The sequence below is a fragment of the Streptomyces sp. NPDC002018 genome, assembly GCF_042890865.1.
GTDB lineage: Bacteria > Actinomycetota > Actinomycetes > Streptomycetales > Streptomycetaceae > Streptomyces.
Genome location: NZ_JBIASO010000016.1, coordinates 1 through 57,671 on the forward strand (window position 1 = coordinate 1; position 57,671 = coordinate 57,671).

At 73.6% G+C, this 57,671-nt stretch carries 9 protein-coding genes and 2 pseudogenes (1 of these 11 running past the window's edge); 4 read left to right on the forward strand and 7 right to left on the reverse strand.

The window, feature by feature from the left end; all coding sequences use genetic code 11:
• The 3 genes and pseudogenes from ACFYYH_RS24655 to ACFYYH_RS24665 all read right to left on the reverse strand — a co-directional run.
• Positions 1 to 8,714 (reverse strand): type I polyketide synthase (locus ACFYYH_RS24655; protein WP_388554904.1); only part of this gene is annotated, 8,714 nt, incomplete at its 3' end.
• 52 nt (positions 8,715 to 8,766) lie between these two features.
• Positions 8,767 to 18,594 (reverse strand): annotated as a pseudogene (locus ACFYYH_RS24660) (type I polyketide synthase); the annotation flags it as partial.
• A 66-nt stretch (positions 18,595 to 18,660) separates the two neighbouring features.
• Positions 18,661 to 23,007 (reverse strand): annotated as a pseudogene (locus ACFYYH_RS24665) (type I polyketide synthase); the annotation flags it as partial.
• Positions 23,008 to 23,276: 269 nt separating this feature from the next.
• Between ACFYYH_RS24665 and ACFYYH_RS24670 the strand changes: the two are divergent.
• The 4 genes from ACFYYH_RS24670 (at position 23,277) to ACFYYH_RS24685 (ending at position 27,196) form a co-directional block, all read left to right on the forward strand.
• Positions 23,277 to 24,665: a glycosyltransferase gene (locus ACFYYH_RS24670; protein ID WP_388554907.1), complete on the forward strand. Its 1,389-nt coding sequence runs from the start codon at positions 23,277 to 23,279 to the stop codon at positions 24,663 to 24,665.
• A 12-nt stretch (positions 24,666 to 24,677) separates the two neighbouring features.
• Positions 24,678 to 25,736, forward strand: coding sequence for a DegT/DnrJ/EryC1/StrS family aminotransferase (locus ACFYYH_RS24675; protein ID WP_388554910.1), 1,059 nt, complete (start codon positions 24,678 to 24,680; stop codon positions 25,734 to 25,736).
• A gap of 73 nt (positions 25,737 to 25,809) precedes the next feature.
• Positions 25,810 to 27,000: a cytochrome P450 gene (locus tag ACFYYH_RS24680; protein WP_388554913.1), complete on the forward strand. Its 1,191-nt coding sequence runs from the start codon at positions 25,810 to 25,812 to the stop codon at positions 26,998 to 27,000.
• A gap of 1 nt (position 27,001) precedes the next feature.
• Positions 27,002 to 27,196: a ferredoxin gene (locus ACFYYH_RS24685; RefSeq protein WP_388554916.1), complete on the forward strand. Its 195-nt coding sequence runs from the start codon at positions 27,002 to 27,004 to the stop codon at positions 27,194 to 27,196.
• A gap of 106 nt (positions 27,197 to 27,302) precedes the next feature.
• Here the strand turns inward: ACFYYH_RS24685 and ACFYYH_RS24690 are convergent, their stop codons facing one another.
• The 4 genes from ACFYYH_RS24690 to ACFYYH_RS24705 all read right to left on the reverse strand — a co-directional run.
• Complete coding sequence (locus tag ACFYYH_RS24690; protein WP_388554918.1) at positions 27,303 to 28,487, reverse strand: cytochrome P450; 1,185 nt, start codon at positions 28,485 to 28,487, stop codon at positions 27,303 to 27,305.
• A gap of 171 nt (positions 28,488 to 28,658) precedes the next feature.
• The gene (locus ACFYYH_RS24695; RefSeq protein WP_388554921.1) at positions 28,659 to 35,039 is read right to left on the reverse strand and encodes a type I polyketide synthase; all 6,381 of its coding nucleotides are present in this window, start codon (positions 35,037 to 35,039) and stop codon (positions 28,659 to 28,661) included.
• Between the two features lie 97 nt (positions 35,040 to 35,136).
• Complete coding sequence (locus ACFYYH_RS24700) at positions 35,137 to 52,161, reverse strand: type I polyketide synthase (RefSeq protein WP_388555115.1); 17,025 nt, start codon at positions 52,159 to 52,161, stop codon at positions 35,137 to 35,139.
• 66 nt (positions 52,162 to 52,227) lie between these two features.
• Positions 52,228 to 57,671: the 3' end of a type I polyketide synthase gene (locus ACFYYH_RS24705; protein WP_388554924.1), read on the reverse strand. Its footprint extends 23,827 nt past the window's final position; the window shows 5,444 of its 29,271 coding nt (coding positions 23,828-29,271); its start codon lies off the right edge, out of view; it ends in the stop codon at positions 52,228 to 52,230.

Below are 57,671 nucleotides of genomic sequence, written 5' to 3' on the forward strand. Positions count from 1 at the left end.
CCGAACCCCAGCTCCTCGAACCGCTCGTAACACCCCTCCACCGCCATCGGCTCGGCACCTGCGGGCGGCCATACCGTCGCGTCGAAGTCGGCGGGCGTGACGGAGGACCCGACCGTCAGCACACCTGTCGCGTGCTGCGTCCAGACCGCCCCTTCGCCGTCGCCGTTGCCGTCGCCGTCGGGCCGGGAATGAACAGTGACCGCACGACGACCGGAATCATCAGCGACCCCCACCCGCACCTGCACCCGCACCGCACCCCGCTCCGGCAACACCAACGGAACAGCAAGCGTCAACTCCTCAACACGATCACACCCCACCTCATCACCCGCACGGAACGCCAACTCCAACAACGCCGTCCCCGGCAACACCACCCGACCCCACACCACATGATCAGCCAGCCACCCATGCGACCCCACCGACAACCGACCCGTGAAGACCGCTCCCTCGCCTTCCGCCAGTTCCACCGCCGCACCCAGCAACGGATGCCCCGCGGAGCCCAGACCGGCGGCTCGTACATCACGGGCGCCGGCCGACGACTCCGTGGGCCAGAACCACCGGTGCTGGAAGGCATAGGTCGGCAGATCCACCGGGCGGGCGCCGGTCCCGGTGAAGAACTCCCGCCACTCCACGTGAGCGCCACCCACATGGAGCTGGGCGAGCGCGGTGACGGCCGAGATCTCCTCGGGGCGGTCCTTGCGCAGGACGGGCACGGTCAGGGCACTCTCGGGCACCGACTCCTGGGCCATGGCCGACAGCACACCGTCCGGACCCAGCTCCAGGAACGTACGCACCCCCAGCTCACCCAGCGCCCGCACCCCATCCCCGAACCGCACCGCCTCACGGACATGCCGCACCCAGTACTCCGCCGCACACAACTCCCCCACGGCCGCCAGCCCGCCCGTCACATTCGACACCACCGGCACCGAAGGCTCCGCGAACGACAACCCCTCCACCACCGCACGGAACCCATCCAGCATCGGATCCATCAACGGCGAATGGAACGCGTGCGAAACCCGAAGACGGCTGGTCCTGCGACCCAGCTCCTTGAGCCGCGCCACGGCATCCGCGACCGCCTCCTCGTCACCCGAGATCACCACCGAGGACGGCCCGTTGACCGCCGCGATCGACACCCGGCCGGAGAGATACGGGACGACCTCGTCCTCGGTCGCCTGCACCGCGACCATCGCACCACCGGACGGAAGCGCCTGCATCAACGAAGCACGCGCCGCCACCAGACGGCACGCGTCCTCCAACGAGAACACCCCCGCCACATGAGCGGCGACGATCTCACCGATCGAATGACCCGCCACGAAATCGGGGGTCACCCCCCACGACTCCACCAGCTTAAACAGCGCCACCTCCACCGCGAACAACGCCGGCTGAGCACAACCCGTCCCGTTCAGCAGATCGGCATCCTCACCCCACATCACCTCACGCAACGGACGACCCAACTCACCGTCCAGCACGGCGAGTACGGAATCCAGCGCCTCAGCGAACACCGGGAAACGCCCGTACAACTCACGCCCCATACCCAACCGCTGCGACCCCTGACCCGAGAACAGGAAAGCGCGCTTCCCGGGAACGGGCCGACCAGAGACCGCCCATGGGTCCGGATCCCCGGCCGCCAGCGCACGCAAGGCACGCATCTGGTCCACGGACTCACCCGCCAGCACCACCGCACGGTGAGCGAACGCCGACCGCCCTGTGACCAGCGAGAAGCCGACATCCACCGGACGCAGCTCAGGCCGCGCCTCGACCAGCGACAGCAACCGCGCCGCCTGACCCCGCAACGCCTCCGGCGACTTCCCCGACACCACCCACGGCACCGTCACGCCAGCAGCCAACGCCTCCTGCGAGGAAGTCCCGGCCGATGTCCCGGCCACGGTAGACGGCTGCTCCAGAATGACGTGCGCGTTCGTGCCGCTGATGCCGAACGACGACACGGCCGCACGCCGCGCGCGGCCCGCCTCCGGCCACCCGGTCTCCTCCGTCAGCAGCTCCACGGACCCCGCCGACCAGTCCACATGCGACGACGGCTCGGTCACATGCAGTGTCCGGGGCAGAACCCCGTGCCGCATCGCCATCACCATCTTGATCACACCCGCCACACCGGCAGCCGCCTGCGTATGACCGATGTTCGACTTCACCGACCCGAGAAGCAGGGGACGCTCAGGATCACGGTCACGCCCATACGTCGCGAGCAGCGCCTGCGCCTCGATCGGATCACCCAACGTCGTCCCCGTACCATGCGCCTCCACCACATCCACGTCATCCACCGACAGACCACCGCTCGCCAGCGCCTGACGAATCACCCGCTGCTGCGACGGACCATTCGGCGCCGTCAGACCATTCGACGCACCATCCTGATTCACCGCACTGCCCCGCAGCAGCGCAAGCACCTGATGGCCATGGCGCCGGGCGTCCGACAACCGCTCCAGCACCAGCATCCCCACACCCTCCGACCAGCCGACGCCGTCGGCCGAATCCGAGAAGGCCTTGGAGCGGCCGTCGGGAGCGAGACCCCGTTGCCGTGAGAACTCCACGAAGGTGCTCGGGGTGGACATGACCGTCACGCCGCCGGCCAGTGCCAGCGAGCATTCACCGCCGCGCAGCGCCTGCGCGGCGAGGTGCATCCCCACCAGGGAGGAGGAGCAGGCGGTGTCGACCGTCACCGCCGGGCCTTCGAGGCCCAGGGTGTACGAGACCCGGCCGGAGGCCACGCTCGGAGCGCTTCCGTTGCCGCGGAAGGCCTCGTACTCCTCGCCCGTGAGCATCGGGCCGTAGTCGTTGTACATCACCCCGGCGAACACACCGGTCCTGCTGTCACGCAGCGAGAGCGGGTCGATCCCCGCGCGTTCGATCGCCTCCCACGACGCCTCCAGCAGCAACCGCTGCTGCGAATCCGTCGCCATCGCCTCACGCGGCGACATACCGAAGAAGTCGGGGTCGAACTCGCCCGCCGTGTGCAGGAATCCCCCCTCGCGCACATAGGTCCTGCCGGGGCGGTCGGGGTCCGCGTCGTACAGTCCGTCGAGGTCCCAGCCCCGGTTGACCGGGAAGCCGGAGATCGCGTCCGTGCCGTCCGTGACCAGCCGCCACAGATCCTCCGGCGAGTTCACCCCGCCCGGGTAGCGGCAGGCCATACCGACGATCGCGATGGGGTCGTCGGCCACCGGGGGCAGGGCGCGGACCGGTACCGTCGGCGCCCCGGCCGACGCGTCGGCCGCTTCGCCGAGGAGTTCGTCGCGCAGATGGTCGGCGAGCGCGCTCGGGGTCGGATGGTCGAAGACCATGGTGGCGGGGAGCCGCAGCCCGGTGACGGTGTTGAGGCCGTTGCGCAGCTCGACCGCCGTCAGGGAGTCGAAGCCGAGATCCTGGAACTGGCGGCCTGCCTCGACCTCGGCCGCGTCGGCATGGCCGAGCACCTGGGCGACCTGGCCGCGTACGAGATCGAGCAGGGTCTCACGGCGCGCGGCGGCGTTCAGTCCGGCGAGGCGCTCGGCGAGGCCTCCGGCCGTGCCGGAGCCCCGGGCGGCGGCGCGCCGGGCAGGTGCTCGAATCAGACCGCGCAGCAGCGGCGGGATGTCGCCCTGGGTGCGCAGGACCGGCAGGTCGAGCCGTACGGGCGCCACCGTGGCGAGGTCGGCGGCGAGCGCGGCGCCGAACAGCGCCACCCCCTGCTCGACGGAGAGCGGCGGCATACCGGAGCGCGCGATGCGCTCGACGTCGATATCGGTGAGTGTGCCGGTCATCCCGACGCTCCGGGTCCATGGGCCCCAGGCGAGGGCGAGTCCGGGCAGACCGGCTGCCCGCCGGCGCTCGGCCAGTGCGTCGAGGAAGGCGTTGCCCGCCGCGTAGTTGGCCTGTCCGGGGCTGCCGAGGGTGGCGGCGACGGAGGAGAAGACCACGAAGGCGGCGAGGTCGAGATCCTGTGTCAGCTCATGGAGATGCCAGGCCGCGTCCGCCTTCGGCCGCAGTACGGTGTCCAGCCGCTCGGGGGTGAGGGAACCGATCACTCCGTCGTCGACCACTCCGGCGGTGTGGACGACGGCGGTCAGCGGATGGCCGGCTGGCACCGACGCCAGCAGTGCGGACACGGCGGACCGGTCGGCGAGGTCGCAGGCCGCCACGGTCACCTCGGCGCCGTACGAGGCGAGTTCGGCGGCCAGCGCCTCCGCGCCGGGCGCCTCTGAGCCGCGACGGCTCGCCAGCAGCAGATGCCGTACGCCCCTGTCGGTGACGAGGTGCCGGGCGAGTACGCCGCCGAGACCACCCGTGCCTCCGGTGATCAGCACCGTACCCTCGGCGTCCCACACGACCGGTCCGGCCGGTTCCCGGGGAACGGGAACCCGCGCCAGCCGGGCCGTGAGCAGTTCACCGCCGCGTACCGCGAGATCCGGCTCGTCGGCGGCGAACGCCACGGCGGCCGGCACGGCCTCCGGGGGGAGAGGGGCCGTGCCGGGGTCCAGATCCAGGAGGCCGAAGCGTCCCGGGTTCTCCGTGCGTGCCGTCCGTACGAGGCCGTGCGCGCAGGCGGCGGCGAGGTCGTCGCCGTTCCGCGCGCCGCGGGTCACGAAGACCAGACGGGCGTCGGCGAAGCGGTCCTCGTCCAGCCATCGCTGTACCTGTTCGAGGACCTCGGCGGCGAGGGTGTGCGTCGTTTCCACGACCGCGCCGCCCCGCTGCTCCCGCTGCTGCCGCTGGTCATGCCCTTCCGGCTGTTCCCGCTGCTCGCGCTGTTCCCGCTGCTCCCGCCGTTCCCCCTCGCCGGACACGGCGAGCAGGACCGTCCCGGGCACCGGGCCGTCCGCCGCCGCGAGCGACGCCAGGTCGGGGTGGACCGTGACGGAGGTACCGGCGGCGCGCAGCGCGGCCGTCACACCGAAGGGGTCCGCGCCCACCACGGCCGTCGCGACGGACCCGGGCGAGATCCTGTCCGCGCCCGTGACCTCGGTCCACTCCACGTGGAAGAGGGAGTCCCGGTGCACGGTCGCGGTGTCGTCCGGCCGTTCGGCGGGCAGCGGGCGCGAGACCAGGGAGTCCACGGTGAGGACCGGGTCACCCGCCGTGTCGTACACGGCGATGGAGACGGTGTCCTCGCCCGCCGGGGCGATCCGGGCCCGGATCTCCGAGGCGCCGGAGGCGGTCAGCGACACGCCTTCCCAGGCGAAGGGCAGTCCGCCTCGGCTGATGGCGCCGAGGTCGGTGTAGGCCGCCGCGTGCTGGGCGGCGTCGAGCAGGGCCGGGTGCAGGCCGAAGGCGCTCGGGTCGGAGCCGGCGCCGTCGGGCAGGGCGACCTCGGCGTACACCTCGTCGCCGCGCCGCCAGGCGGCCCGCAGGCCCTGGAACACCGGGCCGTAGTCGAAGCCGAGGCCGGCGAGCCGCTCGTAGCAGCCGTCGAGAGCGACGGGTTCCGCACCGGGCGGTGGCCAGACGGTGGCATCGAAGCCGGGGGCGACGGCGACTCCCACTCCGACTCCCCTTCCGGCTCCGGCTCCCAGTCCCGGTCCGGCTCCCGCTCCCGTTCCGGCACCGGTGCTGGTGCCGGTGCCGGGTGCGACAAAGCCGGTGGCATGCCGCGACCAGGGCAGGTCGAATCCGTCCTCGGCGCGGGAGTAGACACCCAGGGGGCGGCGCCCCGCCGTGTCGGCGGCGCCGACGCGGACCTGGAGCTGTACGGCGCCCTGCTCGGGCAGGGCCAGCGGCGCGGCGAGGGTCAGCTCCTCCACGCGGTCGCAGCCGACCTCGTCACCGGCCCGGATCGCCAGCTCGACGAAGGCGGTTCCGGGCAGCAGCGCCCGGCCCCGGACCCCGTGGTCGGCGAGCCAGGGATGGGACCGTACCGACAGCCTGCTGGTGAACAGGGCGCCTTCGCCGTCGGCCAGTTCGACGGCCGCGCCGAGCAGCGGATGGCCGGCCGGACCGAGCCCGGCGGCACGCATGTCGCCGGTCCCGGCGAGGGCGGCCGAGGGCCAGTAGCGCCGGTTCTGGAACGGATAGGTCGGCAGGTCCACGCGCCGGGCGCCGGACCCGTCGTAAAGACCGGCCCACCGTACGGTGGCGCCGCGGACATGCACCTGGGCGAGCGCGGTGACCGCGGCCAGTTCCTCGGGGCGGTCCTTGCGCAGCAGCGGCACGATCGCCGCCGCCCCGTCCGCCAGTGAGTCCTGGGCCATGGCGGAGAGCACTCCGTCGGGTCCCAGTTCCAGCAGGGTGGTGACACCCCGTGCGGTGAGGGTGCGGAGGCCGTCGGCGAACCGTACGGCCTCCGTGACGTGCCGTACCCAGTGGTCGGCGGAGCACAGTTCCGCCACCTCGGCGATCCGGCCGGTGAGATGGGAGACGACCGGGATACGGGGCTCCTGATACGTCAGGCTCTCCGCGACGGCCCGGAAGTCCGCCAGCATCGGCCGCATCAGCGGTGAGTGGAAGGCGTGCGAGACCCGCAGCCGGGTCGTCCTGCGGCCTCGTTCCTTCAGCTCCGCCGCGATCTCCAGTACGGCACTCTCGTCGCCCGCGACCACCACGGACCGCGGGCCGTTGACCGCGGCGACCGACACCCGGTCGGTGAGCAGCGGGGTGATCTCGTCCTCGGTGGCCTCTACGGCGACCATGGCGCCACCGCGTGGCAGGGCCTGCATCAGCGTGGCGCGCGCGGCCACCAGACGGCAGGCGTCCTCCAGGGAGAGGACGTCCGCCACATGGGCCGCGGCGATCTCGCCGATGGAGTGGCCGCCGACGTAGTCGGGGGTGAGGCCGAGCGACGCGACGAGGCGGAACAGCGCCACCTCGACCGCGAAGAGCGCGGGCTGGGTCCACCGGGTCTCGTCGAGTTCCCCGGCGTCGGTGCCCCAGACGATCTCGCGCAGGGAGACGATCTCGCGCAGGGAACGGCCGGGCCCGGCGCCGAGATGGGTGTCGAGTGCGGCGGTGACGGTGTCGAAGGCCTCGGCGAACACGAGGAAGCGGGCGTGGAGTTCACGGCCCATGCCGAGCCGTTGGGAGCCCTGTCCCGAGAACAGGACGGCGAGGAGGCCCTCGTCGGCGAGGCCGCCGGCGGCCTCGGTGAGCTCGACGGCCCCGCCGATCGCGCCGACCTCGTCGGCGGTGCTGTGGGCGAGCAGCACGGCCCGGTGCTCGAACACCGAGCGTCCCGTGGCGAGGGAGTAGCCCACGTCCATGGGCCGTGTCCCGGGGTTGCGCTCGATGAAGGACAACAGCCGTGCGCGCTGGGCCTCCAGGGCCGCGGCGGTGCGGCCCGCGATGGCCCAGGGAATGACGCCCGGTGTCACGGAGTCCTCGGCGGGGGCGCCCGTGGCCTCGTCCTCGGCCGGGGCGGGCGCCTCCTCCAGGATCACATGCGCGTTGGTGCCGCTGACGCCGAAGGAGGAGACGGCGGCCCGCCGGGCCCGGCCCGTCTCCGGCCAGGCGAGAGGCTCACGCAGCAGTTCCACGGAGCCCGCCGTCCAGTCCACGTCGCCGGACGGCTCGGCCGCGTGCAGGCTGCGCGGCATCAGCCCGTGCCGCATCGCCATGATCATCTTGATCACACCGGCGGCGCCCGAGGCCGCCTGGGTGTGCCCGATGTTCGACTTGACCGAGCCGAGCCGCAGCGGGCTTCCGGGGTCGCGGTCCTGGCCGTAGGTGGCCAGCAGCGCCTGTGCCTCGATCGGGTCGCCGAGGGTCGTACCCGTACCGTGCGCCTCGACGATGTCCACGTCGCCGGGTGTCAGCCGGGCGTTCTCCAGGGCGGCCCGGATGACCCGGCGCTGCGAGGGGCCGTGGGGCGCGGACAGCCCGTTGGACGCGCCGTCCTGGTTGACGGCGCTGCCGCGCAGCACCGCCAGGACCGGGTGTCCGGCGCGCCGGGCGTCGGAGAGGCGTTTCAGGACGAGGACGGCGGCGCCCTCGCCCCAGCCGGTGCCGTCGGCGGCGTCGGAGAACGACTTGCAGCGGCCGTCGGCGGCCATGCCGCCCTGGGCGGTGAAGGAGACGAACGGCCCGGGTGTGGCCATCACGGACGCGCCGCCTGCCAGGGCCATGGTGCACTCGCCGTTGCGCAGGGCCTGCGCCGCCCAGTGCAGTGCCACCAGCGAGGAGGAACAGGCCGTGTCGACGGTGACGGCGGGCCCCTCGATGCCCAGCGTGTAGGAGAGCCGGCCCGAGATCACGCTGGCGGCGTGGCCCGTCATCGCGTACAGCTCGGTGTCCTCGTCGGACGCCTTGACGACCGTGCCGTAGTCCTGTCCGGCGGTGCCGACGAACACGCCCGCCCGGCTGCCGCGCAGGGTGGCCGGGTCGATCCCGGCCCGTTCCAGCGCCTCCCAGGCGACCTCCAGCAGCAGCCGCTGCTGGGGATCCATCGCGACGGCCTCACGGGGTGAGATACCGAAGAACCCCGGGTCGAAGTCCGCCATGTCGTAGAGGAACCCGCCCTCCTGGGCGAGGCTGCGGCCGGGTCCTTCGCCGGCGAGGCCCTCCAGGTCCCAGCCCCGGTCGGCGGGGAAGCCCGCCATGACGTCACGGCCCTCGGTGACCAGTTCCCACAGTTCCTCGGGGCTGGTCACCCCGCCGGGGTAGCGGCAGCCGATCCCGACGACGGCGACGGGTTCCTCGGCGGCCGCCACCAGCCGCTGGTTCTGCTCACGGAGCCGTTCGATCTCCTTCAGGGACGACCGCAGCGCCTCGACATACTTGTTGGGGGACGTGCTCATCGTTCTCTCCAGCTCTCTTTCGGTTCGCGTCGCCGGGAGGGCGCGGGGATCCTCAGATCTCGGTGGCGAGCCGCAGCAGGCTCTCAGCGTCCATGTCGTCGAGCGAGTCGTTCCCGTCGGCCGCGGCCGGGGCGGAGTCCTCGGTGCCGTCCGCGGCGGCGAGCCGGAGCACCATGTCCAGCAGCCCCGCCTTGCGGAGCCGGCTGATCGGTACGGAGGCCAGGGCGTCACGGATCCGCGCGTCCGGGTCGTCCGTCCGGTCCTCGCGGTCCGTGCCGTTCGTCCCCGGAGCGGTTCCGAACAGGAGCCGGCCGAGGTGCTGGGCCAGGGCCGCCGGGGTGGGGTGGTCGAAGACCAGGGCGGCGGGCAGGGGCAGACCGAGGGCCGTCCGCAGCCGGTTGCGCAGTTCGACGGCCGTCACGGAGTCGAAGCCGACGTCGCGGAAGGCGCGGGTCGCCGGAATGGCCCCGGCGGTGTCATGGCCGAGCGTCGACGCGGCGTCGGTCCGTACCGCGTCGAGCAGGGCGCGGGCGCGTTCGGCGGCCGGCAGCGCGTCGAGCCGCTGCCGCAGCGGCGGGGCGGCCGGGGCGCCGTCACCGGCGGGTACGCCGCTCTCGGTGGCCAGCGCCCTCGCCGCCTCCGGGATCCCGGTGAGCAGGGGGCTGGGCCGGGTCGCGGTGAAGCTGGGGGTGAACCGCTCCCAGTCCATCCGCGTGACCGTGAGCGCCGTGTCGTCGTCCTCCAGCATCCGTTGGAGCGCGGCGATCGCGAGCGGCGGTTCCATCGGCAGGACGCCCTGGCGCCGCAGCCGCTCGTGGACTTCCTCGACGGTGGCCATGCCGACCTCGGCCCAGGTGCCCCAGGCGACGGACGAGGCGGTGAGGCCCTCGGCCCTGCGGTGTTCGGCGAGGGCGTCGAGGAAGGCGTTGGCCGCCGCGTAGCCGGGCTGGCCGCCGCTGCCCCAGACCGCCGCGCCCGAGGAGAACAGCACGAAGGCGTCGAGCGGGACGTCCCTGGTCAGTTCGTGCAGATGGAGTGCGGCGGTCAGCTTCGAGCGCAGCAGCGCGTCGAGCCGCGCCAGGGTCAGCGACTCCACCGGGTCGTCGCCGTCCGCCACTCCGGCCGCGTGGAACACCGAGGTCAGCGGGGCGTCGGCGGGGACGGCCGCGAGGACGGCCGCGAGCGCGTCACGGTCGGCGGCGTCGCAGGCCGCGATGGTCACCCTGGCTCCCAGGTCCTCCAGTTCGGCGCGGAGGGCGGCCGCGCCGGGCGCGTCCTCGCCGCGACGGCTGGTCAGCACCACATGCCCGGCACCGCGTTCGACCAGCCACCGGGCGATCCGGCCGCCGATACCGCCGGTGCCGCCGGTGACCAGTGCCGTGCCCCGGCCGCGCCAGCGCCGTCCGGGGGTTCCGGCCGTGGGTGCGGCGTGCACCAGACGGCGTCCGAAGACACCGGAGGGGCGGATGGCGATCTGGTCCTCGCCGTCCGGTGGTGCGGCGAGCACGGCCGTCAGCCGGGCTCCGGCGCGTGCGTCGAGTGTCTCGGGGAGGTCGACAAGTCCGCCCCAGCGGTCCGGGTGTTCCAGAGCGACGACGCGGCCGAGGCCCCACAGGGCGCCCTGCACGGGACGGACGAGCCGGTCGTCGCGGCCCACCGAGACCGCGCCCCGGGTGGCGCACCACAGCGGGGCGCGCAGCCCGGCGTCACCGAGCGCCTGGACGAGGGTGAGGGTGAGGGCCAGTCCGCCGGGCAGCGAGGAGAAGCCCGCGTGCCGCTCCTCGACCGGGGCCAGCAGGGACACGACGCCGGTGAACGGCGTGCCCTCGGCCTCGGCGTCGGCGGCGAGTCCGGCGAGCCGCCCGGCCAGGACGGCACGGTCCGCGCCGGCGTCGGCCTCGAAGCGGACGGTGTCGGGGCCCAGCGCCGCGAGGACGGCGGACACCCAGAGGTCGTCGGGCCTGCCCGCGGCGACCACCGCGAGCCGGCGTCCCGCGGGACGGACCGCCGGACCGGGCTCGGTCAGCCGGGCCCAGTCGACGCGGTAGCGCCACGCGTTGACGGTGGAGCGCTCGCGCGCTGTGGCGCGCCACGCGGAGAGGGTGGGGAGGACCGCGCCCAGTGACGACAGTTCGCCGTTGGCGGCCACGCCCAGTTCACCCGCGAGGGACTCCAGGTCCTGGCTCTCGACGAGCTGCCAGAACGCGGCGTCCGACTCGCCCGAGGTGCCGGATCCGGTGCCGGTGTCGCCCGGGGTGCCGCTGCCGCCGGTGGTGCCGACGGGCTTCAGCTCGGGCCAGTACCGTCGCCGCTGGAAGGCGTACGTGGGCAGGTCGACCGGTTCCTGGGTGTCGCCGGTGCCCTCGGGGAACGCCGTGCGCCACTCCACCCGTGCGCCGTGCGTGTGGGCCTCGGCGAGGGAGGTCAGGAAGCGCCGGGGGCCGCCCTCGTCCCTGCGCAGCGATCCGAGCACCACCGCGGACCCCGCGACGGACCCGGCCGCCGGTCCCTGAGCACCCTGGGGCTCTTGGATCTCCTGTGAGTCCTGGGTCTCCGCCGTCTCCCCTGTCTCCCCTGTCTCCCGTGCCTCCCGTGTCCCTTGTGTCTCCTGTGTCTCCTGGATGGGTGCGGCCAGGACGGGGTGCGGGCTGATCTCGATGAAGATCCGGTGTCCGTCGGCCAGCAGCGCCCGGGTGGCCTCCTCCATCCGTACGGTCTGCCGGAGGTTGGTGTACCAGTAGTCGCCGTCGAACACGGCGTCGTCCACCCGGCCTCCGGTCACCGTCGAGTAGAACGGCACCCGTGGTGCCCGCGGCCTGACGGGCGCCAGCACACGGGCCAGTTCGTCCCGTACGGCTTCGACGTGCGCGCCGTGCGAGGCGTAGTCGACCGAGACCCTGCGGGCACGGACCTGCCGCGCCTCGCAGAGGGCGAGGAGTTCGTCGAGCGCCGCCGTGTCGCCCGAGACGATCACCGAGGACGGGCCGTTGACGGCCGCGACGGAGAGCTGGGTGCCCCAGGGTGCCAGCAGGCCGGTCACCCGGTCGACGGGCGCGGCCACCGACATCATGCCGCCGAGACCGGACAGCCGGGGCAGTGCCTGGCTGCGCAGGGCGACCACGGCGGCGGCGTCCTCCAGGGTCAGCGCGCCCGCCACATGGGCGGCGGCGATCTCCCCCTGCGAGTGGCCGACGACCGCCGCGGGCTCGACACCGTACGAGCGCCAGAGCGCGGACAGCGCCACCATCATCGTGAACAGCGCGGGCTGGACCACATCCACCCGTTCGAGCAGCGCGGGATCTCCCTCACCGCTCAGCACCTCGTGCGGCGACCAGTCGATATGGGGGGCGAGCGCGGCGGCGCAGGCGTCCACGCTCTCCCGGAACACCTCGGAGCCGGCGAGCAGTTCACGGCCCATGCCCCACCATTGGGAGCCCTGGCCGGGGAAGACGAACACGGGGCCCGCCGAGCCCTCGCCGACGGTGCCGCGCACCACACCGGGCGCGCTGCCGGCCGTGACGACCGCGTCGAGGGAGCGCAGGAGTTCGTCCCGGGTCGCGCCGAGGACCACCGCGCGGTGGTCGAAGGCGGACCGGGTGGTCGCGAGCGACCAGCCGACACGGGCGGGCGAGAGGGTGGGGTCGGCGTCGACATGGGCGAGCAGGCGCGCCGCCTGCTCGCGCAGCGCCGCCTCGGACTTCGCGGAGATCGGCCAGGGCACCACGGGTCCGGGCCGGGCCGTGGTCTCCTCCGGACGCTCCTCGGCACCGGCACCGGCCTTGGTGTCGGCCTCGGCACCAGCCCCGACCCCGGTCCCGGCCCCGCTCTCGGGCTCGGTCTCGCTCTCGGCCTTGGCCTTGGCCGAAGGAGCCTGTTCCAGGATCAGATGCGCGTTGGTACCGCTGATCCCGAAGGACGACACCCCGGCGCGCCGGGGACGGCCCGCGTCCGGCCACTCGGTCCGCTCGCGCAGCAGCTCCACCGCGCCCGTGGTCCAGTCGACGTGCGACGAGGGAGTCTCCGCGTGGAGCGTCCTGGGGAGGACACCCGCGCGCATGGCCATCACCATCTTGATCACACCCGCCACACCCGCCGCGGCCTGCGTATGACCGATGTTCGACTTCAGCGACCCCAGCCACAGCGGACGCCCCGGATCACGCTCCTGCCCATAGGTCGCCAGCAACGCCTGCGCCTCGATCGGATCACCCAGCCTCGTACCCGTACCGTGCGCCTCCACCGCGTCCACTTCGCGCGCCGACAGACCCGCGTTGGCGAGGGCCTGGCGGATCACCCGCTGCTGGGAGGGGCCGTTGGGCGCGGTGAGCCCGTTGGACGCGCCGTCCTGGTTGACCGCCGAGCCGCGTACGACGGCGAGCACCCGGTGTCCGTTGCGCCGCGCGTCCGAGAGCCGTTCCAGCAGGACGACACCGACGCCCTCGGCCAGGGTCATACCGTCCGCGGACTCGGCGAACGGCTTGCAGCGGCCGTCGAGTGCGAGTGCCCGCTGCCGGCTGAATCCCACGAAGGCGTGCGGCGTGGCCATCACGGCCGCGCCGCCGGCCAGTGCGAGGGAGCTCTCCCCGCTGCGCAGTGACTGGCAGGCGAGGTGCATCGCGACGAGCGAGGAGGAGCACGCGGTGTCGACGGTGACGGCGGGTCCCTCGAAGCCGAAGAGATAGGAGACCCGCCCCGACAGCACACTGGCCGCCGTGCCGGTGACCATATGCACCTCGGACCCCTCGGACCCGTTCTGCACGCTGGTCGCGTAGTCCTGGTAGCTGGCGCCGAAGAAGGTGCCCGCCGTACTGCCCCGCAGCGAGTCCAGTTCGATCCCGGCCCGCTCGAAGGCCTCCCACGAGGTCTCCAGCAGCAGCCGCTGCTGCGGGTCCATGGCGACCGCCTCGCGGGGCGAGATCCCGAAGAAGCCGGGGTCGAACTCCGCGGCCTCGTGCAGGAATCCGCCCTGGAGGGAGTAGGTCCTGCCCTGCCGGTCCGGGTCCGGGTCGTAGAGTCCCGCCGCGTCCCAGCCGCGGTCGGCGGGAAACCCGGAGATCACATCGGCGCCGTCGAGGGCGAGCCGCATCAGCTCCTCGGGTGAGCCCGCGCCGCCGGGATAGCGGCAGCTCATACCGATGATGGCGATCGGGTCGTCGTCGGGGCCGGCACCGGCCGCGGCGGAGGTCCCCGCGGAGCGTACGGACGAGGAACGGCCGGAGGCCGCCGCCGTACCGTCGCCGTCGCCACCCAGCGCCGCCGACTTCAGGAAACCGGCCAGCGCGAGGACATCGGGGTGGTCGAAGACCAGGGTCGACGGCAGCGGCAGACCCGTGGCCGCCACGATACGGTTGCGCAGATCCACGGCGGTGACCGAGTCGAAGCCGATGTCGCGGAAGGCGCGCCGCTCGGGGAACGCCTCGGCCGAGGCGTGGCCGAGGACGGCCGCCGCTTCCGTACGGACCAGGGTCAGCAGCAGACGTTCCTGCTCGGGGGCGCTCAGCCCGCGCAGCCGCGCGGTGAGGTCGCTCGTCCCGGTCCGGGTGCCGGTCCGGGCGGTGTGGCGGGTGAGCCGGCGGGCGACCTCGGGCACCTCGTCGAAGAGATGTGTGGGGCGGCCCGCGGTGAAGACGGGGTGGTATGTGTCCCAGTCGATGTCGGTCAGTCCGATGACGGTCTCGTCGTCCTCCAGGACCGTGCGCAGACCGCTCAGTGCGAGCTTCGGGTCCAGATACCGCAGACCGCTGCGGCGGATGTGGTGCGGATCGGCCCGTTCGCGCTCGATGTCGTCGGGCCACTTGCCCCAGTGCACGGAGGTGGTCCGCAGACCGCGCGCCCGGCGGTTGACGGCGAGGGCGGCGAGATACGCGTTGCCCGCCACATAGGCCGCGTGATGACCGCTGCCCCACATCCCGGCGGTGGACGAGTAGAGGACGAAGTCGTCCAGTTCGTCGTTGTCGAGCAGTTCGTCGAGATGGCGGGCCCCGGCGACCTTGGCGTGCACGACGTCGGAGAAGGACTCCATCGTGGTCTCGGCGAGGGTGTACAGCTCGATGACGGCCGCGGTGTGGATGACGGTCCGTACGGTACGGCCGTCGGCCTTGAGCCCCGCCAGAAGGGACGCCACCGCGTCCCGGTCCGTCATGTCGCACGCGACCGCGACGGCCTCGGTGCCCGATTCGGCCAGTTCCGCGACGAGTTCGGCCGCGCCCGGCGCGGCCATGCCCCGGCGGCTGGCGAGCACCAGATGCCCGGCGCCCTGGGCGGCCAGCCAGCGCGCGAGACCGGGGGCGAGTGTTCCGGAGCCGCCGGTGATCAGGGTGGTACCGCGCGGGGTCCAGGTACGGGCGGGGCCCTGTCCGCCCGATCCGGCGCGGACGACACGGCGGGTGTACACACCGGAGGCACGGACGGCGAGCTGGTCCTCCTCGCCGGCGGCGCCGGCCAGGAGCGACACGAGACGCCCGGTGGCCCGGCGGTCGAGAGTGGCGGGCAGATCGATCACACCGCCCCAGCGCCCGGGATGCTCCAGGGCGGTCGTCCAGCCCACGCCCGCCACCTGCGCCTGGGCGGGCCGGGTCACCGTCTCGGAGCGCCCGGTGGCGACGGCGCCCCGGGTCAGGAACCACAGCGGCGCGTGCACCCGCGCGTCGCCCAGCGCCTGGACGAGCGAGACCGTCAGCGCCAGACCGAGCGCCAGACCGGGGTGGCGTTCGCCCGGCTCCTCCGCCTCGGCGAGCACCGACACGATGCCGGTGAGCCCGTCGAGACCGGCCAGCCGCCCGGCGAGGATCTCGCGGTCCACGCACGGCTCGTCCAGCACGAGCCGCCGTACGGTGGCGCCCCGGCCGCCGAGGGCGCCGACGATCTCGCTGTCGTCGGTCCCGTCGGCGGAGACCACCAGCCAGTCGCCCGAGAGCAGCCTCTCCGGCACCCCGCCCAGTGGGGACCACGCGACCCGGTAGCGCCAGGAGTCGAGGGTGGAGCGGTCCCGGCGCGACCTGCGCCAGGACGACAGCGCGGGCAGCACCGCCGCCACCGCCTCCTCGTCCGTACCCAGCGCGGAGGTCAGCGCGGACACGTCCGCCTCCTCCACCGCCGCCCAGAACCGCGCGTCGAGCGGATCGGACGCGGCGCTCCCGTCGGGAGCGGCGGGGACGGCGGGGAGATTCCAGAAGCGTTCGTGCTGGAAGGGGTAGGTGGGCAGGTCCACCCGGCGGGCGTCCGTGTCCGCGAACACCCGGGCCCAGTCGACCTCGACACCTCGTACGAAGACCTCGGCGGCGGACAGCAGGAAGCGCGACAGACCGCCCCGGTCTCGCCGCAAGGTGCCGGTGACGACGGCGGGTTCGCCACGCGCCTCGATCATGTCCTGTACGGACATGGCCAGGACGGGATGCGAGCTGACCTCGATGAACGCGCGATGCCCGGTGTCGAGCAGTGCGGTGACGGCGTCGGCGAAGAGCACGCGCTGCCGCAGATTGCGGAACCAGTACCCCGCGTCCATCTCCCCCGTGTCCAGCCACCCACCCGTCATCGTGGAGAAGAACGGCACCCGCGACACACCAGGACGCACCGGCCCCAGCACACCGAGCAGTTCCTCCCGCAGATCCTCCACCTGCACCGAATGCGAGGCATAGTCCACCGCCACACGACGGACCCGGACCCCCTCACCCGTCAACCCCGCGAACAACTCGTCCAGCGCACCCGGCTCACCCGAGACCACCACCGAACGCGGACCGTTCACCGCCGCCACCGAAACCCGGCCGGCCCACGCCCCCAGCCGGCCCTCCACCTCAGCCACCGGCAACGGAACCGACATCATCCCGCCACACCCCGCCAGACGACGACCGATCGCCTGACTCCGCAACGCCACCACCCGCGCACCATCCCCGAGCGACAACGCCCCCGACACCACAGCCGCAGCGATCTCCCCCTGCGAATGACCCACCACCGCATCCGGCTCGACACCATGCGCCCGCCACACCTCCGCGAGCGACACCATCACCGCGAACGAGACGGGCTGCACCACATCCACCCGCTCCAACGACGGAGCACCCTCCACACCCCGCACCACATCCACCAACGACCAGTCCACAAACTCACCCAGAGCAGCCCCGCACTCCGCGAACCGCGCCGCGAACACCGGCGACTCCTCCAGCAGCCGCGCACCCATCCCCACCCACTGCGACCCCTGCCCCGGAAAGACGAACACCGTCTTCCCCTCGACATCGGCCACTCCTTCAACGAGTTCGGCCGAGGACCGGCCGGCGCCCAACGCGCCCGCCGCCGCGAGGAGTTCCTCGTGGTCGGTGCCGACCATGACGGCCCGGTGCTCGAAGAGCGCGCGGGTCGAGACCAGCGAGAGCCCGACATCGGCCGGCCGTGGCACCGGAAGAGCCGTCCCCGCCCGCTCGGCCAGGGCCCTCGCCTGCTCGCGTACCGCCGGTACGCCCCGTCCGGACACCACCCAGGGCACCGCGCCCGGCGCCGCCGTACCCGGCTCGGGCGTCTCCTCCGCGCCTTCCTCGGCCGGGGCCTGTTCCAGCACCGCGTGGGCGTTGGTGCCGCTGATGCCGAACGACGACACCGCGCACCGCCGCGGACGGCCCGTCTCCGGCCACGGCACCGCCTCCGACAACAACCGCACCGCACCCGAGGACCAGTCGACCTGCGACGACGGCACCTCCGCGTGCAACGTACGCGGCAGCACACCATGACGCAGCGCCATCACCATCTTGATCACACCCGCCACACCCGCCGCGGCCTGCGTATGACCGATGTTCGACTTCAGCGACCCCAGCCACAGCGGACGCCCCGGATCACGCTCCTGCCCGTAGGTCGCCAGCAACGCCTGTGCCTCGATCGGATCACCCAGCCTCGTACCCGTACCGTGCGCCTCTACCGCGTCCACCTCGGACGCCGACAGACCGGCCGCCGTGAGGACCTGACGGACCACCCGCTCCTGGGAGGGGCCGTTGGGGGCGGTGAGCCCGTTGGACGCGCCGTCCTGGTTGACCGCGCTGCCGCGCAGCACCGCGAGCACCCGGTGCCCGTTGCGCAGGGCGTCGGAGAGCCGCTCCGCGACGAGTACGCCGACGCCCTCCCCCCAGCCCGTACCGTCCGCGTCGTCGGAGAACGCCTTGCAGCGGCCGTCCGGGGCGAGGCCGCCCTGTTTGCTGAACTCGACGAAGACCGACGGCTCCGTCAGTACGGTGACGCCCCCGACGAGCGCGAGTGAGGACTCTCCGCTGCGCAGCGACTGGGCCGCCACGTGCAGCGCCACCAGTGAGGAGGAACAGGCGGTGTCGACCGTGATGGCCGGGCCTTCGAGACCGAGGGTGTAGGCGAGCCGTCCCGACAGCACACTGGCGGCGGTGCCCGTCAGCGCGTGTCCCTGGAGTTCACCGGCCGCCGCGGCCGAGGGCTGTCCCCAGTGGTAGGCGCCGACGAACACCCCGGCCCGGCTGCCGCGCAGCGCGGTCGGGGCGATCCCGGCCCGCTCCAGGGCCTCCCAGGCCACCTCGAGCAGCAGCCGCTGCTGGGGATCCATCGCGAGCGCCTCGCGCGGGGAGATTCCGAAGAATCCGGCGTCGAATTCCGCCGCCTCGTGGAGAAATCCGCCCTCGTGGGCCGTGCTGCTGCCCTCTCCGTCACCGGTGAGACGCTCCAGATTCCATCCCCGGTCGCCGGGGAATCCGGATATGGCGTCCCCGCCGGATTCGACGAGTTCCCACAGCGCTTCCGGGGAACGGACACCGCCGGGAAGGCGGCAGCCCATTCCCACGAGGGCGATGGGCTCGTTCCGCGTGAGTTCCAGCTCGCCTATGCGTTTGCGCGCGCGGCGGAGATCGGAAGTGACGCGCCTCAAGTAGTCGACGACTTTTTCCTGCTGGTCTTCTGGCACCGGTCCGTCCTCATCATCGGGTCGCGAACGAAAGCAGCGATATCTCTATGTGGTTTCGAACTCCTCGTCGATGAGGTCGAGCAGTCTGTCGACCGACACCGTCTCGATGTCCTCGCCCGACGGACGGGGATCCGAGGGCGTGAAGGGCGTGGAGCGCCGAAGCGTGGAAATGATTTTCTCCAGGCGGTCCGCGATCACCTGGCGTTCGGAACCGTCCGCGGGCACCGACCGGATGACGGACTCGAAGCGGGTGAGTTCGTCGTCCGCCGAACCGGTCGTGGCGGTGGGCGGCGCGGTGAGGAGCGCCGCGAGATGACCGGCGACCAGGACCGGTGTCGGGAAGTTGAAGACGAGCGTGCCGGGGAGGCTCCGGCCGGTGAGCGAGCCCAGCCGGCCGGAGAGTTCGACCCCGGCCAGGGAGTCGAAGCCCATCTCCTTGAAGACCTGGTGGGCGCCGACCGCGTCCGGGCTGCCGTGGCCGAGCACGGCCGCGGCTTCGGTCCGTACGAGGTCGAGCAGATGGCGGGCCCGCTGGGCCTCGGGCATGTCCTCCAGGCGCCTGCCCGGTATGGGTGTCCCCCCGTCGTCGGCCCCCGGCCTGGCGGCGGGCGGCCGTACGGTCCTCGCCGCCGTGGCCGGTGTCCGCGAGCCGTGGCGGGACGCCGGGGCCCCGCCGGCCCCGGGGGGCTCCTGCGGGGCGGGGGCCCTCTCGCCCGGCGAGAGTGGCCGTACGCGCAGCTCCTCGACCGTGAGCACCGGGGCTCCTGAGATGTCGTCGGCCCGCAGCGCCATCGCGCCGTCGTCTCCCGGGGAGAGCCGGATCCGCAGCGCGGTGGCCCCGAAGGCGTGCAGGGAGACCCCTCGCCAGCGGGCGGGCAGACTGCCCCCGCCGTCGGTCATGGCGGCGTGCCGGGCCGCGTCCAGCAGGGCGGGGTGCAGTCCGTACGCCCCCGCGTCGGCCGTCCCCGGGTCGAGGGCGACCTCGGCGTACCGTTCGTCGCCGTGCCGCCACAGGGCGCGCAGCCCCTGGAAGGGCGGGCCGTAGTCGAAGCCCTGGTCGGCGAGGCGCTCGTAGTGGTCGTCGAGGTCCACCGGCTCGGCGCCCTCCGGCGGCCAGCGGTCCGTACCGGCTGCCGGCTCCCGGCCGGTGTCCCCCCAGTCCGGGGTCAGTACCCCGGTGGCGTGTTCGGTCCACGGCGCCTGGACGGCGCGATCGGTGCCCCCGGGCCTGGAGTGGACGGTGACGGTGCGCCAGCCGATCCCGTCGGCCTGGGAGAGGCGTACGAGCAGCCGTACCGGGCCGTGCTCGGGCAGGACGAGCGGTTCGGTGAGGGTCAGTTCCTGGATCCGGCCGCAGCCGGCCTCGTCGCCCGCGCGGATCGCCAGTTCGACGAAGGCCGTTCCCGGCAGGGGGATCCGGCCGGCGATGGCGTGCCGGGCGAGCCAGGGGTGGGTACGGGTGGAGAGCGTACCGGTGAACACGAGCCCTTCGCCGTCGGTGAGTTCGAGTGCGGCGCCCAGCATCGGGTGCCCGGTGGCGCCGGTGCCGGCGGTGTCCGCGGTTCCGGTCGGCGGCGGGGCGGGCCAGTGGCGCTCGTGCTGGAAGGCGTAGGTCGGCAGGTCCACCCGGCGGGCGCCGGTACCGGCGAAGAAGGCGTGCCAGTCGAGCGGCACACCGGCCGTGTACAGCCGGCCCAGCGCGGTGACGAGGGCGGTCTCCTCCGTACGGTCCTTCCTCAGGGCCGGTACGACGGTCAGGTGCCGGGCGGGCCGGCCGGGACCGTCCGGACCGTTTCGGCCCGTACCGTCCTGGGCCGCACTGTCCTGGGCCAGGCTGTCCTGGGCCATCGCGGAGAGCACGCCGCCGGGGCCCAGTTCCAGCAGGACGTCGGTCCTCGCGTCGCGCAGTGCCCGGACGCCGTCGGCGAACCGGACGGTTTCCCGCACATGGCGTACCCAGTACTCGGGTGTGCCGAGCTGCCCGGTGGACAGCTCCCCGGTGAGGTTCGAGAGCACCGGCACGGTGGGCTCGTGGAAGGCCAGCGACGCCACGACGGAACGGAATCCGGGGAGCATCGGGTCCATCAGCGGGGAGTGGAACGCGTGCGAGACCGGGAGCCGCTTGGTCCTGCGCCGCCGGGCCGCGAAGTGTCCCGCGGTCTCCAGGACCGCGCTCTCCTCCCCCGCGATCACGACGGACTCGGGTCCGTTGACGGCGGCGACGGACACCCGGTCCTCCCGCCCTGCGAGCAGCGGCAGGACCTCGTCCTCGGTGGCCTGTACGGCGACCATCGCGCCGCCGGCCGGCAGGGCGTCCATCAGCCTCGCGCGGGCCGCGACCAGCCGGCAGGCGTCGGCCAGCGAGAACACGCCCGCCACATGGGCCGCCGCGATCTCGCCGACCGAGTGGCCGCCCACGGCGGCGGGGTGTACACCCAGCGACTCCATCAGACGGAAGAGCGCCACTTCGACGGCGAAGAGCGCGGGCTGGGTCCAGCGGGTGCGGTTCAGCGGCTCCGGGTCGTCGCCCCACAGGACGGCGCGCAGCGGGCCGTCGAGACGGGGGTCCAGTTCGCGGAACACCTCGTCCAGCGCGGCCGCGAAGACCGGGAACCGCTCGTACAGTCCGCGTCCCATACCGAGCCGTTGGCTGCCCTGGCCCGGGAAGAGCACCGCCGTGGTGCCTTCGCCGGCCGCCCCGCGGGCCGTCGCGGTGACGCCCCGCCCGTCCGCGAGCAGGACCGCGCGATGGCGCAGCGCCGCCCGGCCGGTCGCGAGGGAGTAGCCGATGTCGACGGGGCCGGGCCCGGGGCGGGCGGCCACGAAGTCCGTGAGCCGGGCGAGCTGGTCGTCCAGGGCGGTTTCGGTGGCGGCCGAGACGAGCCAGGGCACCACGGCGGGCGTGGCGGCGCGCGGGTCCTCGTGCAGGCCGTCGTGCGGGCCGTCGTGCGGGTCCTCGTGCAGGCCGTCGCGCGGGTCCTCGTGCAGGCCGTCACGCGGGGCGTCGCCCGGGGCGGTGCGCGCGTCGTCGTGCGGGGTGTCGCCCGGCGCGGTGTACCGGTCTTCTCCGGCGGCGGCCGGGGCCGGTGCGGGGGCCTGCGGGGGCTCCGGGGCCGGGGGCTGCTCGATGATCAGATGGGCGTTGGTGCCGCTGATGCCGAAGGACGAGATCCCCGCGCGCCGGGGACGGCCGTCCTCCGGCCAGGGAGCGGCTCCGGTGAGCAGTTCCACCCCGCCCGACCAGTCCACGTGCGAGGTGCGCCGGCCGGCATGGAGGGTCGGCGGCATCACCCCGTGCCGCAGGGCGAGCACCATCTTGATGACTCCCGCGACCCCGGCCGCCGCCTGGGCGTGGCCGATGTTCGACTTGAGGGAGCCGAGCCGCAGCGGCCGGCGCGGGTCGCGGTCCCGGCCGTAGGTGGCGAGCAGCGCGTGCGCCTCGATGGGGTCGCCCAGTTTCGTACCGGTGCCGTGCGCCTCGACGACATCGACCTCGGCCGGGGTGAGTCCCGCGTCGGCCAGCGCCGCGCGGATCACCCGTTCCTGGGCCGGGCCGCTCGGTGCGGTCAGCCCGTTGGACGCGCCGTCCTGGTTGACGGCGGAGCCGCGCAGCACCGCGTGGATCTCGTGTCCGGCGCGGCGGGCGTCCGAGAGCCGTTCCAGGACGACGATGCCGACGCCCTCGGCCCAGGCAGTGCCGTCCGCGTCGTCGGAGAACGCCTTGCAGCGGCCGTCGGGGGCGAGGCCGCCCTGACGGGAGTAGCCGATGAAGCCGGCCGGGGTCGACATGACGGTCACTCCGCCGGCGAGGGCCATCGAGCACTCCCCCGCGCGCAGTGACCGCGCGGCCCAGTGCAGGGCGACGAGTGAGGAGGAGGACGCGGTGTCGACGGTGACGGCCGGTCCTTCGAGACCGAGGTGGTAGGCGAGCCGTCCCGAGGCGACGCTCGGCGACAGCCCGGTCATGGCGTGGCCCGCGAGATCCTCCGCCGACCGCTGGGTGACGGTGGCGTAGTCCTGGCCGTTGGTGCCGACGAACACACCGGTGCGGCTGCCGCGCAGGGTGTACGGATCGATCCCGGCCCGCTCCACCGCCTCCCAGGACGTTTCGAGCACCTGGCGCTGCTGCGGGTCCGTGGAGACGGCCTCGCGGGGCGACATGCCGAAGAACGCGGCGTCGAAGTCGGCGGCCCCGTGGAGGAATCCGCCCTCGCCGGTCACACTGCCGCCGGGTCCCCCGCCGGCCAGCGCCTCCAGGTCCCAGCCCCGGTCCCCGGGGAAGGCGGAGATCGCGTCGCGGCCCTCCAGGACCAGATCCCACAGTTCCTCCGGGGAACGGACCCCGCCCGGATAACGGCATGCCATCCCGACGACCACTACCGGGTCTTCATCGGCTCCGATCGTCATGACGTTGCACTCCCCTGGGGAAAGTCGGGCCTCGGACATCTCTCCGTGCCGGATCGTACGGTTGGCGGAGCTGTACTTTTCCCTAAGGAATTCGGGGTCCCCGGAAGGAAGACTAGGGATTCTCCGGAGCCTGGTGTGAGACCAAGTAACTGTCCCGCCCGATCGCGTGGCGTGGCCACCCGGCGACCGGCCGGGTGGGTACATGTGGCGCCGAGCCATCGGACCGCCACTTCCGAAGGGTGTTGGTGGTGTCCATGGGCTCGATCCGGCGGCCGATCCTGTTCGTCAGCTATGCCGAAAGCGGTCTTCTCAATCCACTGCTGGTACTGGCGCAGGAATTGTCGCGGCGCGGAGTGGAGGATCTGTGGTTCGCGACCGATGAAAAGGGGCGCGACGATATCGCGGCGGCCAAAGCGGGAACTCCCGTGGAGTTCGCGTCACTCGGCGGGGTCGTCTCCCAGATGTCGGCCGTCACCTGGGACGACAGGACCTATCAGGAGGTGACGCAGCGCTCCCGGTTCAAGGCGCACCGCGCGGTCATCAAGCACTCGTTCGCGCCCGGGTCCCGGGTGGAGAAGTACCGGCGGCTGGAGGCCGTGGTCGACGAGGTCAGGCCGGCCCTGATGGTAATAGAGAGCATGTGCCAGTTCGGCCATGAGCTGGCCATCACCAAGAAGATCCCGTTCGTGCTGGGCGTGCCGTTCGTGCCCAGCAATGTGCTCACCTCGCATGTGCCGTTCGCCAGGTCGTACACCCCGCGCGGCTTCCCGGTGCCGCACTCGGGTCTTCCGCTGGACATGAACCTCACCCAGCGGGTGGCCAACCAGCTCTTCCGGCTCCGGACGCTGGGGATGTTCATGACCTCCTCGATGCGGAAGGTGGTCGCGGAGGACAACCGGATCCGGGAGGAGCTCGGGATCGCGCCCGAGGCGCGCCAGATGATGGCGCGGATCGACCATGCCGAGATGGTGCTGTGCTACTCGGTGCCCGAGCTGGACTATCCGTTCCCCGTGCCGGAGAAGATGCGGCTGGTCGGCGCGATGGTACCGCCGCTGCCGCAGGCACCGGACGACGGCGGTCTCTCCGACTGGCTGTCGGCGCGCGAGTCGGTCGTGTACATGGGGTTCGGTACGATCACCCGGCTGACACGGGAGCAGGTCGGCGCGCTGGTGGAGGTGGCCCGGCGGCTGGCAGGGCGCCACAGCGTCCTGTGGAAACTGCCCCGGGAGCAGCAGGAGTTGCTGCCCCCGCCGGAGACGCTCCCGGACAATCTGCGGATCGAGAACTGGGTTCCCTCGCAGCTCGATGTCCTGGCCCACCCGAGTGTCAAGGTGTTCTTCACCCATGCCGGCGGCAACGGCTACCACGAGGGTCTGTACTTCGGGAAACCGCTGGTGGTGCGGCCCCTGTGGGTGGACTGCGACGACCAGGCCGTCCGGGGCCAGGACTTCGGCGTCAGTCTCACCCTCGACCGTCCGGAGACCGTCGATCCGGACGATGTGTGCGACAAACTCACCCGCGTCCTGGACGAGGACTCGTTCCGCGAGCGCGCGGAGCACTTCGGAGAGCTACTGCGGGCGGCGGGCGGCCGGCAGGCCGCGGCGGATCTGCTGCTCGGCCTGCCGGCACTCGCCACCCACTGATCGGGGTCTTCCATGTCTTTCACCCATCCGGTTTCCCGGCCCTGGCTCGGCGGGCGGGAACTCGACTATGTGACGGAGGCCGTCCGCGACGGCTGGATCTCGTCGCAGGGACCGTATGTGCGCCGGTTCGAGGAGGCGTTCGCCCGGTACAACGGGGTGGCGCACGGCGTCGCCTGTTCCTCGGGGACGACGGCGCTCACCCTGGCGCTGCGCGCGCTCGGGGTCGGCCCCGGCGACGAGGTGATCGTCCCCGAGTTCACGATGATCGCGAGCGCGTGGGCGGTGACCTACACGGGCGCGACGCCCGTCTTCGTGGACTGCGGGGACGATCTCAATATCGATGTCTCGCTGATCGAGGAGCGGATCACCCCCCGGACCAGGGTGATCCTGCCGGTGCACATCTACGGGCGCCGGTGCGACATGGACCGGATCATGAACATCGCCCATGACTACAACCTGCGGGTGGTGGAGGACTCCGCCGAGGCGCACGGGGTGCGCCCGGTCGCGGACATCGCCTGCTTCTCGCTCTTCGCCAACAAGATCATCACGGCCGGCGAGGGCGGTGTCTGTCTGACCGACGACAGCCGGCTCGCCGAACAGATGGCCCATCTGCGCGCGATGGCCTTCACCGAGGACCACAGCTTCCTGCACAAGAAGCTCGCCTACAACTTCCGTATGACCAGCATGCAGGCCGCGGTGGCGCTGGCGCAGACCGAGCGGCTCGACACGATCCTGGAGACCCGCCGGGAGATCGAGCGGCGCTACGACGAGGGTCTGCGGGACATCGACGGGATCACCCCGATGCCGCCGCGCGAGGTGCTGTGGATGTACGACCTGCGCGCCGAACGCCGTGAGGAGCTGCGTGACTTCCTCGCGGCCGAGGGCATCGAGACACGGGTGTTCTTCAAGCCGATGAGCCGGCAGCCCGGCTACTACGACGCCGACTGGCCGGCGCTGAACGCCAGCCGGTTCAGCGAGGACGGCTTCTACCTCCCCACCCACACGGGACTGACCGCGGAGGACCAGGAGTTCATCACCGGCAGGATCCGCAAGTTCTACAGCGCCGCATGAGCCCCGCGCGGAACACCGCGGCGCTCCTCTCCGTACGACACCGGACGTTCCGATCCTCAGGGGAAGCCGAGACATGACAACTACCGACAGGTGCCCGGTCGCCTTTCCGCTGCGGCGGCCCGGCCGGCCCTTCCCACCCCGGGAGTACGCCGACTTCCGGCGGGCGGACGGGCTGGTCCGGTCGACGCTGCCCAGCGGTGTCCCGGTCTGGCTGGTGACCCGGCACGAGGACGTCAGGGCGGTGCTGACCGATCCGAGGATCAGCTCCAACCCCTCGCATCCGGGCTTCCCCCGGGCGGCGAGGACCGGTGGTGTGCCCTCGCAGGACCAGGTGCCCGGCTGGTTCGTGGCGCTGGACCCGCCCGAGCACGGCCGGTTCCGCAAGACGCTGATCCCCGAGTTCACGGTCCGTCAGATCAGGGAGATGCGGCCCGCGATCCAGCGGATCGTGGACGAGCGGATCGACGCGCTGCTCGCCGCGGGCGACACGGCCGACCTGATCGCGGACTTCGCGCTGTCCGTACCGTCCCTGGTCATCTCCGATCTGCTCGGGGTGCCCCACGCGGACCGTGACTTCTTCGAGGCCAAGACCCGGGTGCTGGTCACGCTCACCTCGACGGACGAGCAGCGGGAGTCGGCGACCAAGGCGCTGATGCGCTATCTCGACCGGCTGATCACCATCAAACGGCAACGTCCCGGCGACGATCTGACGAGCCGGCTGCTGGCGGACGGCACCATCTCCCGGCAGGAGCTGACCGGGGTCGCGATGCTGCTGCTGATCGCGGGCCACGAGACGACCGCGAACAACATCGGGCTCGGGGTGGTCACCCTGCTCGCCAATCCGCGGTGGATCGGCGACGAGCGGGCCGTGGAGGAGCTGCTGCGCTACTACTCGGTGGCCGATCTGGTGGCCTTCCGGGTGGCCGTGGAGGATGTGGAGATCGGCGGGCAGCTCATCCGGGCGGGTGAGGGCATCGTGCCGCTGGTCGCGGCGGCCAACCATGACGGGACCGTCTTCGAGCGCCCCGACGAGTTCGACCCCGAGCGGTCCGCGCGCTCGCATGTGGCGTTCGGCTACGGGGTGCACCAGTGCCTCGGCCAGAACCTGGTCCGGGTCGAGATGGACATCGCCTACCGGACCCTGTTCGCGCGGATTCCCACGCTGGAGCTGGCCGTGCCGGTCGAGGAGCTGCCGCTCAAGTACGACGGAGTGCTGTTCGGGCTGCACGAGCTGCCCGTCCGCTGGTCGACGACGGAGGACTGACGTGCGTATCGATGTGGACACCGAACGGTGTGTGGGGGCGGGACAGTGTGTGCTGTCGGCTCCCGAGGTGTTCGACCAGGACGACCACGGCATCGTCATGGTGCTGGAGGATCCGGCGGACGAGCCCGCGCGGGACGCGGTGCGGCAGGCGGGCATGGTCTGTCCGTCCCAGGCGATCACGGTGAAGGAGGGCTGAGCCGCCCCGGCGGCCCGGTCCGTACGGGAACGGCGAACGGGCTCTGCCCCCACCCGGTGGTGGGGGCAGAGCCCGTTCCGTGCCGGGGCGCCCGGCCCCCGGCTCCCTACCAGGTGACCGGCAGCTCGGTGAGGCCGGCGGAGAGCTGCCCGCCCAGCACCTGGAGCTCCTCCACCGGGAGCGCGAGACGCAGTCCGGGCAGACGTGTGAAGAGCAGCGTGTACGCCGTCCTGAGCTGCATCCGGGCCAGCGGGGCCCCGATGCAGTGCCACATCCCGTGACCGAACGTCAGATGCGGATTGGGCGAGCGGGTGATGTCGAACAGCTCCGGCTCGTCGAAGACCTGACGGTCGAAGTTGGACAGGGTGAAGTCGAGCAGCACCAGATCACCGGCGTGTATGGTCACGCCGCCGATCTCGACGTCCTCGCCCGCGTACCGGGGCAGCACCGACCCGCCGGCCTTCGCCGAGCGCAGGATCTCCTCCACCGCGCCCGCCATCAGCCGCGGGTCGCCCAGCGCCGCGTCGCGCTGGCCGGGATGGAGCGTGAACAGGACGACTCCCAGGTCGACATGGCCGGCCACGGCCTCCAGCCCGGCGAACAGGACCCCGGCCGCGACCGGGCCGATGCGCTCGTCGGACACCTCGCTCGCGCAGAGCCGGGAGATCACGTCGTCGCCGGGCTCCGCGCGCTTGCGGCCGGCCAGTTCCACCAGATAGCCGAAGAGGTCCCGCAGTCCGTCCTGGACACCTCCGGGGTCGTCGAGACCGCCCATCCGGGAGAGCAGGGTGACCAGCAGGCCGTGGTCCTCGGGGGGCACCCCGAGGAGTTCGCAGAGCACGGCCAGAGAGAACGGCAGCGAGAAGCCGCCGTGCAGATCGGCGGGCGGCCCCTGTCCGAGAAAGCTCTCCAGCACGCCTTCGGCGATGGCCTCGACCCTCGGCATCAGATCGAGCACGCGCCGGGCGGAGAAGTTGGGGGTGAGCAGCGCGCGGGTCTCGGTGTGCAGCTTCCGCGCCAGCTCGAAGTCGTCCAGCACGAGCATGTCCAGGAACGGGTTCTGCACATAGCGCGGCGCGGTCGCGGGCGTGCGGTGGGCGCGGCCCAGCCGTTCGTCGTGGAGCAGCGCCTTGAGTTCGGCGTGCCGTGTCACCAGCCAGCCCTCGTCACCGGCGGGGGTGCGCACCTTGCGGACGGGGCCACGGGTCTGGAGGTCGCGCAGCAGGGGGCTCAGTCGCAGGACGGCGGGCTGCTCGGCCTGGAGCGAGGGCAGTTCACCGGACGTGGTCATGGGGGGGGTCTCCTCGGGACATGGGTGCTGGTGTGGTCGCCGCGCCGGACCCGTCCGGGCCGGCCCGGCGCCGCACGGACCGGACCGGCTCGGCCGGCCCGGGTCCGGGGTCGGTCCGGGTCCGGGGTCGGACCCGTGCGGCACGGGCCGGCGCGTGCGGGTGCGGGTGGCCTAGACCTTGGTGGCCGCCGGGAGGGTGGAGAGCCACTCCTCGATCGCCCGCGCGGTCAGCGCGGAGTGTTCCTTCGCCAGGGAGAGATGGTTCGCGTCGATGTCGTGGATCTCGTCGGCGGGCACCGACGTGGTGTCGAAGAGGAAGCCGTCGAACGACCGTGTGCACCGGACCAGCAGTGTCGGGGCGCTGGTGGGCACCGTCTCGATGTCGGTCATCGCCATGAACCAGTGGGCCATCGCGGAGAGCCTGGCGCTGTTCAGCGTGACCGACGGCGAGTCGATGTCGGCCAGGTAGTACTGCGTGGTCCTGTCCAGGTCGTTGCCCTCGCCCACGCGGTAGCGGATGCTCGCGGTGTCCAGCAGGACGACGGCCTCGGGCTTGATCCCCCAGGTCTCCTCCAGCACCCCGGCGGCGAGATAGGCGAGGGAGCCGCCCGTCGAGTGCCCGACCAGGACGAAGGGTTCACCGTCACTGGCGTGCAGGGCGCTCTCCGCCACCACGCGTGCCGCCGCCGCACTGGTGGCGGGCAGCGGCTCACCGGGCGCGAACCCCATGAGCGGCAGGGCGGAGACATGGCGCCTGCCGCGGAAGTGGGCCGCGATACGGGCGTACTGGTGGACACCTCCGGTGGCACCCGGCGCGCTGACGAAGACCAGCCGTGGACTGCTCGGGCCCTCGGCCAGGGTGACGGGGAGCGACAGCTCCTCCAGATCGGCGGGGTTCTCGAAGGTCGGCCGGGTCTTGGCCACCGCGACCAGCATCCGCATCGCCTCGACGAGCTTTCCGCCCTGGACGCCCCGGTGGAAGAGCCCCTCCAGCGTCTCCTCGTAGTCGTGGGCCGGCCGGGCGACGGCGGAGGCGCCGCTCGCGGTGGCCGGGCCCGGACCCGGGGCGAGCTGCGCGGCGATCTCGCCGTGCAGCCGGCGGGCGAGTTTGACGGGTGTCTCGTTGTCGAACACCACCGAGGTCGGCAGCCTCAGTCCGAGCACCTCGGCGAGCTGGTTGCGCAGCCCGACGGAGACCAGCGAGTCGAAGCCCAGTTCCAGGAAGCTGCGTTCGGGGTCGACGCCGCTCGCGTCACGGTGGCCGAGCAGTCCGGCGGTGTATCCGGTCACCAGCTCCACGAGCAGGTTCTCCTGCCCGGCCGCGTCGAGCCCGCGCAGCCGCTCCCGCAGGGTGACCGGGGACCGGCCGTCGGCCGCCGCGGCGCGCCGGGTACGGGGGATCAGCTCCCGCCAGAGCGCGGGCAGCGCCTGCTGCGCCTGGAGCCCCGCCACATTGATCCTGGTCGGCACGATCGCGGTCCCGGCACGCGCGACGGCGGCGTCGAAGAGCGCCAGGCCCTGGTCGAGGGCGAGGGGCGGCATGCCGCCGCTGGCCATCCGCGCGAGATCGGCCTCGCTGACATGGCTGGTCATGCCGCTGCCCCGGCCCCAGGGGCCCCACGCGAGGGAGAGCGCGGGCAGTCCCCGGCTCGCGCGGTGGTGGGCGAGGGCCTCCAGATAGACGTTGGCTGCGGCGTAGTTGCCCTGTCCGGGGCTGCCCACCACCCCGGAGACGGACGAGTACAGCACGAACGCGGACAGGTCCAGTTCGCGGGTGGCCTCGTGCAGATACCAGGCGGCGTCGGCCTTGGGCCGCAGGACGCGGTCCAGCAGCTCTGGGGTCAGTGAGCCGGTCAGCGCGTCGTCCAGCACACCGGCGGTATGCACGACCGCGGTCAGCGGATGGCTGTCGGGGACGGCCGCGAGCAGCGCGGAGACCGCGTCCCGGTCGCCCACGTCGCAGGCGACCGCACGGGCCTCGGCGCCCCGTTCCGCCAGGTCGGCCAGCAGTTGTGCCGCGCCGGGCGCCTCGGGGCCGCGCCGGCTGGCCAGCAGGAGATGCCGTACGCCGTGCTCGGCGGCGAGATGGCGCGCGAGCTGTCCGCCGAGACCGCCCGTACCGCCCGTGATCAGTACGGTGCCGTCGGGGTTCCAGGGGCGCGCCGTGCCCTCGGCCGCGGAGGGTGCCTCGTTCTCGGGGGGTGCCTCGTTCTCGGGCAGCCGGGTCAGCCGCCCGACGCGCACGGAGTTGGCGCGTACCACCGTCTGCTGTTCGTCCAGGGCGAGCACTCCGGGCAGCACGCCGGCCGACAGGAAGGCGTCGTCCATGTCGACCAGCAGGAAGCTGCCCGGGTTCTCGGTCTGCGCCGACCGTACGAGGCCCCAGACCGCGGCGGCGGCCAGGTCCTGGACGTCCTCGCCGTCGAGGGCGACGGCGCCGCGCGTGACGAAGACCATCCGCGAGCCCGCGAGCCGGGGCTCGTCCAGCCACTCCTGGAGCAGGCCCAGCACCCAGGAGGTCAGGGCGCGCACCGACTCGGGTCCGCCCAGGGCGGGATCGCCGACCACGGGCACCAGGAAGACATCGGGGGCGACACCGCTGTCGCCGACCGCGCCGGTCAGGGACTCCGCGTAGGCGCTGACGGTCTCGTCGGCGCGGTGCATCGCGTATCCCAGGTCGAGTTCGTCGGCGCCGACGACCGCCCAGCGGGTGCCGGTGACGGGCACCGCGCCGGCGGCGGGCACCCAGTCGAGGGCGTACAGCGCGCCCGGTTCCGTGCCGCTCCCGGCGGGTGCGGGGGCCGGCTGTCCGCCGACCGGGCCGAGCAGCAGCGAGTCCACCGTGAGCACCGGGGCTCCCGCCGCGTCGACGGCGCTCAGCGCCACCGTGTCCTGGCCGGTGGCGGTGATCCGTACGCGCAGGGCGGAGGCCGCCGCCGCGTGCAGGGTGAGTCCGCTCCACGCGAGCGGAACGGGGGCGGGGGGCGTGCCGTCCGCGTCGAGGGCGCCCGCCGCCCGGAGCGCGGCGTCCAGCAGCGCCGGGTGGATCCCGAACGCGGCGGCGTCCTCGGCCCCCGCGGGCAGCGCCACCTCGGCGAACACCTCGCCCGCGCGCCGCCAGAGGCCGGTGAGTCCCTGGAAGACGGGTCCATGGCCGAGTCCCGCGGCGCGGAGCCGCTCGTGGAGTCCGGCGGGCTCGACCGGTTTCGCGTCACGCGGCGGCCACTCGGCGGTGTCGAACCCGGCGCCGTCCTCGCCGGGACCGTCCGCCGGGGAGAGCACACCGCGCGCGTGCGTCGTCCACGCCGCGCCGTCCCGGCCGTCCTGGTCCGCGGGGCGGGAGTGGACCGTCACCGTGCGGTGTCCCGAGCCGTCGGCCGCGCCGACCCGCACCTGGGTGGTGACCGCGCCGTGCTCGGGCAGCACGAGCGGGGCGAGCAGGGTCAGTTCCGCCACCCGGCCGTGCCCCGACTGGTCCCCGGCCCTGATCGCCAGTTCGGCGAAGGCCGTGCCCGGCAGCACGGTCCGGCCCCCGATCCGGTGGTCGCCCAGCCAGGGGTGCGAGCGCACCGACAGACTGCCGGTCAGTACGGTCTCGTCGGACTCCGCGATCGTCACGGCGGCGCCGAGCAGCGGATGCCCGGCGGAGGCCAGTCCCAGGGCCGAGGCGTCCCCGGGCACCGCCCTGACGGTGGGCCAGTACCGCTCGCGCTGGAACGCGTACGTCGGCAGCTCCACCCGCCGCGCGCCCGTGCCGGAGAACAGTTCGGCCCAGTCGACCGGGATCCCCCGTACATACAGACCGGCGAGCGCGGTGAGGGCCGTGGTCTCCTCGGAGCGGTCCCCGCGCAGCACGGGCAGCGCGGTGATGCCGATGCCGGTGGTCCCCGGGCCCGCGATCTCCGTGCCCGTGGTCGCCGGGCCGGTGGTCCCGGGGCCGGTGGTCTCCGGGTCCTGGAGGCAGTCCGGTACGAGGGCGGAGAGCACCCCGTCCGGGCCCAGCTCCAGAAAGGTCCGTACGCCCCGCGCGGCCAGGGTCCGCACCCCGTCGCCGAACCGTACGGTCTCCCGGACATGGCGGACCCAGTAGTCGGGGGAGCCGAGTTCGGCCGCCGAGGCGGGTTCACCGGTCAGATTGGAGACGACCGGTACGGCCGGCTCTCCGAAGGCCAGCCCCGCCACCACGGCGCGGAACTCGTCGAGCATCGGCTCCATCAGCGGGGAGTGGAAGGCGTGGCTCACCGAGAGCCGGGTGGTCCTGCGGCCCTGGGCCGCGAACCGCTCCGCGATGGCGTTCACCGCGTCCTCGGCACCGGAGACGACGACGGCCTCCGGGCCGTTGACCGCCGCGAGGGAGACCCCGTCCGTCAGCAGCGGGGCGACCTCGTCCTCGGTGGCCCGTACCGCCACCATCGCGCCGCCGGCGGGAAGCGCGCGCATCAGCCGGGCCCGCGCGGCCACCAGCCGGCACGCGTCGGCGAGCGGGAACACCCCGGCCACATGGGCGGCCGCGATCTCCCCGACGGAGTGACCGGCCAGGAAGTCCGGCGTGACGCCCCAGGAGCGGGCCAGCCGGTACAGCGCGACCTCGACGGCGAACAGCGCGGGCTGGGTGAAACCGGTGTCGTCCAGGAGGCCCGGGTCGTCGCCCCACATCACCTCGCGCAGCGGACGGTCCAGTTCCCGGTCCAGCTCTGCCAGTACGGAGTCCAGCGCCTCCGCGAAGACGGGGAAGCGCGCGTACAGCTCCCTTCCCATGCCGAGCCGCTGCGATCCCTGGCCGGAGAAGAGCACGGCCAGCGGGCCCTTGGCGGTGACACCCCGGGCCGCCTCGACCGGCGGCTCGCCGTCGGCGCGGGCCAGCAGCACCGCCCGGTGCTCGAAGGCCGAGCGGGTCGTCGCCAGTGAGTACCCGATGTCGAGGGGGCGGGACCGCGCCGGGCAGGAGCCGGATTCCGGAGTTCCGTCGGCGAGGGGCCGGATCCGGTCGAGCTGCGCGTCGAGTGCCGCCGCGCTTCTGGCCGAGACGGGCCACGGCACGGTCCCCGCCACCACGTCCGGTGTCCGTTCCCGGCCGTCCTCCGGCCGGGGGTCCGCCGCCCCCGGGGGCGGCGCCTCCTCGACGATCACATGCGCGTTGGTGCCGCTGATCCCGAACGACGACACACCGGCGCGGCGCACCCGGTCGCCCCCGGGCCACTCGACCGCCTTGGTCAGCAGCCGTACGTCACCGGCCGACCAGTCCACGTGCGAGGAGGGCGCGTCGACATGGAGGGTCCCCGGCAGCACGCCGTTGCGGAGCGCCAGGACCATCTTCATCACGCCCGCGACCCCGGCCGCGGCCTGGGTGTGGCCGATGTTCGACTTGACCGTGCCGAGCCGCAGCGGGTGCCGGGGATCGCGGTCCCTGCCGTAGGCGGCGAGCAGGGCGCCCGCCTCGATCGGATCGCCCAGGGTGGTGCCCGTACCGTGCGCCTCGACCGCGTCCACATCCGCCGGGGAGAGCCCGGCGGAGGCCAGGGCCTGGCGGATGACCCGCTGCTGCGACGGACCGTTGGGCGCGCTCAGACCGTTGGACGCGCCGTCCTGGTTGACGGCGCTGCCGCGCAGCACCGCGAGGACGGGGTGTCCGTTGCGCCGGGCATCGGAGAGGCGCTCGACCATGAGCATGCCGACGCCCTCGGACCAGGCGGTACCGTCGGCCGCGTCGGAGAACGCCTTGCACCGCCCGTCGGCGGCGAGTCCGCCCTGGACGCTGAACCCGGCGAAGCTCGCCGAGGTCGCCATGACCGTGACACCGCCGGCCAGCGCCAGCGCGCACTCGCCGTTCCGTACGGCCTGCGCGGCGAGATGGAGGGTCACCAGCGACGACGAGCACGCCGTGTCGAGTGTGACGGCGGGCCCTTCGAGCCCGAGGACGAAGGACAGCCTGCCCGACAGGACGCTCGCCGCGAGGCCGTTGCTCGCGTAGCCGCCCATGTCGTCCCGCGAGGCGAGGACGAGATGCGCGTAGTCCTGGGCGTTGGTGCCCACGAACACCCCGGTCCTGCTGCCGCGCAGGGTGACCGGGTCGATGCCGGAGCGCTCGATCGCCTCCCAGGAGACCTCCAGGAGCAGCCGCTGCTGCGGGTCCATGGCGAGCGCCTCGCGCGGCGGGATCCCGAAGAAACCGGGGTCGAACTCCGGTGCCTCGTGCAGGAAGCCGCCCTCCTGGGTGGCGCTGCGCCCGGGCCCGTCACCGGCGAGGGTCTCCAGGTCCCAGCCCCGGTCGGTGGGGAAGCCGGAGATCGCGCTGCGGCCCGCGGCGAGCAGCTCCCACAGGTCCTCCGGGGTCCGGACGCCGCCGGGGAACCTGCATCCCATTCCGACGATCGCCACCGGTTCGTGGCGGCCGGATTCGGCTTCCTGGAGCCGTTGGCGGGTCTGGTGCAGATCCGCCGTGACCCACTTCAGGTAATCGACGAGTTTCTTTTCGTCCGGCATGGTCCGTGAACCTTCCTGAGATGTTTCGCGTGCGAAGGGAGTGCGGCCGGGGCGGGGGACCTGCGGCAAAGAAGCGGGGGCGGGTCCGGGGTGGTGACGCGGGGCGGCGCGGTGGGACGGGCGGGGGCCGGACCCCGGGTCGGGGGCCGGAGGGGCGGGCCGGGGGTCAGGACCCCGTCGAACGGCCCAGCTCGTTGTCGATGAAGGCGAACACCTCGTCGGCGCTGGCGGCCTCGATCCGTTCCGTGACGACGAGTCCGCCGTCCGCCTCGCCGGATCCCTCCCACCGCGCGAGCAGATGCCGCAGCCGTCCGGCGACCCCGCTCCTGGTGACCTCGTCGAGCGCGTCCTCGGTGAGCGCCGCCTCCAGCCGGTCGAGCGCGGCCAGCGGCGACGGATCCCCGTCCCGCGCGGTGTCGCCCAGCAGCTCCGACCTCAGATGCCGGGCGACGGCGACCGGGGTCGGATGGTCGAACACGAGGGTGGCGGAGAGCCGTACGCCGGTACGCGCGGTCAGCCGGGTGCGCAGTTCCACCGCCATCAGGGAGTCGAAGCCCAGCCTGCTGAAGTCCCGGTCGGCCGGGATCGCGTCCGGGCTGGTGTGCCCGAGTACGCCGGCGGTCTCGGCCCGTACCAGTTCGAGGAGGTGGAGTTCCCGCTCCTCCTCGCCCGGCCCGGCCGGCCGCTCGGCCGGGCCTGTGGCGCGTCCGCGTGCGGCGGCGGCCGTGCGGCGACGCCCGCGGAGCAGCCCGCGCAGGATCGCCGGGATCTCGGCCGTGCCGCGCGCCGCCCGCTCCCCCGCTTCCCCGTCGACCAGCACCGGGATGAGCAGTGCCTCGTCGCGGGCGGTCGCGGCGTCGAACAGCGCGAGCCCTGTCCCGACGGGCAGCGGCGCCAGGTCCGAGCGGGCCAACCGTCCCCGGTCCGCGTCGCTCAGGGCGCCGGTCATCCCCCCGCCCTCCCGGGCCCACGGCCCCCACGCCAGGGAGACGGCGGGCAGCCCGAGGGCGGCACGGGAGGCGGCCAGCGCGTCCAGGAACGCGTTGGCGGCGGCGTAGTTGCCTTGTCCCGGGCCCCCGGTGATGGCGGCGACCGAGGAGTACAGGACGAACCCGGCCAGCCCGAGATCGCGGGTCGCCTCGTGCAGATGCCACGCCGCGTCCACCTTCGGACGCAGTATCCGGTCCATCAGGGCGGGTGTCAGCGAGCCAATGGTGGCGTCGCCCAGCACCCCGGCGGTGTGCACCACGGCGGTCAAGGGGTGCTCGGCCGGTACGCCCGCCAGCAGCCCGTCCAGCGCCGTGCGGTCGGCGACATCGCAGGCGGCGACGGTCACCTCGGCGCCCAGGGAGGCCAGTTCGGCCCGGAGTTCCCTCGCGCCGGGCGCGTCGGGGCCGCGCCGCCCCACGAGCAGCAGATGTTTGATGCCGTGCCCGGCCACGAGATGGCGTGCCAGCTCGCCGCCGAGGGCGCCCGTACCGCCGGTGACCAGGACCGTACCGTCACGGTTCCAGGAGCGGATCCCGTGCTCGGGCGACGGGGTACGGCCCCGGGGCAGCCGTGTCAGCCGGGCCACCCGCACCGCGTTCCCGCGCACCACCGCCTGGGTCTCCCCGGCGTCCAGCAGGGCGGGCAGGAGCGGCAGGGCGGTACGGAGGGCGGCGCGGAGGGAGTCCGTGGTGCGACCGTCCTCCGTACCGGGGGCATCGTCCAGGTCGAGCAGGAGGAAGCTGCCCGGGTGCTCCGCCTGGGCGGAGCGGACCAGGCCCCACACGGGCGCCGCGGCCAGATCCGGCACGCCGTCCCCGGGACCGGCCGCGACCGCGCCCCGGGTGACGAACACCAGCCGCGATCCGTCGGTCCGCCGGTCGGCCGACCACGCGCGCAGCAGGTCCAGCACGGTGCCCGTGAGCGCGCGGACCCGGGCGGGCAGGGATTCCGGTTCCGCCCGGTCCTGACGGGCCGTCGCCCGGTGGTCCGCCGGATCGCCGGTCACCGGGGCCATCACCGGGACCAGGACGAGATCCGGCACGGGGTCCGCGGCGCCGAGGAGTTCGGCCAGGGATCCGGCGCGTACGGGGAGGGGCCCGTCCCCCGGCGCGAGGGCGCTCTGCGGAGCCGGCGCGCCGGTGCCGAGGAGCGCCCAGCGCGGGCCTTCGGGGGAGGCGGGGGCCGTCGGCGCCGCCGGGGCGGGCACCCAGTCGAGACCGAACAACGGTCCCGGCCGGGCCTCGTCGGCCAGGGCCCCGGCCATCGCCTCGGAGGCCGGGCGCAGGGTCAGCGAACGCACCGAGAGCACCGGGGCGCCCTCCTCGTCGGCCGCCGTCAGCTCCACGGTGTCCCGGCCGGTCGCGGCCAGCCGTACCCGTAGTGCCGTGGCGGCGCCCGCGTGGAGCGTCATGCCCCGCCATACGACCGGGACGGTCCCGGCGAGCGGTCCTGCCGGGCCGGCCGGGGTGCTGTCGGTGCTGCTGGGGTTATCGGTGCTGCTGGGGTTATCGGGGGTGTCCGTACGGTCCGTACGGTCCGTGCCCAGCAGGCCCGCCGCCCGGACGGCGGCCGTCAGCAGGGCCGGGTGCAGCGTGAACGCCCCGTGCTCAGCGGCCTCCTCGGCGAGGGCCACCTCGGCGAAGATCTCGCCGCCGTGGAGCCAGGCCGCCCGGAGGCCGGAGGCACCGGAGGTGCCGCCGGGGTCCAGGCCGTCGGTGTCCGGGCCGTCCGGGTCCGGGCCGTTCATGTCCAAGTCGTCGGTGTCCAGGCCGTCCGGGTCCGGGCCGTTCATGTCCAGGTCCACCGGGACGGCTCCCGCGGGCGGCCAGGGCCCGGCGTCCAACTCCCGTTCCCGCGACCGGTGTCCGGCGGTCAGCACACCGGTCGCGTGCAGGGTCCACGGCAGATCGGTGTCGGCCTCGGCGCGCGTGTGCACGGTCAGCGCGCGGCGGCCCGTCCCGTCGGCGGCGGCCACGCGCGCCTGGATCCGTACGGTGCCCTCCTCGGGCACGAAGAGCCCCGTGGCGACGGTCAGTTCCTCCACCGTGTCGCAGTCCGCCTCGTCCCCGGCCCGTACGGCCAGTTCGGCGAAGGCGGCCGCCGGCAGGGCCGCGCCTCCCCCGGCCGCACGGTCCAGCAGCCAGGAGTGGGACCGCACGGACAGCCGGCCGGTCAGCACCACCTCGCCGGTGCCCGCCACGGTCGTGGCCGTGTCCAGCAGCGGGTGGCCCGCGGCCACCGGTCCGGGACCGGAGGCGTCGCCCGGGGCCGCCGGGAGCGACGGCCAGAACCGCTCGCGCTGGAAGGCGTAGGTCGGCAGTTCCACCCGGCGCGCACCTGTCCCCGCGAAGATCCCCGACCAGTCGGCGGGGGTTCCGTGGGTGTGGAGCCGGGCGAGCGCGGTGACGGCGGTCAGCTCCTCCGACCGGTCCTTGCGCAGGACGGGCACCACGACCGCGCTGTCCGGTACGGACTCACGGACCAGGGCGGAGAGCACCCCGTCCGGGCCCAGTTCGAGGAAGGAGGTCACTCCCGCCCCGGTCAGGGTCCGTACGCCGTCGGCGAAGCGTACGGTCTCGCGGACATGCCGTACCCAGTACTCGGGCGAGCACAGCTCGGCGGCGGTCGCGAGCGCGCCGGTCACGTTCGAGACGACCGGCACCGACGGTTCCGCGAAGGTCAGGTCCGCCGCGACCGCGCGGAACTCGTCCAGCATCGGATCCATCAGCGGCGAGTGGAAGGCGTGGCTCACCGGGAGCCGTGCCGTCCTGCGCCCCTCGGCGGCCAGGCGTCCGGCCGTCCTCAGGACACGGTCCTCGTCGCCCGAGAGCACCACCGACCGGGGTCCGTTGACCGCGGCGAGCGACACCCCCTCGGACAGCAGCGCGACGGCCTCCTCCTCCGTCGCCTGGACCGCGACCATGGCGCCGCCCACGGGCAGCGCGTCCATCAGCCGGGCCCTGGCCGTCACCAGACGGCAGGCGTCGGAGAGTCCGAGGACCCCGGCCACATGGGCGGCGGCCAGTTCGCCGATGGAGTGGCCCGCCACGAAGTCCGGTGCGACGCCCCAGGATTCGACCAGCCGGAAGAGCGCCACCTCGATCGCGAACAGGGCGGGCTGGGTGACGGCGGTCCGGTTCAGCTCCCCGGCGTCGTCCCCCCAGATCACCTCGCGCAGCGGACGGGCCCGGCCGTCCAACCGGGCGTCCAGATGGGCCAGTACGGAGTCCAGCGCGTCCGCGAAGACCGGGAACCGCTCGTACAGCTCGCGTCCCATGCCGAGGCGCTGGGAGCCCTGGCCGGAGAAGAGCACCGCCGAGGGCCGCTCGGCCGCCTCCGCCCCGGCCCCGGCGACCTCCGAGATGCCCTCCTCGGTCGCCAGCAGGACCGCCCGGTGCTCGAACACCGACCGGCTCGTGCACAGGGAGAAACCGATGTCGGCCGGGGTGAGTTCGGGTCGTCCGGCCGCGAAGGAGCGCAGTCGCGCCGTCTGTGCGCGCAGGGCGGCCCCGCTCCTGGCCGAGACCGGCCACGGCACCACCGCGGGTACCACCGCCGGTGCCGCCGACGCCGGCGCCGGTGCGGGAGCCGTGGGCGGGACGGCCGTCCCGTCCGGCGGGGCCTGTTCCAGCACCACGTGCGCGTTGGTGCCGCTGATCCCGAAGGACGACACACCCGCCCGCCGCACCCGGCCGGTCCGGGGCCACTCCTTCTGCTCGGTCAGCAGTTCCACCGCGCCCGAGGACCAGTCCACCCGGGTCGAGGGCTCCGTCACATGGAGGGTCTTCGGCAGCCGGCCGTGCCGGAGCGCCAGCACCATCTTCATCACCCCCGCGACCCCGGCGGCGGCCTGGGTGTGGCCGAGGTTCGACTTCACCGAGCCGAGCAGCAGCGGACGCTCCGGGTCGCGCTCACGCCCGTACGTGGCGAGCAGTGCCTGCGCCTCGATGGGGTCGCCCAGGGTGGTGCCCGTACCGTGCGCCTCCACCGCGTCCACGTCCGCCGGTGTCAGTCCGCCGGCGGCGAGGGCCTGGCGGATCACCCGCTGCTGGGAGGGGCCGTTCGGGGCGGTCAGTCCGTTCGACGCGCCGTCCTGGTTGATCGCGGACCCGCGCAGCACCGCCAGGATCTCGTGTCCCTCGCGCCGCGCGTCCGAGAGCCGTTCGACGACCAGCACGCCGACGCCTTCGGACCAGCCGGTGCCGTCGGCCGTGTCGGAGAAGGCCTTGCAGTGGCCGTCGGGCGCGAGACCGCCCTGCCGGGTGAACCCGGCGAAGCTCGTCGAGGTCGACATCACGGTGACCCCGCCGACCAGCGCCATGGAGCACTCACCGCTCCTGAGCGCCTGGGCGGCCCAGTGCAGGGCGACCAGCGAGGAGGAGCAGGCGGTGTCCACGGTGACCGCCGGGCCCTCGAAGCCGAAGGCGTAGGACAGCCTGCCGGAGATGACACTGGCCGCCAGACCGGTGCCCGCGTGGCCCTCGACGTCCTCGCTCGCCCGCAGGATCAGATGGGCGTAGTCCTGGCCGTTGGTGCCGACGAAGACACCGGTCCTGCTGCCGCGCAGCGCGGCCGGGTCGGTGCCGGTCCGCTCGAACGCCTCCCAGCCCACCTCCAGCAGCAGCCGCTGCTGCGGATCCATGGCGAGCGCCTCGCGCGGCGAGATCCCGAAGAACCCCGGGTCGAACTCCGCGGCCTCGTAGAGGAATCCGCCCGCGCGGGTGGCGCTGCGGCCCTGGCCGTCGCCCGCGAGGACATCGAGGTTCCAGCCGCGGTCGGTGGGGAATCCGGCGATCCCGTCGCGGCCCTCGGCAAGCATCCGCCACAGGTCCTCGGGCGACCGGACCCCGCCGGGGAACCGGCATGCCATACCGACGACGACGATCGGGTCGTCGTCGGGGGCGGTGGACCGCGCGGTGGCCGGGACGGCCGGGGCGGATGTCCGGTCGGCGGCCCGCTCACCGAGCAGTTCGGTGAGCAGCCGGTCCGCCAGCGCCCGGGGGGTGGGGTAGTCGAACACCAGGCTGGCCGGGAGCGCCAGACCGGTCAGCGCGGCGAGCCGGCCGCTCAGCTCCACCGCGGTCAGCGAGTCGAACCCGAGATCGCGGAATGCCTTGTCGCCCCTGATCGCCTCGGGTCCGGTATGACCGAGCACCGCGGCGCAGTGGGTACGGACCAGGCCCAGCAGCACGGCCGGCCGCTCGTCCTGCGGGGCCGCGTGCAGCCGCTCCCGCAGTCCGGAGGCCGCCGCCCCGGTCTCCCGGCGCGCTTCCCGCACGGTCTTCAGCGCGTGTCGCGCGGCGGGCAGTTCGGCGAGGAGCGGGCTGGGCCGCAGGCTCAGCAGCGCGGTGAGCAGATCCGGCCGCTGGAGGTCGGCGAGAACGACGGTCGGTTCCGGCTCGGCCACCACCCGCAGGAGGGCGGAGACGGCCAGTTCGGGATCGAGGGCGCCCGAAGTACGGCGCCCGCCCGGGTCGTTCGCGCCGGAACGCGGTCGGCCCGGGGCGTTCGTACCGGCGCTCCCGTGGCCGGAGGTGTGCGTGCCGGCACGGCCCCCGTCCGCTCCGGCACGGTCGGCCATGCCCCCGCCGTCCCACGCGCCCCAGGCGACGGAGGTCGCGGGGAGTCCGCGTGTCCGTCGCCCCTCGGCCAGCGCGTCGAGCGCCGCGTTCGCCGCCGCGTAGTTCGCCTGTCCGGGGTTGCCCACGGCACCCGCCACCGAGGAGAACAGGACGAACGCGGAGAGAGCGTGATCACGGGTCAGTTCGTCCAGCAGCAGGGCGGAGGCCACCTTCGCGCGGAACACCGGACCGAACCGTTCCGCCGTCAGTCCGGCCAGTACGCCGTCGTCCAGCACACCCGCCGTATGCACCACCCCCGTCAGCGGGCAGTCCTCCGGGATCGCCCCGATCGCCCGCGCCAGCTCGTCCCGGTCGGCCACATCGCAGGCGGTGACGGTGGTCCGGGCGCCGAGCCCGGTCAGTTCGGCCACCAGCTCGTCCGCGCCGGGCGCGGCGGGACCCCGGCGGCTCAGCAGCACGAGATGCCGGGCGCCCTCGCTCGCGAGCCGACGGGCCACCCGCGCGCCGAGCGCGCCGGTACCGCCGGTGATGAGCACGGTGCCGGAGGGCTCCCAGCGCGCCTCGCTCTCCACGGCGGAGTCCGCGGCCGGGGCGGGCAGCATCCTGCGGCCGAAGACGCCCGAGGCGCGGATCGCGAGCTGGTCCTCGTCACCCGTGCCGGTCAGTACGGCGACGAACCGGCGCAGGGCGCGCTCGTCCAGTTCTCCGGGGAGATCGACAAGACCGCCCCAGCGCCGTGGGTGTTCCAGCGCGGCGACCCGGCCGAGCCCCCAGACGGCGGCCTGTGCGGGAGCGGGCGGTGGCTCGGAGGGCACGGCTCGTACCGCGCCGCGTGTGACGGTCCAGAGCGGGGCCGCGACCCCCGCGTCACCGAGCGCCTGGACCAGGGTGGCGGTGGCGAGCAGTCCGGCGGACACCCCGGCCGCGTCGGACGACTCGTCCAGCGCGAGCAGGGACACCACGCCCGCGAGACCGTCGCCGTCCGAGGCAGCGGCGGCGGCGAGCTGCGCGGCGAGAGCGGCGCGGTCGATACCGCCGGTACGGCCGGTACGGCCGGTACCGCCACCGCCGGCCGCGCCCTCGGTGCCGACGGTGCCGGCCGCGCCCTCGGTGCCGACAGTGCCGTCCGTACCGTCCGTGACCTCGGCGCTGTCCGTGACCTCGGCGCTGTCCGTGGCGTGGGCGGTCACCCGTACGGCGGCCGGGCCCAGGGCGTCGATCAGCGAGGTCACCCAGGTGCCGGCGACCCCGTCCGCCGGGGCGAGCACCAGCCAGGTGCCGGCGGGCACGGTGCCGGGCGGCGTGGCCGGGGCGGTCGGGAGCGTCAGCGGCTGCCAGGCCTCGCGGTAGCGCCACGCGTCCACGGTCGACCGGAGCCTGCGCCGCGTGCGCCATGACGACAGGGCGGGCAGCACGGCGCCGAGCGATCCGCCGTCCACCTCGAACCTGGCCGCCAGGGACTCCAGATCCTCCCGCTCCACGGCGGCCCAGAACTCGGCGTCGACCGGGTCCGTACCCTCCGCCGGCTCCGCCCCGGCCACCTCGGGCCAGAACCGCTCGCGCTGGAAGGCGTAGGTCGGCAGATCCACCCGCCGGGCGCCCGTCCCCGCGAAGAACGCCGCCCAGTTGACGGAGGCACCGGCCGCGTGGAGCCGGGCCACCGCCGTGACCAGGGCGGCTTCCTCCCCCTGGCCCTCGCGGAGCGCCGGGACCACCACGGCGTCCACGGGCAGGGACTCCCGCGCCGGGGCGGACAGGACGGTGTCGGGACCCAGCTCCAGGAATACGGTGGCCCCCTGACCGGCGAGGGTCCGGACGCCGTCGGCGAAGCGGACCGTCTCACGGACATGCCGTACCCAGTGCTCGGCCGAGCACAGCTCCTCGGCGGACGCGAGTCCGCCCGTGAGGGTCGACACCACGGGAAGAGCGGGCTCCCGGTACGTCAGTCCTTCGGCCACCGCGCGGAACCGGTCGAGCACCGGGTCCATCAGCGGGGAGTGGAAGGCGTGCGAGACCCGGAGCCGGGTCGTCCTGCGGCCCTGGCCGGCCAGCCGGGCGGCGATCTCCAGGACCGTGTCCTCGTCGCCGGAGAGGACCACCGAGGAGGGGCCGTTGACCGCCGCGACCGACACCCGGCCGGAGAGACCGGAGAGACCGGAGAGACCGGAGAGATACGGGACGACCTCGTCCTCGGTGGCCTGGACGGCGACCATCGCACCGCCCTCGGGCAGTGCCTCCATCAGCGCGCCGCGCGCCACCACCAGACGGCACGCGTCCTCCAGCGAGAAGACTCCCGCCACATGGGCGGCGGCGATCTCACCGATCGAGTGGCCCGCGACGAAGCCGGGCGTGACGCCCCATGACTCCACGAGCCGGTACAGCGCGACCTCGACGGCGAACAGCGCCGGCTGGGTGAAGGCCGTCCCGTTCAGCCGTTCCGGGTCCTCGCCCCAGATCACCTCGCGCAACGGACGGTCCAACTCCGCGTCCAGCGAGGCCAGTACGGAGTCCAGCGCCTCGGCGAACACCGGGAACCGTCCGTACAGCTCCCGTCCCATCCCGAGCCGCTGCGAGCCCTGGCCGGAGAACAGCACCGCCGTCGACCGCTCGGTGGCCTGCCCCCGGGCGATCTCCCTGAGGCCCTCATCGCCCGCCAGCAGTACGGCGCGGTGCTCGAACAGCGACCGGCCCGTCGCCAGTGAGAAACCGATGTCGACGGGGGATCCGCCCCCGCTCCCGGGGGATTCCCACCGCTCCGACCGCTCCCCCGGCGTCGGCGGCTCCCCCGCGAGGGCCCTGATCCGCTCGATCTGACCGTTCAGCGCCGCTTCGCTCCTGGCCGACACGAGCCAGGGAACGACACCGGGGACCCGCTCGGGTGCGAGCGCCGGGCCGCCGGGCGCGGCCGGGGCCCGGTCGCCGTCGTCCGTCACCGGGTCGGCCTGCTCCAGGACCACATGGGCGTTCGTACCGCTGATGCCGAAGGACGAGACGCCGGCCCGGCGGGCGCGCCCGGTCTCCGGCCAGGGGGTGGTGTCCGCCAGCAGTTCGACGGCCCCGGCCGACCAGTCGACATGGGTCGACGGCTCGGTGAGATGGAGGGTGCGGGGCAGGGTGCCGTGGCGGAGCGCCATCACCATCTTGACCAGCCCGGCGGCGCCGGCGGCGGCCTGGGTGTGGCCGATGTTCGACTTGACGGAGCCGAGCAGGAGCGGCCGGGCGGTGTCACGGTCCTGGCCGTAGGTGGCCAGCAGCGCCTGCGCCTCGATCGGGTCGCCCAGCGGGGTCCCGGTGCCATGGGCCTCCACCGCGTCCACGTCGGAGGGCGAGAGTCCCGCGTTGGCGAGCGCCTGCCGGATCACCCGCTGCTGGGCGGGGCCGTTGGGCGCGGTCAGCCCGTTGGAGGCGCCGTCCTGGTTGACCGCGCTGCCCCGGACGACCGCCAGTACCTGATGGCCGTTGCGCCGCGCGTCGGACAGCCGCTCCAGGACCAGGACCGCCGCGCCCTCGGACCATCCGGTGCCGTCGGCCGAGTCGGAGAACGCCTTGCAGCGGCCGTCGCCCGCCAGCCCGCCCATCCGGGAGAAACCGGCGAAGTTGGCGGAGGTGGTCATCACCGTCACCCCGCCCGCCAGGGCGAGCGAGCACTCGCCGCCGCGCAGCGCCTGGGCGGCGAGATGCAGCGAGACGAGGGACGACGAGCAGGCCGTGTCGACGGACATCGCGGGGCCTTCGAGCCCGAGGGCGTACGCCAGCCGCCCGGAGACGACGCTGACCGCGAGACCGGTGGTCGCGTGGCCCGCCATGTCGTCCTTGGAGCGCAGCACCAGTCCCGCGTAGTCCTGGCCGCTCACCCCGACGAAGACCCCGGTACGGCTGCCGCGCAGGGTCGCCGGGTCGATCCCGGCGCGTTCCGCCGCCTCCCAGGAGACTTCGAGGAGTACGCGCTGCTGGGGGTCCATGGCCAGTGCCTCACGGGGCGAGATACCGAAGAATCCGGCGTCGAAGTCGGCCACGTCGCGCAGGAATCCGCCCTGTCCCTGGGAGGCGGCGATGGACGGGTCGCTCTGCCAGCCCCGGTCGGTGGGGAAGCCGGAGATGGCGTCCTCTCCGGAGAGAACCAGTTCCCAGAGTCCTTCGGGGGATTCGACACCGCCGGGGAAGCGGCAGCTCATCCCGACGACGGCGATCGGATCGTCGTCGGTGGTACCGGCGCCGTCGGCCGACTCGCGCGCGGTGACCGCCGTGATGCCCTCCACGCCGACCAGTTCGTCCAGCAGATGCGCGGCGAGCCGCGCGGGGGTGGGGTAGTCGAAGATGAGGGTGGCGGGCAGGATCAGTCCGGTGGCGGACGAGAGCCGGTTGCGCAGTTCGACAGCGGTCAGTGAGTCGAAGCCGAGCTGGCGGAACTCCCGTTCCACGGCGATCGCCTCGGACGAGGAGTGCGCGAGGACGGCGGCGGCCTCGGTGCGCACCAGATCGGTGAGCAGCCGGGGCCGCTCGTTCTCAGGGAGCGCGGTCAGCCGCTCGACCAGTCCCGACCGGGAGACGCTCGCGGCGCCGCCCTTCGCGGCGCGGCGGCCGGTCCGTACGAGACCCCGCAGGATCGCGGGGACGCCGGCCGACGAGGGGATCGCGCCGCCGCCGATGCCGAGCGGCACCACCAGGGCCTCGTCGCTCGCGGTGGCCGCGTCGAACAGGGCGAGCCCCCGCTCGACGGAGAGCAGCGGCATTCCGGAGCCGCCGACCCGGCGGACGTCGTGGTCCGCCAGGGTGCTGGTCATGCCCACGCCCTGCTCCCAGGCGCCCCAGGCGAGCGAGAGGCCGGGCAGGCCCCGTCCACGCCGGTGGGCCGCCAGCGCGTCGAGGAAGGTGTTGCCCGCCGCGTAGTTGGCCTGTCCGGGGCTGCCCATGACCCCGGCCGTGGACGAGTAGAGCACGAACGCGGCCAGATCGAGATGCCGGGTCAGCTCGTGGAGGTGCCAGGCCGCGTCCACCTTCGGGCGCAGTACGGAGTCCAGCCGCTCAGGCGTCAGCGAGCCGATGATCCCGTCGTCCAGGACACCGGCCGTGTGGATCACCGCTGTGAGCGGATGCTCCGCCGGCACCGAGGCCAGCAGACCGGCCAGCGCCTCCCGGTCCGCCGCATCACACGCGACAACCGACACCTCCGCGCCCAGAGCCCTCAGCTCCGCCGCCAGGTCCTCGGCACCCTCGGCGCCGGGTCCACGACGGCTGGTCAACAACAGATGGCGCATTCCATGTTCAACCACCACATGGCGTGCCAGCACACCACCCAGGCCGCCCGTGCCACCGGTGATCAGGACCGTGCCCTCCGGGTCCCACACCGGCGGCATGCTCAGCACTATCTTGCCCACATGCCTGGCCAGGCTCATATGGCGGAACGCGTCCCGGGCCCGCCGGACATCCCAGGAGCGGACCGGCAGCGGCTCCAGCGCTCCCTGGTCGAACAGGTCCCTCAGGGCCAGCAGCATGCGCTGGATACCCTCGGGATCCACCCAGCCGACATCGAACGAGCGGTAGTTCACCCCAACCGGCAGCTCGGCGGGGTCACGGACATCGGTCTTGCCCATCTCCAGGAACCGGCCGTCCGCACTCAGCAGCCGCAGCGACGCGTCGACGAACTCACCGGCCAGGGAGTTGAGTACGACATCCATCCCCTCGCCGCCCATGACCTGTGTAAAGGCGGCCTCGAAGTCCGTCGTACGGGAGGAGGCGATATGGTCGTCCGCCACACCCAGCGAGCGCAACTCGTCCCATTTACTCTCGCTCGCCGTCGCGAAGACCTCGGCCCCCAGATGACGCGCGAGCTGAATCGCCGCCATCCCCACACCACCCGCACCGGCATGGACCAGCACCTTCTCGCCCCGGCGCAGATCCGCCAGCTCGACCAGCGCGTGATACGCCGTCAGAAACACCAGCGGCACCGACGCCGCCGTCTCCCACGACCATCCCTCGGGCACGGGGATCATCCGGCGCTCGTCGCCCACCACATGGGTGCCGAACCCACCGAAGAGCATGCCCATGACCCGGTCACCGACCCGCAGGCCGGTCACCTCGGGACCGGCCTCGACCACCACACCCGCCGCCTCGGAACCGAACAGCCCCGCGTCGCCCGGGTACATGCCCAGCGCGTTGAGGACATCGCGGAAGTTCACCCCGGCCGCACGGACCCCGACTCGGACCTCTCGCCCCGTCAGCGGCTCCAGCGCCTCGGGGAAGGGCGCCAGCGTCAGCCCGTCCAGACTTCCCTTGGCCCGGCTGTCCAGCCGCCAGGGCACACCGGCCGGCGGCACCAGGCCCGTACCGGACTCCAGCCGTGCGAGCCGGCCGACGCGCGCCGCGCCCGCGCGCACGACGTACTGCGGCTCGTCGGAGTCGGCCGGTCCCGGCAGTGCCAGGAACGCGGCCGCGGACTCCGCCGTACCGTCCACGTCCACCAGCAGGAACCTGCCGGGGTTCTCGGCCTGCGCGGAGCGGACCAGTCCCCATACGGAGGAGGCGGCGACATCGGTGAGGTCATGGGCGCCGTCCTCGACCGCGCCCCGGGTGACGAAGACCAGTCGGGAGCCGGCGAACCGCTCGTCAGCGAGCCACTCCCGCATCAGTTCCAGGACGTACAGGGAGAGTTCGTGAGCGGATGCGGCGCTCCGCCCGCTGTCGCCCTTGAGCGGGACGACCACGATCCCCGGCAGGCCCTCGTCGTCGCGGCCTGACGCGGCGGCGGATCCGACGCGTTCGGCGGATCCGGCCAGTCCAGCGGGGCCGGTCAGTCCAGCACCGGGCCCGGCCGGTCCGGTCACGGGTCCAGCGGGTCCGGTCAGTGCGGCGAGTTCGGTGAGGTTCCGGACGGGGGCGCGCAGCCGGGCGGCGCCCGCCGCCGCGAGCGCGCCGGTCAGCCCCAGTTCATCGGTGCCGAGCACGACCCAGTCGGTTTCCGGGGCCGCGCTCCGCGCCGGCTCCGGCACCCAGTCGACCCGGAAGAGGGAGTCGGTCCCCTCGGGCCGGGTGTCGGCCTGGGCCGGAGGTGCCGCGGCCCTGAGCACCAGTGACTCCACCGAGATCACCGGTTCGCCCTGGGCGTCGACCGCCGCCAGCCGAACCGCGTCGGGGCCCTCGGGGGTCACCCGGACCCGCAGGGTCGACGCGCCCGAGGCGTGCAGGGAGACCCCGTTCCACGCGAAGGGCAGCAGACTCCGGTCGTCGCCGTCCGCGCTCGCGAAGACCGTGCTGTGCAGAACGGAGTCGAGGAGCGCCGGGTGGACCCCATAGGCGTCCGCGTCACCGGCTTCACGCGGCAGCGCCACCTCGGCGAAGATCTCCTCGCCCCGGCGCCAGACCGCGCGCAGCCCCCGGAAGACGGGCCCGTAGTCGAGGCCGTTGCTCGCGTACCGGTCGTAGAGACCCTCGACATCCACCACGGTCGCGCCCTTGGGCGGCCATACGGTGGCGTCGAAGCCGATCACCCGCTCTCCGCCGCCGATCCGCCCCGAGGCGTGCGGCGTCCACTCCGCGTCGGGCGCGTCGGCGGGGCGGGTGTGGAAGCGCAGCTCCCTGCGCCCGTCGTCGTCCGCTCCCCCGACGGCGATCTGCATCTGGACGGCGCCGTCGCGGGGCAGGACGAGCGGGGCGGCCAGCATCAGATCCTCGACGCGGTCGCACCCGGCCTGGTCGGCGGCGCGGACGGCCAGTTCGAGGAATCCGGTGCCGGGGAAGAACACCATGCCGCCCACGACATGGTCGGCCAGCCAGGGGTGGGTGGCCAGCGACAGCGTCCCGGTCAGCAGGAGTTCGTCGGAGCCCGCGACGGACATGGCCGCGCCGAGCAGCGGGTGGTTCGCGGAGGTCAGCCCGAGACCGGCCGCGTCCGCCGGCCGGTAGGTCGCCCGGGGCCAGAACCGTTCGTGCTGGAAGGCATAGGTCGGCAGATCCACCGGGCCGGCGCCGGTCCCGGTGAAGAACTCCCCCCACTCCACGCGCACACCGTGCACATGGAGCTGGGCGAGCGCACCGACCGCCGCGGCTTCCTCGGGCCGGTCCTTGCGCAGTACGGGCACGGTCAGGGCACTCTCGGGCACCGACTCCTGGGCCATGGCCGACAGCACACCGTCCGGACCCAGCTCCAGGAACGTACGCACCCCCAGCTCACCCAGCGCCCGCACCCCATCCGCGAACCGCACCGCCTCACGGACATGCCGCACCCAGTACTCCGCCGCACACAACTCCCCCACGGCCGCCAGACGGCCCGTCACATTCGACACCACCGGCACCGAAGGCTCCGCGAACGACAACCCCTCCACCACCGCACGGAACCCATCCAGCATCGGATCCATCAACGGCGAATGGAACGCGTGCGAAACCCGAAGACGGCTGATCTTGCGGCCCTGCCGCTCCAGCCGGGCCGCGGCCTCCAGCGTGGCGTCCTCGTCACCCGAGATGACCACCGACGTGGGGCCGTTGACCGCCGCGACCGACACCCGGCCGGAGAGCAGCGGACGGATCTCGTCCTCGGTGGCCTGTACGGCGACCATCGCACCACCGGACGGAAGCGCCTGCATCAACGAGGCACGCGCCGCCACCAGACGGCACGCGTCCTCCAGCGAGAACACCCCCGCCACATGAGCGGCTGCGACCTCACCGATCGAATGACCCGCCACGAAATCGGGGGTCACCCCCCACGACTCCACCAGACGGAACAGCGCCACCTCCACCGCGAACAACGCCGGCTGAGCACAACCCGTCCCGTTCAGCAGATCAGGGTCCTCGCCCCAGATCACCTCGCGCAACGGACGACCCAACTCGCTGTCCAGCACGGCGAGTACGGAGTCAAGCGCCTCCGCGAAGACCGGGAACCGTCCGTACAGCTCACGCCCCATACCCAGCCGCTGCGACCCCTGACCCGAGAACAGCACCGCGCAGGTGGGGCGTCCCGTGGCCGTCCCCTCGACGGTCCCCGGTGCCGTGCCGCTCTCCAGCCAGGCCGCCAGCGCGGCCCTCCCGGCGCCGCCGTCCTCGTCGGTCACGACCGCGAGACGGTGTTCCAGACTCGCCCTGGTGGTCGCCAGGGAGAGCGCCACATCCACCGGGCGCGGGCCGGGTTCGCCCTCCAGCCGGTCCAGCAGCAGGGCCGCCTGGTCGCGCAGCGCTTCCGGTGTCCGGCCCGATATCACCCACGGCAGGGCCGTCGCACGCCGTTCGGGGGCGCTCGCGTCGGGCTGTCCGGGGGTCTCGGCCCCCGCGGGCGGCGCCTCTTCGATGATCACATGCGCGTTGGTGCCGCTGACGCCGAACGAGGAGACGCCCGTACGGCGCGGCCGGTCCTCCCGCGGCCAGGCGCGTGCCTCGGTGAGCAGTTCGACCTTGCCCGCCGACCAGTCGACGTGCGACGACGGTTCGTCCACGTGCAGGGTCCGCGGCAGCACTCCGTGCCGCATCGCCATCACCGTCTTGATCACGCCCGCGACACCCGAAGCCGCCTGGGTGTGACCGATGTTGGACTTGACGGACCCGAGGAACAGCGGGCGTTCACGGTCCTGTCCGTAGCCGGCGAGCAGGCTCTGCGCCTCGATGGGGTCGCCCAGCGGGGTCCCCGTGCCATGGGCCTCCACCGCGTCCACCTCGGCGGGGGTCAGTCCCGCGTTGGCCAGCGCCTGGCGGATCACCCGCTGCTGTGACGGGCCGTTGGGCGCGGTGAAACCGTTGGAGGCGCCGTCCTGGTTGACGGCGGAGCCCCGTACCACCGCGAGGACCGGATGTCCGTTGCGCCGCGCGTCCGACAGCCGCTCCAGCACCAGCACGCCCGCGCCCTCCGACCAGCCGGTGCCGTCGGCCGACTCGGCGAACGCCTTGCACCGGCCGTCCCGCGCGAGACCGCCCTGCCTGCTGAACTCGACCAGCGAGCCCGGGGTGGACATCACATTGACGCCGCCCGCGAGGGCGAGCGCGCACTCGCCGTTGCGCAGGGACTGCACGGCGAGATGGAGGGCGACCAGCGAGGACGAGCACGCGGTGTCGACCGTGATCGCGGGGCCCTCCAGGCCGAGCGTGTACGAGAGCCGGCCCGACACGGCGCTGGCGGCGATACCGGTGCCGACATCGCCGGTCGCGTCGTCGAGCGACCTCACCAGCAGATAGGCGTAGTCCTGGCCGTTGGTGCCGATGAAGGCTCCGGTGCGGCTGCCGCGCAGCCGCGTGGCGTCGATGCCGGAGCGTTCGACGGCCTCCCAGGCGGTCTCCAGCAGCAGCCGCTGCTGGGGGTCCATGGTGACCGCCTCGCGGGGCGAGATGCCGAAGAAGCCGGGGTCGAAGTCGGCGGCGCAGCTCAGGAAGCCGCCCCGCTGGCTGACGGAGGTGTCGCGTGCGTCGGTGGTGCTGTCGCGCAGCGCGTCCAGGTCCCAGCCGCGGTCGGTGGGGAACGCGGAGATTGCGTCGGTGCCGGACGCGACCAGGTCCCACAGGCCCTCGGGCGAGTGGACCTCGCCGGGGAACCGGCAGCCCATGCCGACGATCGCGATCGGTTCGCTGGCGGCGGCGACGAACATCCTATTCTGTCGCCGCAGCCGGTCGGCCTCCTTCATCGCGGCGCGGAGTGCTTCCACAACAGTGCTGGCGGGGGCGTTCTCGGTGGGGGCGTTCATCGTCTGCTCCATCGCTCCGTCGTCGCGCTACAGGTCGGACCGGCCGTCGAGCGCGGCCCGCACCAGGTCTGCCACGGCCATCGCGTCGATGGCCTCGCCGGACTCCTCGTCCTCCGCGGCGGCCGTGCCGCCCCGCCCGGCGAGCTGGAGCAGTGGCTCCAGTACGCCGATGTCACGGAGCCGGGCCAGGGGTACGGAGGCCAGCAGGGCCCGGATCTCGGCCTCCTCGGCGTCCGTCCCGCCGTCGGGGCCCTCGTCGGGGACGAGCTGCCGCAGCACATGCTCACCGAGGGCCGTGGGGGTGGGATGGTCGAAGACCAGCGTCGCGGACAGGCTCAGGCCCGTGGCCGCGTTGAGCTGGTTGCGCAGCTCCACGGCGCCGAGCGAGTCGACCCCGAGATCGCGGAAGGACCGCTCGGGGCCGACGGCGTCCGTGTCCGGGTAGCCCAGTACCTGGGCGGCGCGGGTACGGACCAGATCCACGACGGCCTCCAGCGCGCGGTGCGCGGTCAGGCCCGCGAGCCGCTCCCGCAGTCCGCCGTCGGCCGGGGCGCTCCCGGGGGCGGCGGCGGCCACCGTCTCCCGGTAGCCGGGGAACTCCCGCAGCAGGGCGCTGGGCCGGCTCGCGCCGAAGGCTCCCGTGAAGCGTTCCAGGGCGACTTCGGCGACGACCGCGGTCGGTTCGGCCTCCATGACCAGGCGCAGGAGTGCCTCGCACGCCAGCTCCGGGTCCATGGCGCCGATCCCGGCGCGCCGGGCGGCCTCGTCGGCCCCCGCGCCGTCGGCCATCCCGCCGCCGCCCCAGGCGCCCCAGGCGATCGAGGTCGCCGGGAGGTCCCGGGCCCGGCGCCGTTCGGCGAGCGCGTCGAGGACCGCGTTGGCCGCCGCGTAGTTGGCCTGCCCGGGGTTGCCCACGGCCGCGGAGGCGGAGGAGAACAGCACGAACGCCGTGAGGTCCAGATCGCGCGTCAGCTCGTCGAGCAGCAGGGCCGAGGTGACCTTCGCGCGGAACACCGGCGCGAACCGCTCGGGGGTGAGCCGGTCGAGCACGCCGTCGTCGAGGACTCCTGCCGTGTGCACCACGCCGGTCAGCGGGTGCTCCGCGGGGATGTCCGCGAGTACGGCGGCCAGTCCGCCCCGGTCGGCGGCGTCGCACGCGGTGAGGGTGACGGTGGTGCCGTGTTCTTCGAGCGCGGCCCGGAGTTCCTCGGCGCCGGGCGCGTCGGGGCCGCGGCGGCTGAGCAGCACGAGGTGCTGGACTCCGTCCCGGGCGAGCCTGCGGGCCACCTGGGCGCCGAGGGCGCCGGTGCCGCCGGTGATCAGTACGGTGCCGTCCGGGTCCCAGGCGCGGGCGGGCCGCTCGCCGGGGGCCCGTACCAGGCGCCTGGCGAGGACGGTGGAGGCCCGTACGGCGACCTGGTCCTCCCCGTCGAGCCCGGCCAGCACGCCGGTGAGGCCGGCGGCCGTGCGCTCGTCCAGCGTCTCGGGCAGATCGATCAGACCGCCCCAGCGCTCGGGGTACTCCAGTGCGGCGACCCGGCCCAGGCCCCAGACGGCGGCCTGGAGCGGACGGCGTGGTTCGTCCGTGCGGCGCACGGAGACCGCGCCCCGGGTGAGGCACCAGAGCGGTGCGCCGATCCCGGCGTCGCCCAGGGCCTGGAGCAGCACGGCGGTGAGGGCGGTTCCTTCGGGCACGCCGTCGGTGAGGGAGTCGCGCAGGGCCAGGAGCGACACGACTCCGGCGAACGGCGCCCCACCACTGTCGGCGCGGGCCGTCCCGTCGGCCCCGGCCGTCCCGTCGGCGCGGGCTGTCCCCTCGGCGCGGGCCCGGAGTTCCCCGGTGAGCGTGGCACGGTCGGGGGCGCCGACCGGGAGCCGTACGACGGAGGTGCCCAGGGCGTCGAGCGCGGCGCGGACCCAGGCGTCGTCGGTCAGCTCCTCGGGCACCACGGCGAGCCAGGTGCCGGTGAGGGGCCCGCGGTGGGCCAGGGCGGAACCGTCCGCCGGCTTCCAGACGACGCGGTGCCGCCAGCCCTCCACCACCGAGTCCTCGTCGCGCTGCCTGCGCCAGTCCAGCAGCGCGGGCAGCACCTTGGACAGGGTGTCCCCCTCGACGTCCAGAACGGATTCCAGCGAGGCGAAGTCCTCCCGCTCCACCGCGTCCCAGAACGCGCGGTCCGTAGTGTCCGTCTCCGGTGCCGCCGTGGGGGCGGCGGCCGGGGAGTCCGGCCAGAACCGGCCGTGCTGGAAGGCGTAGGTCGGCAGATCCACCCAGCGGGCCCCGGTGTCCGCGAAGAACGCGGACCAGTCCGGGCCCGCGCCGTGCACATGCAGCCGGGCGAGCGCGGTGACCAGGGTGGTCTCCTCGTCCCGGCCCCTGCGCAGGAGCGGCACGGCCAGAGCGGCGGGCGGGGCCGACTCCTGGGCGAGGGCGGAGAGCACTCCGTCGGGACCGAGTTCCAGGAAGGCGGTCACCCCACGGTCCGCCATCGTCCTGACGCCGTCGGCGAACCGGACCGGCTCGCGGACATGCCGTACCCAGTACTCCGCCGAGCGCAGTTCCTCCGCCGTGGCCAGGGCGCCGGTCAGATTGGACACCACCGGAACACGGGGTGCCCGCGGGTCCAGTCGCTCCACGACGGCGCGGAAGGCGTCCAGCATCGGGTCCATCAGCGGTGAGTGGAACGCGTGCGAGACCCGCAGCCGGCTGGTCTTGCGGCCCCGCCGCTCCAGTTCGGCGGCCACCTCCAGCACCGCGTCCTCGTCACCCGAGATCACCACCGACTGCGGGCCGTTGACGGCGGCGACCGAGACCCGGCCGGAGAGCAGCGGGGTGATCTCGTCCTCGGTGGCCTGGACGGCGACCATCGCACCACCCGCCGGCAGCGCCCGCATCAGGCCCGCGCGGGCCGCGACCAGACCGACCGCGTCCTCCAGCGAGAAGACGCCCGCCACATGGGCGGCGGCGATCTCACCGATGGAGTGACCGGCCACCAGGTCCGGGGTCAGTCCCCAGGACTCCACCAGGCGGAACAGCGCCACCTCGACGGCGAACAGCGCGGGCTGGGCCCGGCCGGTGTCGTCGAGCGCGTCGGCGTCGGTGCCCCAGATCACCTCGCGCAGCGGACGGCCGGGACCGCCGTCCGGCCCGCCGTACGCGGGATGGTCCAACGCGGCGTCCAGCGCCGCCAGTACGGAGTCGAGCGCCTCGGCGAAGGCCGGGAACCGCTCGTACAGCTCACGGGCCATCCCCAGCCGCTGCGAGCCCTGGCCGGAGAAGAGGAAGGCGCGCTTGCCCGCCTTCTCCACCTTGTGCTCCACGAGCCGCGACAGGGTGTTGCCCTCGGCCAGGGCGGCGAGGCCGTCGAGCAGCTCGTCGCGTTCCGTGACCGTGATGGCGGCCCGGTGCTCGAAGACCGAACGGGTCGTCGCGAGCGAGAAGGCGAGATCGGTCAGCGAACCGTCCGGACGGTCCGTCATCTGGGCGAGGAGCCTGCGGGCCTGGGCGCGCAGCGCGTTACCGGTGCGTCCCGAGAGCAGTACCGGCAGCGTCTCCGGGACGCGCGCGGGCGGCTCGGGAGCCATGTCCGTGGAGCCGGAGGACCCCTCGGCCCCGGAGTCGGAGCCGGAGTTGGAGCCGGAGCCGGAGACTGACTCGGCCTCGGCCTCGGCGGGCGGTGCCTGTTCCAGGATGAGATGCGCGTTCGTACCGCTGGCGCCGAACGAGGAGACCCCGGCGCGGCGCGGCCGGCCCGCGTCCGGCCAGTCGACCTGCTCGGTGAGCAGCCGCGCCGCACCCGCCGTCCAGTCCACATGGGACGTCGGGTGCTCCGCGTACAGGGACTTGGGCAGGGTGCCGTGGCGCATCGCCATCACCATCTTGATCACGCCCCCGACCCCCGAGGCGGCCTGGGTGTGGCCGATGTTGGTCTTGAGCGAGCCGAGCAGTACGGGGCGCTCCGGGTCGCGGTCCTGGCCGTAGGTGGCGAGCAGCGCCTGGGCCTCGATCGGGTCCCCGAGCCTGGTGCCGGTGCCATGGGCCTCCACCGCGTCCACCTCGGCGGGCGAGAGACCGGAGTTGGCGAGGGCCTGCCGGATCACCCGCTGCTGGGCGGGTCCGCTCGGCGCGGTCAGTCCGTTGGACGCGCCGTCCTGGTTGATGGCGGAGCCGCGCAGGACCGCGAGTACACGGTGGCCGTTGCGGCGCGCGTCGGAGAGCCGCTCGACGACGAGCATGCCCACGCCCTCGGACCAGCCGGTGCCGTCCGCCTCCTCGGAGAACGCCTTGCACCGGCCGTCGGCGGAGAGCGCGCCCTGCGCGCTGAACTCGACGAAGCCCGCCGGGGTGGCCATCACGGTCACCCCGCCCGCGAGGGCGATCGAGCACTCGCCGGAACGGAGGGCCTGGGCGGCGAGGTGCAGGGCGACCAGCGACGAGGAGCACGCCGTGTCCACGGAGACCGTGGGGCCCTGGAGGCCGAAGGAGTACGCCAGCCGGCCGGACAGCAGGCTCGCGGACTGCGCGGTCTCCCACTGGCCCGCCTCGGCGGGCGGCCGGTAGTCGCCGCTGCCTCCTCCGACATAGACACCGGTGGTGGAGCCCCGCAGGGTCGTCGCGTCGATGCCCGCCCGCTCCAGCGCCTCCCACGCGGCTTCGAGCACGATGCGCTGCTGCGGATCCATCACGAGGGCCTCGCGCGGCGAGATGCCGAAGAGTCCGGGGTCGAAGTCGGCCGCATCGTGGAGGAAGCCGCCGTGGCCGGTGGCGCTGCGTCCGCGTCCGCCTTCCGGAGGGCCGCCGAGCAGGGTGTCGAGGTCCCAGCCGCGGTCGGTGGGGAACTCTCCGACGGCGTCGGTCCCTTCGGTGACGAGCCGCCACAGGTCCTCGGGGGAGGTGACACCGCCCGGGTAGCGGCAGGCCATGCCGACGATCACGACGGGATCGTCGGCGGTCCGGGCCGGGAGCCCGGCGGGGACGGCCGGGACCGCCGCGGTGGCGGGCTCCTCGCCGAGGAGCAGGGTCCGCAGACGGGCGGCGAGTTCGGCGGGGGTCGGATGGTCGAAGACCAGGGTCGCGGGAAGGGCCAGCCCGGTCGCCCCCTTGAGCTGGTCGCGCAGATCGACGGCGGTCAGTGAGTCGAAGCCGAGGTCGCGGAAGGGCAGATCGGACTCGACGGTGCCGGTGTCCGTGTGGCCGAGGACCAGGGCGGCCTTCTCGGTGACCAGGGTGAGGAGCGCGTCGGCGCGTTCCGTCCCGGGCAGGGCGAGCAGCCACTGCCGGCAGGTGTTCGTCCGCGACTGCGTCTCCCCCCGGTCCCGGTCGGCCGCCTCGACGGCGGCGCGTGCCTCGGGGAGGTCCGCGAGCAGGGCGCCGCGGCGTGTCGTGGTGAAGGCGGGTGCGAAGGTCTCCCAGCGGACGTCGGCCACGGTGACCGCCGTCTCGCCGTCGGCGACGGCCCGGCCGAGCGCGG

Bases quoted from the DNA above. Each gene is read 5' to 3' on its own strand.
- ACFYYH_RS24680 (WP_388554913.1), top strand. From the start codon at position 25,810: ATGACAACTACCGACAGGTGCCCGGTCGCCTTTCCGCTGCGGCGGCCC.
- ACFYYH_RS24670 (WP_388554907.1), top strand. From the start codon at position 23,277: ATGGGCTCGATCCGGCGGCCGATCCTGTTCGTCAGCTATGCCGAAAGC.
- ACFYYH_RS24675 (WP_388554910.1), top strand. From the start codon at position 24,678: ATGTCTTTCACCCATCCGGTTTCCCGGCCCTGGCTCGGCGGGCGGGAA.
- ACFYYH_RS24690 (WP_388554918.1), bottom strand. From the start codon at position 28,487: ATGACCACGTCCGGTGAACTGCCCTCGCTCCAGGCCGAGCAGCCCGCC.